Source organism: Streptomyces sp. PL-29 (genome assembly GCF_058344425.1).
This window is the reverse complement of record NZ_CP136996.1, coordinates 6,167,747-6,225,417: the sequence shown is the minus strand read 5'-3', so window position 1 is coordinate 6,225,417 and position 57,671 is coordinate 6,167,747. Positions and strand designations below refer to the sequence as shown.

Genomic DNA, 57,671 nt, shown 5'->3' with positions numbered 1-57,671 from the left:
GGCCGTCGCGGTATTGATGCTGACCGCCGCTTGTGGCAGCGGCGAGAATTCCGCGGGAAAGCAGGATTCGGTCCAGCCGGTCGGCGACAGCAAACAGGCGGGCTCCGGTTATGACGGATACGGTGGCGGCTCGGGCGCCGTACCGGCCGCCGACACGGTCAAGAACGGCCCGGCCGGAGAGCTCAAGGTGGAGGCCAACGCGCAACTGGGGTCGACCGTCACCGACAGTGCGGGCTTCACGCTCTACCGGTTCGACAAGGACACTCCCAAGCCCCCGAAGTCCAACTGTGAGGGGGACTGCGCTGCGGTCTGGCCGGCGGTCTCCGCGGATGACGCCTCGGCGGGCGAGGGCATGGACAAGAGCCTGCTCGGATCGGTCGAACGGGCCGACGGGACCAAGCAGCTGACCCTGGCGGGCTGGCCGGTGTACCGCTACGCCAAGGACACGAAGCCGGGCGACACGCTCGGCGAAGGCGTCGGCGGGACCTGGCACGTGCTGGCGCCCGACGGCAAGCCGGCCAAGGCGGGCGGCGGGTCCGGCGCCGACCCGAGCGCGGGCGGCGGAGCGGGCGCGCCCGCGGGTGAGGCCGGCGGCCAGAACGAGGCGCAGGCCGATCCGGTCGGGGTCAACCGGAACACGAAGCTCGGTGCCATCCTCACGGACGCGGAGGGCCGCACCCTGTACCGGTTCGACAAGGACAGCGCCTGGCCGATGAAGACCAACTGCCTCGGCGCCTGCCTGAACACGTGGAAGCCCGCCAAGGCCGTCGACAAGGAATTGGTGAAGGGAATTCCCGCGGAATTGGTGGGAACGTTCAAGCGGCCTGACGGCACCGAACAGCTGACGATCGACTGCTGGCCGGTGTACACCTTCACCGGGGACAAGGAAGCCGGCGACATCAACGGACAGGGCAAGCAGGGCGTCTGGTTCGCGGTCTCCGACAAGGGCAAGAAGGTGACGGCCACCGGATGAGGCCGTGAAGCCCGCCCCCAAAGGACTTTCCGCGCCGCACAGCACCGAACAGCACGACACCCCCTGAACGCGTGGTGCCCGGGCCCCTCCCCTCCCGGGCGCCACGACCCCTTTTCCCGATCAGTCCGTGAGGTCCGCATGCCGACCACCGACCGCCCCGCTCCCCGGATCCGCCCGTCCGCCGCCGTCGCCGCGGTGTGCGTCACCGTTCTGCTGTCCGGAGGGTGCGCGGGGCACGCGGGCGTGCCCGCCTCCGCGGAGGCGGGCACGCCCGGCACCTCGATCGAGGAGATCGCGAGGGCCATCGGGTGCACCGCCGAAGTCAGCGTGGAGGCGGAAGAGTTGCGGCAGGGGGGCTGTGAGACCGGGCAGGGCGCCTACCGCATGGCCACCTTCGCCGCCCGGGACGGTGCGCGCGCGTGGCTGGACGAGGCCCGGGCGTACGGCGGGATCTACCTGGTGGGCGACCGGTGGGTCGTCACCACCCAGTCCGCGGACGCCCTGAACGCGCTCCGCGAACGGCTCGGCGGCTCCGTCGAGACGGGCACCGCGCACCACACGCCGGCCTCCGGGAGCACGGGGCCCTCCGCGCCCGACGCGGCCCCGGAGGGGAGCGCGGCCCCCTCCGCAGGCATGCCCTCCGGGGCCGCACACACTGGCCCCTCCGAACACACTGGCCCCTCCGAGCACTCGGGCCACTCGACTCCCGCCGCGGGCGGTTGAGTCGGGTCCGCGCGGAGGCGGCGTGTCGGCCAGTGTCCTGATGTGGGCTCATTCGCGAGGAGCACAAGGACCTCCCCTCCGGGGATGATTCGGCCGGGGTACCGGGTGCAACAAGGTGGACTCGTACGCGACTTCACCGAAAGGAACGGCTCCGTGCGCCTGAAACGCCTCGCACCGCTGCTCGCCGCCGCCGGTCTCATCGCCACCGGTGTGCCCCTGCTGACCGCACCGCAGGCCGCCGCGGCTCCCGCGGCCGACCATCTGCGGCAGAAGCCCGCATGGCAGCGGTGCAGCCCCGACCGGCCTGCCTCGTACGAGTGCGCCACGCTGAAGGTCCCGCTCGACTACCGGCGTCCCGACGGCCGCACGATCGACATCGCGATATCCAGGATGAAGAGCGAGAACCCCGCCAAGCGGCACGGCGTCCTGCTGCTGAACCCCGGTGGCCCCGGTGGTGAGGGGCTCGACCTGCCGCTGCTGATGAGCTCGGCGATGCCCCAGGAGGTGCGGGACACCTACGACCTGATCGGTTTCGACCCACGCGGGGTCGGCGCCAGCAGCCCCATCACCTGCGGGCTGAACGACGCCGAGCAGCCCTTCGACCGCGCCTACCGTCCGGAGACCTTCCCCTCCGACGTGGCATGGGCCCGCACCGTCGCCGACAAGTGCCGCGAGAAGGCCGGCGCCGTGCTGCCGCACATCACCACCCGCAACACGGCCCGCGACATGGACACCATCCGCGCGGTGCTCGGCGAGGGCCGGATCTCGTACCTGGGCTACTCGTACGGGACTTACCTCGGCGCGGTGTACTCGCAGATGTACCCGGAGCGCACCGACCGCTTCGTGCTCGACAGCGGGGTGGACCCGCAGCGCATCTGGCGCGGGATGATCCAGGTGTGGGCCACCGAGGCCGAACCCGCGTTCGCGCGGTGGACGCAGTGGGCGGCGGAACGGTCCGAGCAGTTCGGGCTGGGCGACGACCCGAAGGCGGTCTCCGCCACCTTCTGGGGGCTGGTGGAGCGCGCCGACCGGGAGCCCATCGACTTCGAGGGCTCGAAGGTCACCGGCGACATGATCCGGTCCGCGCGCGGGGTGTTCTTCTACCCGGCGCAGGCCACACCGCTGGTCGCGGCCCTGAAGGCCGCCTCCGAGGGCAGGGCGCCGGCGGCGGGCACGGACACCCGGGAACTGAAGCTGCGGCTCCTCGGCCGGACGGCCGAGGAGCCGGCCTCGGACAACAGCACGGCCGTCTTCTGGGCCGTGGTCTGCGGGGACACCGGCACCTGGCCCCGGTACACCGAGCAGTACGAGCGGGACGCGGCGAAGGACAAGGCGAGGTACCCGCTGTACGGGGACTTCGCGTCCAACATCAAGCCGTGTGCCTTCTGGGACCGGCCGGTGGAGTCGGCCACCCCGATGCGCAAGCGGGCGAACGTGCTGACGGTGCAGAACGAGTGGGACTCGCAGACCCCGCTCACCAGCGGCGAGGGCCTGCACAGGGCGCTCAAGGGCTCGCGGATGGTGCTGGCCAAGGGCGGTGAGGGCCACGGCGTGTACCTCTTCGACGCCGCGTCATGCGCCAACGCCCCGGTCCATGCCTACCTGGCCACGGGGAGGCTGCCCGCCCAGGACGTGACCTGCGAGAACCCGGCGGAAGCCGCCGCCGAGCGCCGCGGAACCGCTCCGGCGAAGCCGCTGCCTCTCCCCCGGCTGCCCGGGCGGTTCTGACCCGGCCCCGAGGTTCAGCTCGTAAGGGACGCCTCCGCGGCAGCCTTGATGCGGCGGCCGAAGTCGGGGGCGTCCTTGCGGGCCGCGCCCGCCGCGATGCCGACCAGGAGCTTGCCGAGGCCGTGGCCCTCCAGCGTGTTGAAGATCCGGACCCGGGTGCGCCCGCCGGGCAGGGACGCGAGGTCGTAGCCGCCCTCCGCGGTGATCAGGTTGCGGCTCTGCTCCGTCCAGCGGATCAGATACGGCGGGTCGAAACCGGTGATGCGGAACTCACGGGCCGTCTTCATCCCGGCATCCTTGACCGTGCTGCGGAAGACGGTGCCGAGCGCGGTGGGGCCGTCGGGGGTCTTGGTGATCTGCTGCACGCGCGGACTGAAGTCGGGGTCGTTGCGTCCGTCGGCGAGGTAGGTGAAGACCTGCTCGACCGGCCGGTCGATCTCTATGCTCGCCTCGAACTGTCCGGACATGTCCGCTCCTCGGTGCGACTACCCGTGCCATGCTCCCAGACCCGCGGGCGGCGCGCGCGCCGAGTGCCCCGATGCCCCGGCCCCGCGGTGTGCGCACCGCCGCGGTTCAGCCCAGGAGGGCGTGGACCGTGGAGGCGGTGGCGGCCGGCTCGTCGGCGCCCTCCGGGGTCAGGGTGATGTCGGCGAAGGCCATGCGCTTGCCGAGCTTGGTGACCCGCACGTGGATCAGCACGTCGGCGTCGATCACCGGGCGCTGAAAGCTCGTCGACTGCTGGACGGTGGTCATCGGGCCGTATCCGCCGCGTGCGGCGCAGATCGCGAGGACGGTGGCGGTGTCGGCTGCGGCCATCATGGCCTGCCCGCAGAGGGCGCCGCCGTCCCGCGCGAGGGCGGCGGACCAGGGCAGCCGCAGGACGGCGTGCCGCTCGCCGGTCTCCTGGACGGTCAGCCCGAGGGCCAGCACCCAGGGCGCGAAGTTGTCGGTGAGGATCTTGTCTGCGTCTGCGGGAGAGAACGTCACCGGGAGATTGTGGCGGCCCGGCCGGACCGCCACAATCCCCTTTCGGTCAGAGCTTCGCGGCCAGTTCGGTTCCCTGGCGGATGGCCCGCTTGGCGTCGAGCTCGGCCGCCACGTCGGCGCCCCCGATCAGGTGGGCCTCGACGCCGGCCGCGCGCAGGGCCTCGTACAGGTCGCGCCGCGGCTCCTGGCCGGTGCACAGGACGACCGTGTCGGCGGGTACGAGGCGCTGCTCGCCGCCGACGGTGATGTGCAGGCCCTCGTCGTCGATGCGGTCGTAGGAGGCACCTGCGACGGAGACGACCCCGCGGTGCTTGAGCTCGGCGCGGTGGATCCAGCCGGTGGTGGTGCCGAGGCCGGCGCCGACCTTGGTGGCCTTGCGCTGGAGCAGGTGGACCTGGCGCGGCGGGGCGGGGCGCTCGGGGGCCGTGAGCCCGCCGGGTCCGGTGTACGCGGTGTCGACGCCCCAGTGGCGGAAGTAGACGTCCGGGTCCTGGGAGGCTCCCTCGCCGCTGTCGGTGAGGTACTCGGCGACGTCGAAGCCGATGCCGCCGGCTCCGACGACGGCGACGCGCTCGCCGACGGGGGCGCCGTCGCGCAGCACGTCGAGGTAGCTGACGACGTTGGCGTGGTCCACGCCCTCGATGTCGGGGGTACGGGGGGTGACGCCGGTGGCGACGACGACCTCGTCGTAGCCCTGGAGGGTCTCGACGTCGGCGCGGGTCTCCAGCCGGACGTCGATGTCGTGGGCGTCGAGCCGGTTGGCGAAGTAGCGGATGGTCTCCTCGAACTCCTCCTTGCCCGGGATGCGGCGGGCGATGTCGAGCTGGCCGCCGATGTGGGCGGAGGACTCGAAAAGGGTGACGGCGTGGCCGCGTTCGGCGGCGGAGACGGCGCAGGCGAGGCCGGCCGGGCCGGCGCCGACGACGGCGACGCGCTTCTTCAGCTGCGTGGGCGACAGCACGAGCTCGGTCTCGTGGCAGGCTCGCGGGTTGACGAGGCAGGTGGTGATCTTGCCGCTGAAGGTGTGGTCCAGACAGGCCTGGTTGCAGCCGATGCAGGTGTTGATCGCCTCGGGGCGGCCGGCCTCGGCCTTGGCGACGAAGTCTGCGTCGGCCAGGAAGGGGCGGGCGAGGGAGACGAGGTCGGCGCGGCCGTCGGCGAGGATCTCCTCCGCCTTCTCGGGGGTGTTGATGCGATTGCTGGTCACGAGCGGGACGGAGACCGCGCCCATCAGCCGCTTCGTGACCCAGGTGTAGGCGCCGCGGGGCACGGAGGTAGCGATGGTGGGGATGCGCGCCTCGTGCCAGCCGATCCCGGTGTTGATGATGGTGGCGCCCGCCGCCTCGATCTCCTTGGCCAGGTGGACCACCTCGTCGAGGGTGGAGCCGCCCGGGATCAGGTCGAGCATGGAGAGGCGGTAGACCAGGATGAAGTCCTCGCCGACCGCCTCGCGGGTACGGCGGACGATCTCCAGCGGGAAGCGGACCCGGTTCTCGTAGGACCCGCCCCAGCGGTCGGTGCGCCGGTTGGTGGCGGCGGCGATGAACTCGTTGATCAGGTAGCCCTCGGATCCCATGATCTCGACGCCGTCGTAGCCGGCGAGCCGGGCGAGGCGCGCGGCGCGGACGAAGTCGTCCACCGTCTGCTCGACCTCGGCGTCGGAGAGCTCGTTCGGGACGAAGGGGCTGATGGGGGCCTGGACGGCGCTGGGCGCGACCAGGTCCTTGTGGTAGGCGTACCGGCCGAAGTGGAGAATCTGCATCGCGATTTTCCCGCCCTCGGCGTGCACGGCGTCGGTGATCACGCGGTGCTCGGCGGCCTCCTCCTCGGTGGTGAGGCGGGATCCGCCCTCGAAGGGGCGTCCGGCGTCGTTCGGTGCGATGCCGCCGGTGACGATGAGGCCGGCGCCGCCGCGGGCGCGCTCGGCGTAGAAGGCGGCGAGGCGCTCGAAGCCGCCCTCGTGCTCTTCGAGGCCGGTGTGCATCGACCCCATGATCACGCGGTTGGGCAGGGTGGTGAAGCCGAGGTCCAGGGGGCTCAGCAGGTGCGGGTACCGGCTCTGGGAACTCTGCGGATTCATCGGGGTGGCCTCCTCGCGCGGGGTGATGAACCTGTTCTAGCGAGGGCGCGCACGTTTTGCAACTAGGTGCATAAACAGGCGCGGGCCGTCGGGCCCGGCTTTCCCGGACCGTCGGGCCCGGGACGCACGCGTCTGTGGCGGACCTCACGCCGCCGGGCGCCCTGCTGCGCACCGCACCGGCAGCCGGTCAGGCGCGGCGGAGGCGGAGCGTCAGGATCTGGAAGGGGCGCAGGCTCAGGGTGACCGTGCCGTCCGGCGCCGGGGGCGAGACGGCCGTGCCCGCGAGGGGCCGTTCCAGCAGGTCGCTCTCGACCGCCTCCGCAATCGGGAAGCCCGCCGTCAGGGTGGCCGTGGCACGGCCGCCGCGGGATTCGTAGAGGCGGACGATCACGTCGCCGCCGCGGTCCTCGGCGAGTTTGACCGCCTCGACCACCACCGCGTCCTCGTCGACCGCCAGCAGCGGGGCGACCGGTCCGGCGCCGTGCACGGTGCGCTCGGGCAGGTTCAGCGCGTGGCCCTCGCGGACCGCGTCCCCGATCCCCGCGCCGGGCGCGAGGGAGAACCGCAGGGTGTGGGCACCCTGGTCGGTCTCCGGGTCCGGATAGCGCGGGGCGCGCAGGAGGGAGAGCCGTACGGTGGTGGTCTGGCCGCCATCGGCCCGTACGTCCCGGGTCACGTCGTGCCCGTAGGTGGAGTCGTTGAGCAGGGCGACCCCCCAGCCGGGCTCCTCCGCATGGATCCAGCGGTGGGCGCAGATCTCGAACTTGGCCGCCTCCCAGGAGGTGTTGGTGTGCGTGGCCCGGTACACGTGCCCGAACTGGGTCTCGGACGCGGTCCGGTCGGCCTTCACGTCCAGGGGGAAGGCCGCCTTCAGGAACGCCTCCGTCTCGTGCCAGTCGACGTCCGTGACGATGTCGACCGTCTTGGCGCCGGCCCGCAGGGTGATCCGCTGGACCACTCGGGACCGCCCGAAGGAGCGGGTCACCCGCACGGTCGCCGACCGCGGTCCGCTCTCGGCGACGTCCAGGCCGTCCAGCCCGACGAGGTCGGTGACATTGTTGCGGTAGAAGGCGTCGACGTCCCAGGCGTCCCACATGTTGGGGAAGTCGGGGTGGATCTGGAGCAGGTTCGCGGCAGCCCCCGGGGCGACGGTCTCGCGACGCGCCTCCAGGTCGTAGACGGAGACGATCAGGCCCCGGCCGTCCATCTCCACCAGCAGCCGGCCGTTGGCCAGGACGTGCCCGCCGCCGTGCCGCTCCTCCACGGTGACCGGTTCCGGCGGCTGCGGCGCCGGGTGGGCCGCCCCGCCCGCCGGAACACCGCGGCGGGCGTAGGGGGCGCAGTTGAAGACCAGTTCCTCGGCGCCCTCCCCCGCCAGCGCCCGCTGCGCGCCGAGGGTGATCCCCCGGAGCTCCTCGGCCACCCGAACGTACGTCTCGCGGGCCTCGCGGTGCACCCAGGCGATGGAGGAGCCCGGCAGGATGTCGTGGAACTGGTGGAGCAGCACCGTCTTCCAGATCCGCTCCAGGTCCTCGTACGGGTAGGCGTACCCGGCCACTCGTACGGCGGCGGTCGCCGCCCACAGCTCGGCCTCGCGCAGCAGGGATTCGCTGCGCCGGTTGCCCTGCTTGGTCTTGGCCTGGGAGGTGTAGGTGCCGCGGTGCAGCTCCAGGTAGAGCTCGCCGGCCCAGACGGGTGCGTCCGCGTACTCGGCGCGGGCCTTCTCGAAGAAGACGTCCGGCCGTTCGATCTCGATGCGCGGGGAGCCTTCCAGGTCGCGCTGGCGCCGGGCGCGGGCGAGGTGCTCGCGGGTGGGGCCGCCGCCGCCGTCGCCCCAGCCGAAGGGTGCCAGGGAGCGTGAACCCCGGCCCTTCTCACGGTAGTTGCGGGCGGCGTGGGCCATCTGGGCGCCGCCGAGATCGGAGTTGTAGGTGTCGACGGGCGGGAAGTGCGTGAAGACGCGGCTGCCGTCGATTCCCTCCCACCAGAAGGTGTGGTGGGGGAACCGGTTCACCTGCGACCAGCAGATCTTCTGGGTCAGGAACCACCGGGAGCCGGAGAGCTTGACGATCTGCGGCAGGGCGGCGGTGTAGCCGAAGGAGTCCGGCAACCAGACGTTGTGCGTGTCGATGCCGAACTCGTCGAGGAAGAACTTCTTGCCGTAGAGGAACTGGCGGGCCATCGCCTCGCCGCCGACCATGTTGGTGTCGGACTCCACCCACATGCCGCCGACCGGCACGAACTGCCCGTCCGCGACCTTCTTCTTGACCCGCTCGAACAGCTCGGGCCGGTGGGTCTTGATCCAGTCGAGCTGCTGCGCCTGCGACATCGCGAAGACGAAACCGGGGTGTTCGTCCATGAGGTTGACCATGTTGGACGTGGTGCGGGCGACCTTGCGGACCGTCTCGCGCAGCGGCCACAGCCACGCGGAGTCGATGTGCGCATGGCCGACCGCGCTGATGCGGTGCGCGGAGGCGTGGGCGGGGGCGGCGAGGACTCCGGCCAGGCGGGCGCGGGCGGCGGCCGCGGTGCCGGGCACGTCGGTCAGGTCGACCGCGTCCAGGGCGTCTCCGAGAGCGTGCAGGATCGTGTGGCGGCGGGTGTCGTCGACGGACAGCTGCATCATCAACTCGTAGAGCACGTCCAGGTCCTGGACCAGTTCCCAGACCTCGGTCTCGAAGAGGGTGAGGTCCATCCGGGTGAGGCGGTAGAGGGGCCGGTCGTCACTGGTGCGCGCGTCCCCCTCGTAGGAGGGTCGGTGCTCGACGAGGACGGGGTTGGAGGCGGCCTCGACGTACCATTCGATCCGCTCGCCGCCCTCGGCGCGGTCAGCCACGCGCACCCAGTCGTTGTACGGGTTAAGGGCCTTGATCTCGCCGCCGTCGGCCCGGTGGACCAGGCCCTCGCACTGGAAGCCGGGCATCATCCGGTCGAAGCCGAGGTCGAGGACGGCCTCCACGGTTCGGCCCGCCCAGCCGACGGGGACGGTTCCGGTGACCTTGAACCAGGTGGTGCCCCAGGCCGGGCCCCACGCGTCGCCGGGCGCGCAGGGCTGGTAGGGCGCCGCCAGGCCCTCGGCGACGGGGACGGGCTCGCCCGGGGCGTCCCAGCGCTCGACGGTCAGCGGGAGCGAGCTGGAGTGGACGGCGGGCTTGATGCGCTCGTGGAGCACCCGGCGGAGGCGGTGTTCGGTGATGCCGCGGTCGTCATGCATGGCAGCTGCTCCCGGAGGTGGTGGTCGGTCGGTACGGGGGCCCGCAGTCGGTGCGTCGGGCCTGCTGGTTCGTCGGAGGGTCCGGTTCAGAGCTTGACGGCTCCCTCGCCCACGCCCTTGAAGAAGAAACGCTGGAGGGCGAAGAAGAGGAGCACCATGGGAAGCAGCGCGGCCATCGCGCCGGCGGCGATGAGCCGCTGGTCGTTGACGGTGGTGGCGCCGGCCAGGGTCTTCAGGCCGAGCTGGAGGGTGTAGTGGTCGCTGTCGGTGAGGACCAGCAGGGGCCACAGGAAGTCGTCCCAGGCGCCCATGAAGCTGGTGATGCAGACGACCGCCAGGGCTCCTCTGGCGGAGGGGACGAACACCCGGGTGAAGCGGGTCCACTCGCCCGCCCCGTCCAGCACGGCGGCCTCCTCGACCTCCCTGGGCACGGCGAGGAAGGCCGCCCGCATGATCATGATGTTGAGCACGGAGACCGCTCCGGGCAGCCAGACGCCCACGAGGGTGTCGATCAGGCCCATCTCGCGGATCGTGAGGAACATCGAGATCATCACGGACTCGAAGGGGAACATCAGGGTCGCGACGAGGACGGTGAAGACGACCTCGCGGCCCTTCCAGCCGGCGCGGGAGAGGGCGTACCCGCCCATCGCGGCGAAGAGCATGTTCGAGGTGACCGCGAGGACCGCGACGACGAGGGTGTTGCCGACGTACTGCAGCAGGGGGAAGGACTCCGCGACGCGGACGTAGTTGTCGAGGGTGGGCTGCGTGGGCAGCACGCCGTCGTACACGTTCTCGGTACGGCCGCGGATCGAGGTCAGGAACTGCCAGACGATCGGGCCCAGCATGACCACGAGCACGAGCAGCAGGGTGCCGTAGCGGGCGGCCGGGCCGAGCCGGCGGCGGGCGCGGCCGGAGGACGGGCGGGCGCGGCCGGAGGATGCCGGGCTCATCCCTCGTCCCCCTTCGTCAGACGGCGGCCCAGCAGACTGAAGACCAGGGTGAGGAGGAACAGCAGGATCGAGACGGCGCTGGCGTAGCCGGTCTCGCCGGAGAAGCCGAGGCCCACCTGGCGGATGAGGAAGGGCAGGGTGCGGGCCCCGCCGCCGGGCCCTCCGCTCTCGCCGCCGAGGATGTAGATCTCGGTGAAGACGCGCAGGGCGGAGATGGCGGAGAGGGTGCCGACCAGCAGCATCATCGGCTTCACCTGCGGGACCGTGATGCTGAAGAAGCGGCGGACGGGACCGGCGCCGTCGATCGCGGCGGCCTCGTGGAGGGAGGCGGGAACGTTCCCGAGGGCGGCCAGGTAGAAAACCATGTAGTAGCCGAGGCCCTTCCACACGGTCACCATCATTGCGGAGAACAGCAGCATCGTGCTGTCCGTCAGGAACGGGACCGGCTCGGAGACCAGGCGGAGCCGCTGGAAGACGGTGTTGACGAGGCCGTCGCTGCGCAGGACCCACTGCCACATCAGCCCGACGACCACGGCGGAGGCGATCACCGGGGTGTAGAAGGCGGAGCGGAAGAAGCCGATCCCGGGGATCCGGGCCTCGACGAGTACGGCGAGGGCCAGCGGCAGGACGACCAGGCAGGGCACGACCACCAGGAGGTAGAGGACGCTGTTGCCGGTCGCCACCCAGAAGTCGGGGTCGGCGAGGGCCCGCCGGTAGTTGTCGAGGCCGACGAAACCGCCACCGCGCAGGATCCGGGCATCGGTGAAGGAGAGGACGACGGTGTTGACGAACGGCCAGAGGCTGAACAGCAGCACCATCGCCAGACCGGGCGCGAGGAAGAGGTACGGGGTCCACCGGCTGCGGTGCGGCAGACCGCTGTCGGCCTCCGTGGACCGCAGCGGTGCTCGGCCGCGGCGCGGGTCCGCCTCGGGCGGGCGGGTACCGACGGACGTCACGTGCGGGCCGCGTCCGCGAGGAGCCGATTCGCCGCGTCCTCTGCCTTCTTCACCGCCGTCCGGGCGTCCTGCTCGCCCAGGATCGCCTTCTGCACCTCCCGTACGACGGTGTCCCCGACCTGGTTGGTCCACTGGACCGGGGTGTTGGCGTCGAGGGCGGCGGTCCTCAGCTGCTCGGCTCCGACCGCGCGGGCGAGGGTCTCGGCGTCATCGCCGTCACCCCGGTCGGAGAAGAACGGGTCCGCGAGGCCCTGGGCGTTGGAGGGGTAGATGGTGGCCCTCCTGGAGAACTCCACCTGGTTGGGTCCATTGGTCACCCATTTCGCGAACTCGGCCGCCGCGTCGGGGTGCTCGGTGTCCTTTCTGATGCCGAGCGACTGGGCGTAGATGCCGATGTGGCCGAGCCGGCCGGTGATGGCTCCGGCGACGTGCGTCTTGGCGTAGACCTGCGGGGCGTTCTGCTTGATGTCCTTGACGAATCCCGGAGAACCCGGGCCGAAGACGAGTTTGCCGCTGCCGTAGAGCTGGTTGATGTCGTCGGACGTCAGCAGCGACTCCCTGGGCATCGCGCCTTTGGCGTAGAGGTCCTTCATCCGCTCCACCCATTCGACGGCCTTGCCGGTGTCGAAGGTGAACCGGTCCTTCCGGGGGCTGAGCAGGGGGACGCCCATCTTCTGCCAGTCGCCGGGCAGCCGCCCCTTGGGATCGGCCATGAAGGCCGAGTAGCGGCCTGCGGACCGGGCGGCGATCTGTTCGGCGTAGTCGAAGAACTGCTCCACGCTGGTCGGCGGTGCGGCCGGGTCCAGGCCGGAACGCTCGAAGAGCTCCCGGTTGTAGGTGAGGATCTCCGGAGTGACGTACCAGGGGTAGGCGTAGACGCTGTCGCCCTTTCCCGGCAGTTTGAACTGCTCCCAGGCGCCCGGTACGTACTCCCGGGCCGAGTCCCCGTCGAGCTTGGCGACGTCGGCGAGCAGGCCCCGGTCGCCAAGAAGCTGGAAGGAGTCGGTGGACAGGTTGATCACGTCCGGAAGGGCGCCGGCCTGGGCGTCGGCGACGAGCTTCTCGTTGTAGCCGTCGCCCGGCACGTCCTCCCACGTGACCTGGACGCCGGGGTGCTCCTTCTCGAAGGCGTCGATGACGGCCTGTACGTAGCCGGTGAAGGCGGGCTTCAGCTGGAGGGTCCGGAAGGTGATCTCACCGGCGACCCGGCCCGTTCTCTGCGCCTCCTTGCCGTTCCCGGCGCCGCCGAGACCGCACGCGCCGGTCGAGAGGAGGGCGCCGGCCACCAGTGCGGCCACAGCCGCACGGGTCGGATTCGAACGGGTCATCGTCGCCGCCTTCGCAGAAGTCCGGCCGCGTCGCCGGAGGCGGTGCCCACCGTCGCGGGAAAGGAAGTCCTCGTCAACGAGGCCCGGTCGGCGCTGGCCGAGGACGACGGGTACCGTATCCCGCTGCGTGGCGGAGGGAGCGCAGGCCTACTGCATTTCCATACCCCCGAACTGCACTGATGCGCTTCAGCGCACGGCCCGCCGATGCCGGTGCCGGTTCGAGCGGGGGGCAGCGCGGACGCCGGTGTTGACTCTATGTCGCCCCTCTCCTCCCGGCGCGCACTCACCCGCCTCGCCCCGCACGCCCGGTCCGCACGGCGTTAGCCGAAGGCCGTCCTGGGGGCGCAGCGCATGCCGATGTAGCAGCAGGGGGTGCCGTCGACGAGGGCGGCGAAGACGACGGGCACCCAGCCCTCGCCGAAGGAGGGATCGGTGCCGGGTGCGGCGAAGACGGTCGCGCTGAGCGGGAAGAGGTCCATCTCCAGGGCCGGCGAGAAGTCCCGCATGCCGTCGGCGAACTCGTAGCGCAGGTGCGGGGTGCCGCCGGGGGCGAGGCCGACCGTGATGACGACGCCCTCGCGCCGGTAGGTGCCGAGCAGCGGGGTCATGTCGACGGCAGGCGGGTGCGCGGGCGGCATGAAGGGGGGCGGCATGCGGACCTCGGCGACGTCCGCGAGGAGTTCGCGCAGGAGGTCGGCGCACAGGCGGCGGCCCGCGGAGCCGTTGGTGAGCAGGACGACGACGACGTCTGCGCCGGGCACGACGCGCAGACAGGCGTACTGCCCGAGGGCGGCGCCGTCGTGACCGTACCCGGGGACTCCGTTCCAGTCGTAGAGCGACCAGCCCAGCCCCCAGCCGTCCGCGCCGACCGTCCACCGGTCGGGGACGTCGACCTCCCACCGCTGCATCGCCGCGACGGCGCGGGCGCCCAGGACCTGGGTGCCGTCCGTGGTGGCGCCGCCGTCGAGGTGCATCTTGGCCAGGCGCAGCACGTCGGCGGCGCTCGCCAGGACACGCCCGTGCGGTCCGGCCGAGCGGGGCATCATGTCCCAGGCCGGCGCCGGTTCGGGCTCCGGCCCGTCGCCGGGAAGGTGACCCATCGCCGTGCGGAAGGCCAGGGCCTCCTCGGGCAGGGTCATGGTGTGGGTCAGGCCCAGGGGGGCGACGATCCGTTCCTTCAGGGCCTGGTCCCAGGTGCGTCCGGTGACCACCTCGACGATGCGGCCGAGGATGCCGTAGCCGACGCTGCTGTAGGAGACGGCGCTGCCGGGCGGGCAGTCGAGTGCCACGTTCCGGGCGGCCCGCACGTACAAGGCCAGGCAGTCGTCGCCGCGCCCGCTGTCGTAGGTGAAATCGCGGGTGAGGCCGGCGGTGTGGCTGAGGAGCCGGCGTACGGTGATCTCCTTGCCCGCCCCGGGGGCGGCGGCCGGGCTGAACTCCGGGAGGATGTCCGCGACGGGCGTGTCCAGGTCCAGCCGGCCGGCGTCGACGAGCTGCATGACCAGCGTCGCGGTGTAGATCTTGGCGATCGAGCCGAGCTGGAACACCGAGTCGGTGGTGGCCTCCACCCCTGTCCCGCGGTGCAGCAGGCCGCTCGCCAGCTCGTGGATGCGGCCGTCGGCGAACACGGCCAGGGTGGCGCCGGGAACACGGTGGGCGGTGCGCAACGCGTCGAGGCGGCTCTGCCAGTGGGCAGGTGAGAACGTCACGTCGGACCCTTCGACTCGGAGTCTGGTGGGGATCACGGCACGTGCGGGGCCGGGCGTCGATCCGCGTCCCCGTGATCGCCGCCACCGTAGGCAGGTCCCCCCGGCGCCCGTAAGGACCCGCGCGCGTCAGTGAGGGGACCCACGGCGCCACCCGGGAGCCGCGGTGGGGCGCCGGGGGCGCGTTTCAGGCCGGGCGGGGAGGCCGGAGCGCCGGGCTGCTGGTTCTGCACGGAGTTGCGCGGGCCCGACTGGTAGTGTCACCCGCCCTATGCAGCCCACTCCCGCCCACGGCACCGTATCCGTACATCTCGCGAGGTTCATCGTCGACGCCCTGCGCCGGTCGGGCGGGGACATGGGCAGGTTCGCCCGGTTCCACGACCTCGGCCCCGAGGTGCTGGGCAACGACCTGGCCCGGGTCTCGACCCCGTCGGCGCTGGCCGTGTGGGAGGAGCTGACGCTCACCGAGCCGGGGATCACGGTCGGCGCGCTGCTCACCGAAGAGGCACCGATCGGCACGTTCGGCCTGTGGGACTATCTGATCACCAGCGGGCCCAGCCTCCGGGAGTCCCTGAAGCAGGTGGTGGAGTACAGCGCCGTCATCGGCGACCCGGCCCACGAGAGGCTCCTCATCGAAGAGGACGGGTGCCGCTTCACCATCCGTCACGCGACGGGAAGCTGGGGGCCGGACGTGGTGGAGGCGATCGACTGGTTCGCCCTGGCCATGTTCCTGACCCGGGCGCGGGCCGCCACCGGGCGGCCCCTCATCCCGCTGCGCGTGTCCGTGTCGCACGGCGCGCCCGCCGGCCACCGCCGCCTGGCGGAGCTCTTCGGCACCGCCCGCATCGACTTCGGGGCGCCGTACAACTCCATCACCTTCCACGACGACGACGTGCGGGCGCCGTTGCCCAAGGCGCAACCGGGTCTGGACCGCCTCCTGCTGCAGCAGGCCCAGCTGACCCTGGCGGCCGCCCAGCCGGTCGTGCTCTGGCAGGACAGCTTCAGGATGGTTCTCGCCGGGGCCTTCCGGGAGGACACCGTGAGCCTTGAGCACGTGGCGGGCCGGCTGGCGATGAGCCCACGCACGCTGCAGCGGCGTCTGCGGGAGCTCGGCACGACCTGGCGCGAGGAGGTCGAATCCGTGCGCGAGGAGCGGACCATGGAGCTGCTGCGGACCACCGATCTACCGCTTCAGGTGATCGCGGCCCGGGTCGGGTACAGCGACATGCGGGCGCTGCGCCGGGCGGTGCGGCGCTGGGACGGTCGGGCACCCCGTGACATCCGCAACGCGGCCCCCCTCACCGCGCCCGCCGCCCCGGGCGGCGCCTGACCCGCTACTTCAGCGGGTACTTGGTCTTTTCCGCGAGCTTCCCGTCCTTGAAGCAGAAGCGGAGCACCGTCTCCTGGCCCGCCTCGGCGTCAGCGGTGGAGAGGTACCAGGCGCAGGTGCTGCCTTCGGGCTCGACCGGTCCGCCGTCCTTGAGGGCGCTCTTGACGAAGCTCTCGCCCGACGGGAGCTTCGCACGGACGTCGCCCTCCGCGTCACCGGTCTTCACACCCTCGTAGACCACGGGGTCGACCAGGCTCTTGTCGGCCACGTCGGCGATCTTCGCCACGCCGAAGACCACCGCGACGACGGCGCCGATACCCAGCACCAGCGCCACGCCGCAGCCGATCAGACAACCCTTGCGCTGAGCCACGCCCGTTCCTCCAAGTCGCTTCGCGTCCGGCGGTGATCGCCTGGACGCTCACACCCTCGCAAGGGCGGGGGGCCGCGCGCTGTCCTCGAAAGTCGCCGTCCGCCGCGACGATCGTCGTTCGAGGTCGGCCGACCGCTCCGTGTATACAGGGAGAAGATCGACCTTCCGGGCGGAACGAGAGGAACCATCGTGAGTGAGCACACCACCGAGCCTCTGATCGTCGTCGGCGTGGACGGTTCCTCCCACTCCGGGGAGGCCGTGCGCTGGGCCGTGGAGCAGGCCCGGCTCACCGGCGGCCGGGTGCACGCCGTCATGGCCTGGGAGTGGAACCGCAACCCCTTCGCCGTCGGCATGGCACAGGCCCAGTTCGCGGAGCAGGAGGCGGTGACGGCCGAGGAGGCGGCCCGCCGGAAGCTGGCGGACACCGTCACCGCGGCCGTGGGCGCCTCTCCCGGGGTGCCGGTCTTCCGCCGCGTCGAGCAGGGCCCGCCGGCACAAGTCCTGGTGGACGCGTCGAAGGAGGCGGACCTGACGGTGGTCGGGACTCGCGGCTACGGGGGCTTCAAGGGCGCGCTGCTGGGATCGGTGAGCCAGCAGGTCGTACAGCACTCCGCAAGCACCGTGGTGGTCGTCCGCGCGAGCGGGGACGGGGGCGACGCCTGACCGTCCCGCGCCGCCCCGGCTCCCGAGCCCGGCGCGTCAGGCCGCCGGGTCCGTCAGGTCCGTCAGGTCCCGCGGGTCGGTGTTGGCCCCGCACAGGACGACGGCCACCGTCTTGCCCAGCGGCTGCGGTGCTTCGCGCACCGCTGCCAGGGCGGTGGCCGCGCCCGCCTCGACGACGATCCGGTAGTCCTCCCATACGGCGCGCCGGGCCGCCGTGATCGCCTCGTCGGACACCAGGACCGACGTCACGTTCTCCTCCTGCGCGGCCGCCATCGCGTCGGCCGAGACCCGGGTGGCTCCCAGGGAGTCGGCCGCCACGGAGTCCACGGCCACGTCGACGGGCCGGCCCGCCTGCAGGGCCGCGTTCAACGCACGGCAGTTCTCCGGTTCGGCCGCGACGACCCGTACACCGTGTTCGCGCGCGGCGGTGGCCACGCCGGCGAACAGTCCGCCGCCACCCACCGCGACGACCACGGTGTCCAGCCCGGGCAGGGCGTCGCGGATCTCCTCCAAGAGCGTCCCGGCCCCGGCGGCGATGAGCGGGTGGTCGTACGCGTGGCTGCTCAGCGCCCCGCTGGCGGCGGCGAACTCCTGGCAGGCGGCGAGTGCCTCGGCGTACCGGTCACCGACGAGCCGGACGTCGGCCCCGTAGCCCCGAAGCCGTTCCACCTTCACGCGCGGGGCGTTGGCGGGCAGGAAGACCGTCGCGGGCACGGACAGCGCACGGGCCGCCCAGGCGCAGGCCAGTCCGGCGTTGCCGCCGGAGGCGATGGTGACGCCGGCGGCCGGGAGAGTGCCGGCGTCGTGGTGGGCGGCGAGGAAGTTGCGGGCGCCGCGCGCCTTGAAGCTGCCGGTGTGCTGGAGGTACTCCAGCGCGTACCAGAGGCCGTCGGCCGCGGGCGCCACGGTGACGGGCCGTACCTCGCCCTCGATCCGCGCGGCGGCGGCGCGCACGGCGGCGTGGTCGAGGTGCTGCGAACGTTCCATGGTCGGTCTCCCCATCAGGTGGTGGGCCGGGCGGCCTCGATCAGCTGGCGCAGGGCGCCGTAGTACACCTCGTGGTCCGTCAGGGCCGGCAGCACGTCGGACAGTCCGCCGCTGAGCACGGGGAAGTCCTCGGGATCGAGCGCGGCCAGGGCGGCGCGCGAGGCGGAGGTGGCCGTGGCCGGATCGCGGTGGTCCACGAAGGCCGCACTGCCCAGCGTGAGCAGGTACATGCGGCGGTATGCGGTGATCGCCTCGGTGACGGTCATCCCCGCGGCGATGCTGTCGGCGAGGGCCGGCTCGACCAGCCGGGCCAGCAGCTGCCGACCGAGCCAGGGCCGGCCGCCGCGCAGCACGAGGAGCCCGGGGTGCGCGGTGAGCAGCAGGTACAGCGCGCGGAACCGCTGCTCGGCGGCCTGCGCCCAGTCGGTGCCGGCGGGGATCTCGGGGAGCTGCGCGGCCAGGTGTTCGGTGCACAGGTCGAGCAGTCCGGCCAGGTCCGCGCAGCGGCGCTGCACGGTGGCGTGGGAGACGTCGAGGCGGTCGGCAAGGGTGCGGAAGCTGAGCCGCTGCGGCCCCTCTTCGTCGAGGATCCGAAGGGCGGCCACGGCAATGGCCTCGGGGGTCGCGCGGTCCAGGGCGTCGGATCTCCTCGGCATTGATACAACGTATCATACGGTGTATCGCCTCTTTCGTGTGACATCAATCGCAGCCATATTGCTGATCATCGGCTGACAAGCACCGACATACGTTGACACCGGGTGGCCTGCTCGCTGCACTGGGCCCACGACTGCCCCCACGTCAAGGAGACCCCGTGCCGCCTCGCCTGCGCGCAACGCTCCCCTGTCTGACCGCGGCCGCTCTCCTCGCCCTCGCGCTCTCCCCCGCCCCTGCGGCGGCCGAGCCGCGGGCGACCTCGGACACCCCGCTCGCGCTCACGCCTCCCATGGGCTGGAACAACTGGGCGCACTACATGTGCGACATCGACGAGGCCACGGTGGTCGCCAACGCCGACGCGCTCGTGTCCACGGGGCTGGCCGCCATGGGCTACGACACGGTGACCGTCGACGACTGCTGGATGACGAAGAGCCGCGACGCCCGGGGGAACCTGGTCGTCGACACCGCCAAGTTCCCGCACGGCATGGCCTGGCTCGGAGAGTACCTGCACGCCAGAGGACTGAAGTTCGGCATCTACCAGGACGCCGGCTCCCTCACCTGCGAGAAGTACCCGGGCAGCGGCGCCCCTCAGGGCGGCGGCCCCGACCACTACGCCCGGGACGCACGGCAGTTCGCCTCCTGGAAGGTGGACTACGTCAAGATGGACGGCTGCAACCTGTGGGTGCCTCCGGGGCGCACCAAGGAACAGGCCTACCGGGACGCCTACAACGGCGTCGCGAAGGCCCTGCGCGAGAGCGGCCGGGACATGGTCCTGTCCGCCTCCGCACCCGCCTACTTCCAGCAGGGCGAGTGGGGCGGCTCCGACTGGCACAAGGTGCTCGGCTGGGTCGGCGAGACCGGCCAGTTGTGGCGCGAGGGCAAGGACATCAAGGTCTACAACCCGGCCGCGCCCACCACCTCCCGGTGGAACTCGGTGCTGGGCAACTACGGCTACAACCGCTGGCTCGGCCGGTACGCGGGCCCGGGCAACTGGAACGACCCCGACTTCCTGCTCGCCGGCGCCCCCGGCCTCACGGCCGCCGAGGGCCGCAGCCAGGTCGCCCTCTGGGCCATGATGGCCGCCCCGTTCATCCTGTCCTCCGACGTCTCCGAGCTGACCCCGGAAGGGCTCGCCGCCCTCGGCAACACCCGGATGATCGCACTGGACCAGGACCCGATGGGCCTTCAGGGCGCCGTGGTCTCCTCCAACGCCACCTTCGAGATCCTGGTCCGCCCGCTCGCGAACGGCGACCGTGCGGTGGCCGTACTCAACCGCTCCGCCAATACCCGCGACATCCGCGTCCCGCTCGACGAGATCGGCCTGCCCTCCTGCACGGCTGACGCCCAGGACCTGTGGAGCGGTGCGCGCAGCGAGGTGTCCGACGCGCTGACCGGGAAGCTGGCCGGTCATGACACCGCCGTGTGGCGGCTCACCCCGCGCGGCTGCGCCGAGGCCGTGCCGACCGGGCAGATCGTCGGTGACGGCGCCCGCTGCGCCGACGGAGCGAACACCACCGGGGTCGGCGCGGTCGTGATGGGGGCCTGCACCGGAGCCCCCGACCAGCGGTGGTTCCTGGGCGACGACGCCCGCCTGCGGCTCGCCGGCGAATGCCTCTCGGCAGGCGAGAACGGCTCCGTGGAACTGGCCGACTGCGCGCCCCGACAGCACGCCCAACCCGGCCAGAGCTGGTTCCACCGCCGGGACGGAGCCCTGGTGGAGGAGGTCAGCGGCCTGTGCCTGACCGCGCCGCAAGCCGCCACCACTCCCGACGCACCCGCGGAGCGGCTGCGGCTGGCGCCCTGCGGCGACCACCGGGTCGACCAGGCCTGGTCCCTGCCGGTCTGAGGCCCGGACTCCCGCATGAGCCACGCGAAACCACGGCCTCGCCCCGAACCGGGGCCCCAGCCGGAACCGCAGCCGCTGCTCCCACGGCACGCACGGCAGTTCACCCTGGTGCCCGGGCCCGCGGCCGGGCCTGACGCCTTCACGGTGTCCGGCACCACCGGCGCGATCACCACGACTACGCCAACCGCGAATGGAACGGCCTGATCTCGGAGCTGTACGCGCGGCGGTGGACGGCCTACTTCGCGACGCCGGACGAGGCGCTGGTGCACGGGGCGGCGCCACGGGAGATCGACTGGCACGCCTTCGAGGAGGAGTGGGCCCGGCGGACCACCCGGGATCCGGACCGGCCGAGCGGGGACCCGTACCGGCTGGCGGCCGCGGTCGCGGCGGCCCTCCCGCCGGCGGCCGCCGGCTGAGCGAGGCGCGGCCTACCCCAGCGGCCTACCCCATCTGCCGCGGCGACGACGGCCCGATGCGAGGACGATCACCCGCCAGGAGGAAAGTCGGCGCTCGTGCGAGGGAGATCGTCGGCAGCGGTAGGCCGCACCGGCACGGCACTCGGTTGACTGGCCCGGAGAAGAGCAGGGGCGGCCGCCGGAGCGATCCGGTGGCCGCCCCTTCCGATGCCACGCGGCGCGACGCGACCAGGAGGGCACCCGAGCATGTCCCAGACCGAACACGACCCAAGCGCCTACCAGCGGGAACAGGACCGCCGGCAGCAGGAGCGGCCCACGGGCACCGGCTCCGCCGCCTCGTCCCTGGAACTGCTCACGCTGCTCGCCGCAGGGGTGGCCGACCTGGCCCTCGACCAGTTGCGGCAGACAGCCGACCGCGCACAGGGCGCGCTGCGCCGGGCCGACCTGCGCGAACTGCTCACCGACGGTGTGGTGGAACTGCGCAAGCGCGGTGAACTGGCCACCCGTCGGGCAGGAATGGGTAGCGAGAACTACCTGGAGACCATGGCCCGGCGGGTCGCGCAGCAGGGCACTTCCGAGGGTCGCCCCTGTGCATGACCACACCGGATTCAAGGAGCGCATCGACGGGGTGCTCGGGCGGCTGGCCGACGAGGAGGAGCGGGCCCTGCTCGGACTGCACGCCGAACTCACGCCGCTCTCCGAGCAGTTACGCCGCTCACTGGCACAGGGCAAGCGCATCCGGGCCGCCTTCCTGTACTGGGGGTGGCGGGCGGCGGGCCAGCCCGACTGCGAAGGGGTGATCCGGGCCGCGGCCGCCATGGAGCTCGTCCACGCGGCGGCCTGCACCCACGACGACATCATCGACGACAGCCGCATACGGCACGGCCAGCCCACCGCGCACGCCGCCTTCGCCGCGAACGGGCAGCGCTCCACCGCCCTCGCGATGATCCTCGGCGACCTGCTGATGGGGTACGCCGGACACGTCTTCACCTCCTGCGGGCTGCCCGGCGCGTACCTGGCCCGGACCGTCCCCCTCTGGTCCGCCCTGCTCCGCGAGACGATGGCGGGCGAGTTCCTGGAGGTGCTGCGCACCGCGGCGCGAGACGGCCGGGAACCGCGGGTGGCGGAGTCCTTGGAGGTGGCCCGCTTCAAGACGGCCAAGTACACGGTGGAGCGGCCGCTGCACCTCGGTGCCACCCTCGGCGGCGGCTCCGGCGCCCTGCTGGACGCCTTCTCCGGCTACGGCCTGCCGCTCGGCGAGGCCTTCCAGCTGCGCGACGACCTGCTGGGGACGTTCGGCGACCCCGCCCGGACGGGCAAGTCCAACCTGGACGACCTGCGGGACGCCAAACCCACGGCCCTGCTCGCGCTGACCGTGGCGGCCGTCGGGCCCGACGACCGCCGCATGCTCGCGAAGCTCGTCGGCCATCCGGAACTGGGCGAGGAAGAGGCCTCCTCGGTGCGCGAGCTGATGGAGCGGTGCGGGGCCAAGCAGCAGGTGGAGGACATGATCCGCGAGCGCATCGGCCGGGCCGGGGCCGCGCTGGACCTCGCCCCGATGCCCGCGGAGGCCCGGTCCGCTCTGGGCGGGCTGGCCGCGACCGCCGCCGACCGCGCCCTGTAGGGCGTGTTGCCCCGCCTCCCGCCCGCCGCACCCGATGACACGACAAGGACGACCGACGTGAACGCCAACGCATCCAAGACCGCGCCGACGCGGCCCCGTTACGACCACGCCGCCCTCGACGCCCTGAGCACGCAGGGTGATCCGCTCGCCGACGAGACCGTCGCCGAGATGTTCCGCCGCAAGGAGGTCGGCGACCTCAACACCCTCATGCGGTTCTTCACCACCGCCGGCGACAAGCTTCCCGAGCAACTCCCGGCATCCGCACGCGCTTACTTCGAGGCGACCGCCATGCCCCCGTCCTGGGTGGACTGGGACGTGATGGAGCAGGCCAGGCTGTTCTTCATGGACAACGCGGCCCACATCAACACCGGCCTGTCCTTCGCGGCCATGCCCGCGACCTACGCCGTCCCGCGGCTCTCCCGGCTGCTGGCCTCGACGCACTCCATGGCGTACCCCTCGCGCCGGATGGCCAACACCGGGCAGTTCGTCACCTACCTGATGCAGACCAACTCCTTCGCGGAGGGCAGCAGGTTCATCCCCGCCGCGCAGAAGGTACGGCTGCTGCACGCGGCGGTCCGCCACCACCTGCGCCACGGTGGCCACTGGGACGTCGAGAAGGACGGCGTGCCCATCTGCCAAGAGGACATGATCGGCGGGCAGATCTGCTTCTCGCTGCTGGTCCTCGACGCCATGCACCGGCTCGGCATCCACATGAGCGAGGACGGCGCCGAGGCCTACTTCTACGCCTGGCGGGTCGTCGGCGCCATGCTCGGCTGCGACATGTCGGCGGTGCCGGAGACCCTCGCCGAGGCCCGCGACTACTGCGACCTCTACCTCCTGCGCAACCTCGGCCCCTCGCCCGAAGGGGTCCGCCTCAACGCCCAGTTGATGCGCATGTACGAGGACGTGGTCCCGGGGACCTTCTTCGACCCGATGGTCCCCGCCACCGTACGGTTCCTCGTCGGTGACACCATCGGCGACTGGCTGGAGATCCCGCGCACCGCCTGGGACACGGCGGCGAAGGCGGTTCCGGTGTTCCTCGGGCTGCTGGAGACCATCGAGGACAGCAGCCCGTACGCGGAATGGGCGCTCGACAGGGCCGGCTCGCTGCTCTCCGGCTTCGAGCTGGCCTCCCTGACCCGGGGCAGGGTGATGCACCACGCCATTCCCGCGGAGCTGAAGGACGACTACGGGGTGAAGGCGCCGCGCACCGGGCGCTGGGTGCCGCCGGCGCCCGTGCACTGACGCGCGCCGCTCCCCCGCGGATGCGACGCGCCGCGCCGGGCCCCGGGGCAGACTGGCGGTGTGAGGGCACGACGGAGCGGTTCCGGGAGGCGGTGGGCGGCGGGCGCCGTCTGCGGCGTCGTCGCCGCGTTCGCGGGCCTCGCGGTGGCGGAGCCGGTCGCGGCGGTGGTCCGGCCGGAGTCCTTCCCGGTGACCGCGGTGGGCTCCGCGGTCGTCGATCTGACGCCCACCGCCGTCAGGGAGTGGGCCATCGCCGCGTTCGGCACCGCCGACAAGACGGTCCTGACGGCGGGTGTCGTCGCCGCGCTCACCGCGATCGCGGCCGGGGCCGGGCTGCTCGCCCTGCGCAGCCTGCCCGCCGGGATCGCGGTCGCCGGCGGTTTCGGGCTTCTGGGGGCGGCGGCCGCGCTCAGCCGGCCGGCGGCCTCCTGGAAGGACGCCCTGCCCTCTCTCGTCGGCGGACTGGCCGCGGCCGGTGTGCTGTGGGTGCTGATCACCGCGGCCACCCGGCCCCGGCCGCGCGGGGCGCCGCCCGGCGGTGCCTGGGCGATGGACCGGCGCGGCTTCGGGCGACTGGTCGTCGGCGTCCTGGCCGCGGCGGGCGCGGCCGGCCTCGCCGGACGGCGGCTTGGCGCCCACGGCTCGGCGGGGGCGACCGCCTCCAGGGCCGATCTGGTCCTTCCCCCGCCTGCCGTGCCCGCGCCGCCGGTGCCGGCCGGTGCGGACCTGCGGGTGCCCGGCGTCGGCCCCTTCCTCACCCCCGCCCGGGACTTCTACCGGGTGGACACGGCTCTGGTCGTGCCCCGCGTGGACGCCGACACCTGGCGGCTGAGCATCCGCGGCGAGGGGGTCCCGCGTCCCCTCACCGTCGGCCTGCGGGAGTTGCTCGCCCGACCCCTGGTCGAGCACGACATCACCCTCACCTGCGTGTCGAACGAGGTCGGCGGACCTTACGCGGGCAACGCGCGCTGGCTGGGCGTACGGCTCGCGGACCTGCTCCGCGAGGCCGGGGTGCGGCCCCCCTCCCGGGGCGGCCCCGCCGACCAGCTCGTGGCCCGTTCCGTCGACGGCATGACGCTGGGCACGCCCGTCGAGACGGTGATGGACGGCCGGGAGGCACTGCTGGCCGTGGGGATGAACGGCGAGCCGCTGCCCTTCGCGCACGGCTTCCCCGTCCGGATGGTCGTACCGGGCCTGTACGGGTACGTCTCCGCCTGCAAGTGGCTGACCGAGCTGCGGCTGACCACCTTCGCGGCGTACGACGCGTACTGGGTCCGCAGGTCCTGGGCGCAGCGGGCCCCGGTGAAGACCCAGTCGAGGATCGACACCCCGCGCCCCTACGCGGCCGTGCGGCCGGGCCGGGTGGCGGTGGCGGGGGTGGCGTGGGCGCAGCACCGCGGGATCCGCCGGGTCGAGGTACGGGTGGACGGCGGCCCCTGGCAGGAGGCGCGGCTCGGCGCGGCGGACGGCGTGGACACCTGGCGGCAGTGGGTGTGGCCGTGGGAGGCGACGGCCGGACCGCACACCCTGGAGGTCCGGGCGACGGACGGTACGGGCGCCGTCCAGACCGGGGTGCGCGGCGGAACCGTGCCGGACGGGGCAACGGGCTGGCACGCGGTGCAGGTCCGCGTCGCGGACCCCGGCTGACCGCCTCGCGCCCGGGCCCGGCCGGCGCCCCGGAGGACCGCCGTCCGCGTCACCGGCGGACGTCACCGGCGGACGTCACCGGCGGACGTCACTCGCGGAACGCCTCCCGCGTGCGGCGGGTGGGGCCGCCGGTTAGCCTGCCGGGACGAGGCCTGCAATCGCGAGGCGGGGGACCTTCGTCTTCGACCCGCAAGGGGGGCACGCCGTGCGACATTCCAGGACCTTCACCCTCGCCTGTGTGGGAGCTCTCATGCTCGGCGCGGCCCTGGCGGGCGGCTACCCGGCCGGTCGCGCCGAGAGCGCCGCCCGGCAGTGCCCGGCGGGCCAGGTCTCGCGGGGCGGCACGTGCCTGCCGGCCGACACGGAGGCGTTCGTCGAGCGGCAGGTCGCAGACGCGCTGAAGACCTACCGGCTCACCGCCGCGATGGCCGGGGTGTGGGTCGACGGCGAGCGGGTGTCGGCCGCCGCGGCCGGGGAGACGATGACGGGCTTCCCCGCGACGACGGACATGCGGTTCCGCATCGGGTCGGTCGCGATCCCCCTGATGACGACCGAGCTGCTCAGGCTGGTCGACGAGGGCAGGGTGACGCTCGACGACAAGCTCTCCCGCTGGCGCCCCGACCTGCCGCACGCGGACGAGGTCACGCTGAGGATGCTGGCGTCCGCCTCCGCCGGATACGCGGACTACGTCACGGACGACGCCTTCATCGACGCCCTCTACGAGAACCCCTTCCGGCACTGGACCGGAGAGGAGCTGGTCCGGATCGCGATGTCCAGGCCCATGGCCCGGCCGCCCGGTTCGGGCTTCGCCTACTCGCACGCCGACTGGGTGCTCCTGGGAGACATCATCGCCCGGGTAGAGGAGAGGCCTCTGGGGGAGGTGATGCGCGAGAAGGTCCTTGAGCCGATGGGCCTGACCCAGACCGACATCTCGTCCAGGGCCGAGATCTCCCCGCCGGTGCTGCACGGCTTCGACAACGAGCGGGGGGTGTTCGAGGACTCCACCTACTGGGACCCGTCGTGGACCGTGGCGGAGGGGGCAGTGATGACCTCGACACTGGAGGACATGGCGAAGTCCTTCACCGCGATCGGCGAGGGGAAGCTGCTCACCCCCCAGTCGCACAAGGCCCAGCTGACTCCGGTCGTCAAGATCAAGGGGAACGCCTGGTTCGCCCTGGGGCTGCCCGTGGAGAACACCTGGATCCTGCAGAACCCGTCCTTCGCGGGCTACGCGGGTACGGTCGCCTACCTGCCGTCCCGGAAGCTCGCCATCGCCACGGTGGCGACCCAGGGTCGCGGCAGCACCGTCCGGAACGCCAGCTCGAACGTGCTCCAGGCGATCGCCGCCCATTTGGCCCCGGAGCGCCCCCTGTCCCTGGGCTGACCCACCGACCCGCTGTCCGCCGGGGCCGGTCCCGGCGGACAGCGGCGGGTCAGCGACGGTGCAGGCGCACCGGCAGGGCCTCGACGCTGTTGCCGATGAAGCTGCGCTGGTGGGGCAGTTCGACCTCGGCGGTGGCGAGGTCGAGGTCGGGGAAGCGCGTGAACAGCCGCTCAAGCGCGATGGTGGCCTCCAGCCGGGCCAGCGGGGCGCCCACGCAGTAGTGTGCGCCGTGCCCGAAGGAGAGGCTGCGGGCGGCCGTGGGGCGGGTGATGTCGAATCGGTCGGCGTCCGGACCGTGGACGTCCTCGTCGCGGCCGGCCGCGGTATAGCCGGCGAGGACCGGGGTGCCCTGCGGGATCACGGTGCCGCCGACGGTCAGGTCCCGGGTGGGGTAGCGGAAGGGGAACCAGCTGACGGGGCCGTCCCAGCGCAGCGTCTCGTCCACGACGTCCGACCAGGTCGCCCCGCCCTCCAGGACGAGCGCGAGCTGGTCGCGGTGGGTGCACAGAGCGCGGACGGCGTTGCTGATGAGGTTGAGGGTGGTCTCGTGACCCGCGACGAGCATCAGCCGCATGGTGCCGCCGAGTTCGGCCTCGCTGAGCCGGTCGCCGTCGTCCTCGCGGGCCGCGATCAGGGCGCTGGTCAGGTCCTCGCCCGGCTCCGCCCGGCGGGTCGCGGCGATCGTGCCCATGAGTTCGACGAGCTCCCGTACGGCGGCCATCGCCTCGGCCGGGGTGGTGTCGGTCGCGATGATCACTTTGTTGGACAGGTGGTGGAGGCGTGCCCGGTGCCCGGGGTCCACGCCGAGCAGTTCGCAGATCACGCTCATCGGGAGCGGGAGCGCGAAGTGTTCGCGCAGGTCGGCGACCCCATCGGGCGATTCCGCGGCGGCCCGGTCCAGGTCGTCGAGGAGTTCGGCGGTGAGTTCCTCGACGCGCGGGCGCAGGCGTTCCACCTGGCGCGCCGTGAAAGCCCTGCCGACCAGGGCACGGAGACGGCGGTGGTCGTCCTCGTCGGCGGTGTGCATGCCCCGGGCGTCGGCGAAGGCCCGCAGTGGCCAGTCGCGGGGGATGCTGCCGTCGTGCAGGGCGGGGAAGTGCCGTGCATCCTTGGCCACTTCGGGGTGGGCGAGGAACTCCTTCAGCGCGTGATGGCCCAGGACGACCGCTCCGGGCACTCCGCCGGGGAGCACGACCTGCGCGACGGCCCCGTGCTCGGCGCGCAGCCGGGCGTTGAGGGCGTGCGGGCAGCCTCCGGCCGGGTCGATCACGTACGGGGCGTCCGGGCCGGACGGAGTCTGCGGGACGGGTGCGGCGTGGGAGGACAAACCGGTTCTCCTGACCTGGTGGACGGGACTCGGTCAACAGTGCTGCCCCGAAGGCTGGTTGGACAAGTCGGTACCCGGCCCGTGCAGGCGGCCGGTCTCGGTGAGGGAGAGGGGGTGGTGAAGGGCCGGGCTCACGGCCGGTGCGGCGGGCGCTGCGGCGGGTGGTCCGCCGGCGTCCCGGCCGGGAACCCGCGTGTTGGGCGGGTGACGGGCGGGCCGGCCGCCGTAGGGTCGTTGCATGACTCTCGAAGGCACCGGAGGTCTCCACGGCAGGGTGGCCCTCGTCGCGGGCGCCACGCGGGGCGCGGGCCGGGGCATCGCGGTCGAGCTGGGGGCGCGGGGCGCGACGGTGTACGTGTCGGGGCGCAGCACCCCGGGCCGGCGTTCGGAGTACGACCGGCCCGAGACGATCGAGGAGACCGCCGAGCTGGTCACCGCAGCGGGCGGCCGGGGGATCGCGGTGGTCGCCGACCATCTGGTGCCCGGTGAGGTGGAGGCGCTGGTGCGGCGGATCGACGCCGAACAGGGCCGCCTCGACGTGTTGGTGAACGACATCTGGGGCGGGGAGCTGCTCTTCGAGTGGGACAGCACGGTGTGGGAGCACGACCTGGACAAGGGGCTTCGGCTGATGCGACTGGCGGTGGAGACGCATGCCGTCACCAGCCATTTCGCGGTGCCGCTGCTGCTGCGCGAGCCGGGTGGCCTGGTGGTGGAGATGACGGACGGCACCGCCGACTACAACGCGACCCGTTACCGGGTCTCCTTCTTCTACGACATCGCCAAGTCCTGCGTGCTGCGGATGGCGTTCGCCCTGGGGCACGAGCTGGGTCCACGGGGGGCAACGGCGGTGGCCCTGACACCGGGCTGGCTGCGCTCGGAGATGATGCTCGACGCCTTCGGGGTGCGGGAGGAGAACTGGCGGGACGCGCTGGCCGAGGTTCCGCACTTCGCGATCTCCGAGACCCCCGCGTACGTGGGCCGCGCGGTCGCGGCCCTCGCCGCGGACCCGGAGGTGTCCCGTTGGAACGGCCAGTCCCTCTCCAGCGGCGGGCTGGCACGGGTCTACGGCTTCACCGACCTGGACGGCAGCCGCCCCGACGCCTGGCGCTACCTGGTCGAAGTCCAGGATCCCGGCCACCCTGCGGACACCACCGGCTACCGCTAGGCCGTCTCTTTCGGATCTTGCCGTTACGTCCGCGGAGGCTCACCGGGTCACCCCACCAGCCCGTCGGCGCCCCGGCGCCCCGGGGGCCGGACGACGGCTCACGGGGCGGCGCGGGAGGACAGGCGGTGGGCGAGGCCGTCCAGGACGCATCGGAGGCCGAAGGCCCAGATCGTCCCGGGGTGGTAGCCGGCGACCGCGGTGCCGACCCGGGTCGCCAGGGGGTAGCGGTCGGGCTCCAGGACGCGTTCCAGCAGCGGCGCGCTGACGGCCCACCAGTCCTCCTGGCTCAGGCGGCTGTTGTGGTCGGCGTCGTCGGCGGCGGCCAGCGCGTTGGCGTGCACGAAGCCGAGCAGGTGGGTCAGGGCGGCATCCATCTCGGTGTCGGTGAGCCCGATACCGTCGAAGGCCGCCAGCTCGTGCTCGTACTTCCCGATCACCCCGGGGCCCAGCGGCGGACGCGTGACGGCCAGGCCGGTGATCCAGGGGTGGCGGAGCATCAGGTCCCGGTTGTCCTCGGCGACCCGGGTCACCCGCGCCCGCCAGGGCTCCTTCGGGTCCGCCGGACGGCGCTCCATCCGCAGGTAGGCGTCGTCGAGCATCAGGTCGAGGAGCTCGGCCTTGCCGGGGACGTACGTGTAGAGCGTCATCGGCGTCACACCGAGCCGCTGCGCGAGCGCCCGCATGGTCAGCGCGGCCAGCCCTTCCTCGTCGGCGAGCACGGTCGCGGCGCGGACGACGGCGTCGACACTGAGGCCCTGCCGCGGGCCGCGGCGACCCGGCTGCGCGGGCTGTCCGGACGCGCGCCACAAAAGCTCCAGCGTGCGGACGGGGTCTCCCGCCCCGCTGCGATCCTGCACCATGTCCCGGCCTCCGCACACACTCCATCAATTCACTACGCCGTACAGAATACACCGTATAGAGTAAAGCGCAGTGAGTCAGCCGAGACCCCGCACCTCGAGGAGTTCCGTGCACATCGCCGCCGACAACCACCAGGTCATCCAGGTCCGCGGGGCCCGCGAGAACAATCTCGCCGACATATCCCTCGACATCCCCAAGCGCCGCCTCACGGTCTTCACCGGCGTTTCCGGCTCCGGGAAGTCCTCCCTCGTCTTCGGCACCATCGCCGCCGAGTCGCAGCGCATGATCAACGAGACGTACACCGCCTTCATCCAGTCCTTCATGCCGAGCCTCGGCCGGCCGGACGTGGACGGACTGCACAACCTGAGCGCCGCCATCGTCGTCGACCAGGAGCGGATGGGCGCGGGTTCCCGCTCCACCGTGGGTACCGCCACCGACGCCTACACCATGCTGCGCATCATCTACTCCCGCGTCGGCACGCCCCACATCGGCACGTCCAGCGCGTTCAGCTTCAACAACCCCGAGGGGATGTGCCCGCGCTGCGAGGGCGTCGGCGAGGTCTCCGACATCGACGTGGACCAGCTGGTCGACCGCGAACTCTCGCTCAACGAGGGCGCGATCACCGCCCCCGGCTTCGCCGTGGACTCCTGGTACTGGCAGAACATGGCGAACTCCGGCTTCTACTCCCCCGACACCAAACTCAAGGACTTCACCGAACAGGAGTGGGCCGACTTCCTCCACAAGAGCGCGGTGAAGGTCAAGGCCGGCTCCAACGGCTTCACCTACGAGGGCCTGATCACCAAGATCACCCGCCTCCACCTCGCCAAGGACCGCGAGTCCATGCAGCCCCACATCCGCGCCTTCGTGGAGCGCGCGGTGATCTTCACCTCCTGCCCGGACTGCGGGGGCACCCGCCTCTCGGCGGCCGCCCGGTCCTCGCGCATCCACGGCGTGAACATCGCCGAGTGCGCGTCGATGCAGATCAGCGAACTCGCCGGCTTCGTGCGCCGGATCGACGATCCCGCCGTGGCGCCGATGCTGTCCAACCTCCGGGGCCTGCTCGACTCCCTCGTCGAGATCGGCCTGGGCTACCTCAGCCTGGACCGCCCCTCGGGCACGCTGTCCGGCGGGGAGGCCCAACGCGTCAAGATGGTCCGCCACCTGGGATCCTCCCTCACGGACGTCACGTACGTCTTCGACGAGCCCACCACCGGCCTGCACCCGCACGACATCCAGCGCATGAACGGCCTGCTGCTGCGGCTGCGCGACAAGGGCAACACCGTCCTGGTCGTGGAGCACAAGCCGGAGGTCATCGCCGTGGCCGACCACGTCGTGGACCTCGGGCCGGGCGCCGGCACGGCGGGCGGGCAGCTCTGCTACAGCGGGGACGTCGCGGGGCTGCGCGCCTCCGGCACTCTCACCGGGCGCCACCTCGGACACCGAACACGACTGCGGGAGTCGGTGCGCAGCCCGCGCGGCCACCTGTCGGTGAAGGGCGCCGACCTGCACAACCTCAAGGACGTCAGCGTGGACGTGCCGCTCGGCGTCCTCACGGTGGTGACGGGTGTCGCGGGGTCCGGGAAGAGCTCACTGATCCACGGCTACCTGGCCGGGCGCGAGGGGGTGGTGGTGGCCGACCAGTCCCCGATCCGCGGCTCGCGCCGGTCCAACCCGGCCACCTACACCGGGCTGCTGGGGCCGATCCGGACCGCCTTCGCCAAGGCCAACGGCGTCAAGGCCGCGCTGTTCAGCGCGAACTCGGAGGGTGCCTGCCCCAAGTGCAACGGCCTCGGGCTCGTCTACACGGACCTGGCGATGATGGCCGGGGTGGCCACGGTGTGCGAGGAGTGCGAGGGCAGGCGGTTCACCCCCGAGGTGCTGACGTACCGGCTGCGCGGCAAGAACATCAGCGAGGTGCTGAACATGCCGGTCGCGGAGGCGTACGCGTTCTTCCCCAGCGGCCAGGCGCGGGCCGTCCTGGGGCGGCTGGTGGACGTGGGCCTCTCGTACGTGCGGCTCGGCCAGCCGCTCAACACCCTGTCCGGCGGTGAGCGGCAGCGGCTGAAACTGGCGATCAGCATGGCGGAGAAGTCCTCGACGTACATCCTGGACGAGCCGACGACCGGGCTGCACATGGCCGACGTCGACAAGCTGCTGGCCCTGCTCGACCGGCTGGTCGAGGACGGCAACTCGGTGATCGTCATCGAGCACCACCAGGCCGTGATGGCGCACGCAGACTGGCTGATCGACATCGGCCCCGGCGGCGGGCACTCCGGCGGCCGGGTCGTCTTCGAGGGCACCCCGGCCGCCCTGGTGGCCGGGGCGGACACGCTGACCGCCCGGCACCTCCGGGAGTACGTCGGCGCCGACGCGTAGGCCTGCGCGGCTGCTCCCGCCCGCGCCCCACCCGCCGAGGGCTACGGCAGGCTCGACCCGTGGTCTTCGGCGAGCGGGGCGAAGAACCGCTCCACGTCGGCCTCGGTGACCGCGGTCAGGGTCGGCGGGGACCAGCGCGGGGCGCGGTCCTTGTCGACGACCTGCGCCCGGATGCCCTCCACCAGGTCGGGTGAGGCCAGCGCGTTGCAGGAGACCCGGTACTCCTGGGCCAGCGCCTGCTCCAGTGTGCCGAGGTCGGCGGCCCGGCGCACCGAGGCGAGGGTGACCTTCAGCGCGGTCGGGGACTTGGCGAGGATCGTCTCCGCGGCCTCCTTCGCCGCCGGATCGCCCTGGTCGGTCAGCCGCTGGACGATCTCCTCGACGGTCCCGGCCGCGTAGCAGCGGTCGATCCAGGAGCGCTGTCCGGCGAGTACCCCGGGGGCGGGTGTGGCGGCGTACCGCGGCAGGACCTCGCCCGCGGGGGCGGTGGCGAGCGCGGCTGTCAGCTCCGGGAGTCGGGCAGCGGGTACGAAGTGGTCGGCGAGCCCGCAGAGCAGCGCGTCGGCGGCGCCCACGGCGGCACCGGTGAGGGCGAGATGGGTACCGAGCCGGCCCGGGGCGCGGCCCAGCAGCCAGGTGCCGCCGACGTCCGGGACGAAGCCGATGCCGGTCTCGGGCATGGCGACTCGGGAGCGTTCGGTGACGACGCGGACGCTGCCGTGGGAGGAGACGCCGACGCCGCCGCCCATGACGATGCCGTCCATGAGGGCGACGTACGGCTTGGGGTATCGGGCGATACGGGCGTTGAGCCGGTACTCGTCGCGCCAGAAGCCGGCGGAGGCGGTGGTCCCCGCCCTGGCGTCGTCGTGGATGGCCCGGATGTCACCTCCCGCGCACAGTCCGCGCTCGCCCGCTCCGCGGATCAGCACCTGCCCGACGGCGTCGTCGTCCGCCCAGGCGTCGAGGGCCTCGGCCATCCGCAACACCATCGTGTGGGTGAGCGCGTTGAGGGCCCCGGGGCGGTTGAGGGTGACCACGCCGGTCCGTCCCTCGACGTGGAACAGGACGGTGCCGTCGTCGGAGGTGGTGTGCGCGTCGGTATCGGGTTGGCTTTTCACAGCCCTCACAGTAGGGCCACGCCAACGGTGCGCCCCGGGCGCCCGGCGCCGGCAGCACGGGGCACGGGCCGGGCGGCGGGGCACGGGCCGGTCTGCGGTGCACGGGCCGGGCGGCGGGCGCTCAGTGCACCAGGCGTACGCGCTGGCTGGTCAGTTCGTAGCGGGCGCCCACGACGGCAAGCGCCCCGGCGGAGATCCTGGCGGCCATCTCGGGCTCCGCGGCCAGCCGCCCCCGCACCAGCCGCACGTTCGCGGTGATCGCGGCGTCGATCCGCGCGGCGCCGCGGAGCCCCCGGTCGATGGCGGGGCGGATCTGATCGACCAGATACTGCATGTGGCCCGGGAGCGGCGGTCCGCCCTCGGCGGCCCGCACCGCTGCGCCGACGGCCCCGCAGGACTGGTGTCCCAGGATGACGACCAGCGGGATGCGCAGCTCCAGGACTCCGTAGGCGATGCTCCCGAGGACCGCCTCGTCCAGGACCTCGCCCGCCGAGCGCACGGTGAGCAGGTCACCGAGGCCCTGGTCGAAGACCAGTTCCGGCGGGACCCGGGAGTCGACGCAGCCGAGGACGACGGCGAACGGGTGCTGGCCGGCGACCAGCGTGCGCCGCACGGTGCGCGTCTGGTCGGGATGGCGCTCGTGGTAGGTCCGCCAGCGCCCGTTTCCCGTCACCAGTTCACGCAGCGCCGACTCGGGGGTGGTGGGCCTCGATCCGGCCCCGCCCCCGGGCGGAGCGGCCATGGGCACGCGGGCGGAGCCCGCCACCAGCCCAGCCCCCACGGCGGCCACGCCCGTCAGCACCGCCCGGGCCAGCCGCCGCCGGCCCGGGACCTCTCGACCTTCAGCCTCGACACTCATATCAGGACAAACTATTCACTTGCGACTCGCCGGCTCCGCAGGACACGGCCCCGGTTCAGTCGAGCCCCGAGCGCGCTTCGGGGTCGGTGGCGTGGACGGTGTCGTGGAGGAAGCCGCCCGACTGGTGTTTCCACAGCCGCGCGTAAGCGCCCTCTGCGGCAAGGAGTTCCCGGTGCGAGCCCTGCTCCACGATGCGGCCCCGGTCCAGGACGACGAGCCGGTCCATGGTGGCCACGGTGCTCAGCCGGTGGGCCACCACGAGGGCGGTCCGGCCCTCCATGAGCCGCCATAGTGCCTCCTGCACCAGGATCTCGCTCTCGGAGTCCAGGGCGCTGGTCGCCTCGTCGAGCAGCAGGATCGGCGCGTCGCGCAGGATGGCTCGGGCGAGGGCGACCCGCTGGCGCTGTCCGCCGGACAGTTTGACGCCGCGTTCGCCGACCATGGTGTCGAAACCGTCCGGCAGCGCGTCGGCGAACTCCGTGACGTGCGCCGCCTCGGCGGCGCGGCGGACCTCTGCCTCGGTGGCGCCGGGCCGGGCGAAGGCGATGTTCTCCCGCAGTGTCCGGTGGAACATCGCCGGGTCCTGGGGCACGTAGGCGAGCCGGCTGCGCAGGTCGGCCTGCCGCAGCCGGCTGATGTCCTGGCCGCCGATCATGATCCGGCCGCCGTCGACGTCCGTCATCCGCAGCAGCAGCCGGGTGAGCGTGGTCTTGCCGCCGCCGGACCGGCCGACGAGACCGATCTTCGATCCGCTGGGCACGTCCAGGTCGAGGCCCTCGAAGAGCGGCCGCGCTCCGCCGTGGGAGAAGTCCACCCGTTCGAACCGGACGTCGGCGCTCTCGGAGCGCAGCGGCTCCGGCACCGCCGGGTCGAGCACCGTGGGCGGCTCCAGCAGCAGTTCGGTGAACTGCGCCGCCTCCGTCATCGAGCTCTCCAGGCGCCGGTAGATCTGGTTGAACTCGAACATGATGCGGGTCGCGTTGGCGTAGTAGGTGAAGGTGACGATGATCGCCTCCACGCCATGCTCGCCCGCGCCGAGGGCGACGGCGATCAGCAGTCCCAGCACGTTCGTCAGCACGGACAGGGGCGCGACCAGCGTGTCGATGCGCAGGTTGCCGTAGTCCCACGAGCGGAGTGTCAGCCGCCGCGACTCCGCGACGCGGGACTGGTGCTCGGCGGCCTCACGGCCCTCGGCGGCGAACGCCCGCACCGTGTCCATGTTCATCAGGCTGTCGGCGACGTGGCCCGAGACCCGGGCGATCGCCTCCTCGCGCTGGGCGACGAGGGTCTGGCGGCGGCGGATGAGGGGGGTGACACAGAACGCCGTCAGAACGATCAGCGCGAGGAGGCCGACCACGAGCATCGGTTCGTACTGCCAGAGCACCACGGAAGCGAAGAGCAGCGGCACGAAGCTGCCCATGACGGAGAACGTCAGCGTGTCGACGAACTCCTCGAAGCGGGAGGCGAAGCTCAGGACGCGCTTGGTCAGCGACCCGGCGAAGTTGTCGTGGAAGAACGCCGCGTCCTTCGCGAACAGCTCGTCCATTCCGATGACGTAGAGGTGCTCGATGCCGCGGGCGTCAAGGCGGTTGAGGCAGTGCAGTCCGATCCGCCACAGCACCTCGGCGAGCAGCAGGACGCCGGCGAAGCCGAGGACGTAGGGCAGCATCGCGTCGATTCCGGCGGAGCCTCCGTCGGCGACCCGGCCGACGAGTTTCGCGACGACCAGCGGCGCGACGTAGAAGATGCCGATGTTGCCCAGCGCCGGGAGCAGCATGGCCGGAGCGGTCAGCCCGCGCAGGCGCGCCAGCTCGCGTCCGTAGGAGCGAAGTGCGAGGAGGACCGAGCCCCGGCTCGGCTTGTTCTCGGGTGATTTCGGTGAATCCATCCCCAACCCTGTGTGGTCGGACCGGCAGGACAGGAGTCGGAGTGTCCCGTATGGGCGCCGGGGCGGTCCACGCGTTTTCCGGGCGCCGAGCGCTGTCCCCCAGCCCTCGGGAGGGCTCGCGCGCGGTCGGCGGGGCGGGGAGCCGTCGGCCGGGCGAAGGCGGCGTGTGCCGCGTTGGGCTGCCCCTGCGCCGCCGGAGCCCCCGCCCCTTTCGAGCCATTCACGCGGACACGCTTGCCGCCGACCACGCACGGGTGGCTAGGATCACGGCATGATCACGGCTCGGTCGTCCTCCGGCGCGCCGCGGACCCGGGGAAGCCGGAGTCCGCTGCTGCTCCTGTGGTCGGCCCTGCTCCTGCTCGGGCTGCTCGACGCGCACGGGATCGGCGCGGGGAGCGGCGACCTGCACCACGGCCGTTCGGTCTCCGCCTCCGCCGTGCCCTCGCAGGCCCTCGTGTTCGGCGCGGACACCGCCGCGCATCCGGCCGAGCAGTGCATGCCCGGCCGCTCCGAGCGCGGTACGGCTCCCGCGGGCCACCCGCAGGCGAGCGCCGGCCCGGCCACGCGCGCCCGGCGGGCAGACGCTTCCGCGCCGCCGCAGACGACCCCGCGGACCTGTGGCGCCCCGCTCCCGCCCGCGCACGGAGTGCTGCGCCTCTAGGCCGTGTCGCGAACGTCCCGCGCGGCGCCTGCACGCACCCTCGCGCGTTGTCGGGATCACCGGAGTACGCCCGGTACGAGGGCGGACGGCGCCACATGCGCAACCCTTCCTCGACCGTCTCCACGCCGCCACGGGCCGGCTGGGCCACGCGGCCCAGGGCGTTCACCCTTCCCGGGTGTTCAGGGGGCGCGCCAACCGGTGCCCCGGGCATCGGCGGAACACTCCGCATGACCCCACGGCACCACCCGCCTGCCCGTACCGGGCTCCCCCGTCCCCGCCCACGGTCCGACGCACCTCCCGGAGGAGCCGTGTCCTTCCGTCCTTCCCCCTCCGCCCGCCGCACGGGTGCCCTCGTACGGCCGCTGCTCGTGCTGTCCGCGCTGCTCGCGCTGTCCGCCTTCACCGCCGCGCTGGTCGGCTGCCTCGTCCACGAGGGCGCGCCGTCCCAGCGGCAGGCCTCGGCGCCGTCCGCCCCGGTCCACCACCACGAGAGCGCCGCCGACGACTCCCCGGGAGTGCCCCACCCCGACGACCCCTGCGTCCTCCACCTCGCGCCCCGCGGCGTACCCGACGTCGCGGTGCAGCGCCCGGCCGCCTTCCCGGTGCTGTTCGCGGTACTCCTCGCGCTGCTCGCCGCCGCGCCGCCCGGCCCGGCGCGGCGCGGCGCCTCTCCGTCTCCCGGCACCGCGCTCACGGGACGCAGAACCAGGAACCGGATCTGCTGCTGGCGGATCTAGCAGCCGTTCGTGCGGCCTTGACCCAAGGCCGCCGTCCGACTCCGTCACCCGCGGGCCGACACCGCGACGCGACGGAGACGGACGAGATGTGCACGGAAACAGCCGTCTACGAACGAGAGCCGAGGAAGATGTCCTCTCCGTCCACGCAGACCACCCCGCCCGCCCGCGGCGCCGCCCTGTCCGGGCTCGTCGGCAACACCCCTCTCCTGCGCGTGTCCGAACCCTTCGCCCCCGAGGGCCACGGCTTCTGGGCCAAGCTGGAGGGCTTCAATCCCGGTGGCATCAAGGACCGGCCGGGCCTGCACATGGTCGAACGCGCCCGCGCCCGCGGCGACCTGCTGCCCGGCGCCCGGATCATCGAGTCCACCAGCGGCACCCTCGGCCTGGGGCTCGCCCTGGCCGGCATGGTCCACGGACATCCGGTCACCCTGGTCACCGACCCGGGTCTGGAGCCGTCCATGACCAAACTGCTGACCGCCTACGGAGCCCAGGTCAACGTCGTGGCCGAGCCGCACCCCGCCGGCGGGTGGCAGGAGGCCCGACGCGAACGGGTACGGCAGCTGATGGCCCGGCATCCCGGATCCTGGTGTCCCGATCAGTACAACAACCCCGACAACACTGCCGCCTACACACCGCTCGCCCTCGAACTCGCCACCGCACTGGGGCACATCGACGTCCTCGTGTGCAGCGTGGGCACCGGCGGGCACTCCGCGGGCGTCTCCCGCGTGCTGCGCCAGCTCTACCCGCAACTGGAACTGGTCGGCGTGGACACGATCGGCTCGACCATCTTCGGCCAGCCCGCGCGGCCCCGCCTGATGCGCGGGCTGGGATCGAGCATCTACCCCCGCAACGTCGCCTACGGCGACTTCGGCGAGGTGCACTGGGTGGCCCCGTCCGAAGCGGTGTGGGCCTGCCGGCAGCTCGCGGGCTCGCACTACGCCACGGGCGGCTGGAGCGTCGGTGCGGTGGCCCTGGTCGCCGGCTGGCTGGCCCGGACCCGGGCGGCGGACACCCGTATCGCCGCGGTCTTCCCCGACGGACCCCAGCGCTACCTCGGCACCGTCTACGACGACGACTACTGCGCCGCCCACGGGCTCCTCGACGGCCCGCCGGCCGCCGAACCGGAGGTCGTGGGACGCGTCGACGAGAAGGAGGTCACCCGGTGGACGCGGTGCGCCGCCGTGGTCGATCCGCTGACCGCCGAGGAGCGGGCCCCCCGGTCACCTGAGCGGGCGGAGGGGTCCGGCCGGTGAAGGGGTTCCTCACGCAGGTCCGCTCCTACGACCGCTCCGTCCGGCTGTTGATGGTGAACCAGTTCACCATCAACCTCGGCTTCTACATGCTGATGCCGTACCTGGCCGCGCACCTGTCCGGCTCGCTGGGGCTGGCCGGCTGGCTCGTCGGCCTGGTCCTCGGCGTACGCAACTTCAGCCAGCAGGGGATGTTCCTGATCGGCGGCACCCTGGCCGACCGGCTCGGCTACAAACCCATGATCGTCGCCGGTCTGCTGCTGCGCGTCGTCGGCTTCGCCGCCCTCGGAGTCGTCGACTCCGTGCCCGCCCTGCTGGCGGCCTCGGCGGCCACCGGCCTGGCGGGGGCCCTGTTCAACCCGGCGTCCCGGGCCTACCTGGCCGCGGACGCGGCCGACCGCCGGGTGGAGGCGTTCGCCCTGTTCAACGTCTTCTATCAGGCCGGCATCCTGCTCGGGCCGCTGGTGGGAATGGTGCTGACCGGGGCCGGTTTCCGCGTCACCTGCCTGACGGCGGCCGGGATCTTCGCCGTACTGAGCCTCGTGCAGATCCGCGGCCTGCCCGCACGCGGGGCGGACCGGGCGGGCACGGGGCCCGGCGGCGCACCGGAAAGCGTACGGGCCCAATGGCGGCAGATCCTCGCCAATCGGCCGTTCCTGCTGTTCGCGGCCGCGATGACCGGCTCGTACGTGCTGACCTTCCAGGTGTACCTGGCACTGCCGCTGGAGGTCCGGCGGGTCGGCGGCGACGGGGCGTTCTCGGGGGCCGTGACGGCCGGGCTGTTCGCCGTGTCGGGGCTGAGCACCGTCCTGTTCCAGACGCGGGTGACCGCCTGGTTCAGGGCGCACACGGAGCCCGGCCGGGCGCTGACACGGGGCCTGCTGGTGATGGGCGGCGCGTTCTTGCCGCTGCTCCTGGCGGCGGCCGTGCCGGTGCCGGACGGGGGTGCGGGACGGTGGCTGCTCGCCGCCGGGCCGCCGGTGGCGGCGGCCCTGCTGCTCGCCCTCGGCACGATGATCGCCTACCCGTTCGAGATGGACACCATCATCCGGCTCTCCGGGGACCGTCTCGTCGCGACCCACTACGGGCTCTACAACACGGTCTGCGGCATCGGCATCACCGTGGGCAACCTGCTCACCGGTGCGGCCCTCGACGCGGCCCGGTCCTCGGGTGCGCCGGCGCTGCCGTGGCTGTCCCTGGCCGCTCTGGGCGCCCTGTGCGCCGCCGTGGTCCGTTGGCTGCACCGCAGCGGGCGCCTCGCAGCCACCGGCCTCGCGCAGCGCACGCAGCCGGCCGCCGCCTGAGTCGCCCCTCCCCCGGCGCGGACGGCCCGCGGGCTACGCCTGCTGCCGCCCCGCCGGCGGGAGACCGGCCAGCAGCTCCCGGGCCAGGCGCAGATGGCGGTGGCCCGGCTCCAGCAGGGTCCGGGCGTCGCCGAGGGTCCGGGTGAGCAGCGTGCGGGCCTGCTCGGGCCGGCCCGTTGCGGCCAGGGCCCGGGCCCATTCCAGGCGGGCGTAGATCGTGTGCGGGTGATCGGGGCCCATGACCCGGGTGCGGTCGGCCACGAGCGACTCCCAGGCGGCCGCGGCCTCGGCGGCCCGGCCGGCCCGTGCCGTGAAGGCGGCACGGCTGCTGCGGACGGCGAGGGTGTGCGGGTCGTCCGGGCCGAGGCAGCGTTCCGCGTCGGTCAGCAGCTCGGCCAGCTCCGCTTCGGTGCGGGCCGGTTCGCCGGCCCGGTACCAGATCAGGCTGCGCCGGGTGGCGAGTACCTGGGGCTCGTCCGGGCCCTGCACCCGGAGCCGGTCGGCGAGCAGCCGGGTCAGCTGCCGGGCCGCCTCGGCCGGGGCGCCCGACTCGCCCGTGAAGTAGGCCAGTTCGTGACGGGCGGCCAGGGTGTCCGGATGGTCCGCGCCGAGGACGGCCCCGGCGTGGGCGGCCAGGGCGGCGAACCGGCCGGCCGCGGCGTGCGGGTTGCCGGCCTCACCGGTGAAGAAGGCCAGCTGGTGGCGGGCGGCCAGGGTGTCCGGATGGTCCGGGCCCAGCCGGTCCTCGCGTCGCCGGGTGATCCCGGCGAGGTCGGCCGCGGCCCGGCGGGGGCGTCCCGCGTCCCCGACCGTGATGGCGAGCAGGAAGTCGGCTCCGGGGACGGCGCCCAGGCGGGCCCGGGACAGCGCTTCGGCGGCCCGGCGCGGCCTCCCCTCCTGGTGGGCCAGCAGGCCGATGTCGTAGGACTCGGCCGGCGTGACCCTGGTGACGAGGGTCTGCCACAGGTGTTCCGGCACCGGTGGCAGGCCGGGCGCGTTGAGGAGGTAGTCGAAGGCCGTGTATCCCTGGGAGTAGTTGCCGATGAGCAGCCCGCTGGTGGCGTAGACCGCCGTGCAGGCCCAGTTCATCGCCTCGTCGAAGGGTTCCGGCTGGAGATCACCGCCTCCGCGCGCCACCAGGTAGGGCCGGTGCAGTTCGCGCAGCCGGTCCCGGCTCACCGGGGTGCGCAGCCCGGCGCGCCGGCAGTCGACGGCAGCCGCTACCACGGCCGCACCGCGCGGATTGGTGCCGGGCGCCCAGGCGTTGTGCCAGGCAGCCAGTAACTCCGGTCCAGCAGCCAGGACTTCCGCGATGCCGAAGCGTTCTCCCGCCCGCAGCGCCGCCCTGATCCGCGGGTCCTGTCCGTGCGCGGCGGCCCGCCGCCGCTCCTCGGGCGACCAGTGCCGGGCCAGCCGCACCACTTCCGCCTGTCGGAGGACGTCCCGCTGGGTGCGCCAGGCGTCGCGGTCGGAGCCCGTCAGCCGGCTCTCCTCGCGGGCGTCGAAGCGGCGGAACTCCTGGGTGCGCATGGTCGCCAACACCACCCGGCGTCCCGGCACCGGCAGTGCGGCCAGCATGGTGGCCGTGAGTCCTCCCGCGCCGAGGAACTCCTCCAGGTCGTCGAGCCAGAGCACGGCCCGGCGCCGCTGGCCCGCCACACGCAGCGCCTCCGGGAGCGCGCCCCTGCCCAGGGGGCGGACGAAGGCGTGGCGGGGGAAGAGCGCACGGGCCGTCTCGTACGCCAGCCGGGACTTGCCCGCGGTGGACTCCCCCACCAGCAGGACGAATCCGCCCCGGCCGAGCGCCTCGCGCAACTGCGGCTCCACGTCCCGGCGGATGTACGCCGGGGGCGCGGCCGGGGTGCGGCTCCCGTCGGCGGGATGCCCGTCCGCGTGGTGGGCGCCGGCCGGCTCGGGTCGGTCCAGCCGGCGCAGGGTGGGGATGCGGCCCGCCGCGGTGCGCAGCAGCACGTCCGCTCCGCTCGCGGCGGCGTTCCCGCCCGGCGCCGCGCGGCGCCGGGGCTGCAGGCGTTCGGCGGCCAGCCCGGAGAACGTGGTGACGGCGGCGCCGATGCCCGTGGCCCATGCCCCGCTGGTCCACAGCGAGGCCAGGGCCAGGGCCGCCGCGCCCAGGCCGACCGCGCCCACGTAGGCCGGCCAGCCGCGCACGCGGCCGTTCTCCCGTACGAGCAACACCGGCATGCCGCCCCCCACACGTCCGTGGCCGACCCCCATTTTCACCCGCGCGGGCGAATGGGGAACCAGGGGCGACGAGGTGACCGCCGCACCTGTCCGGAAGTCGGCGGTCGGGCGGAGCGCGTGCGGGCGGTCCGGGGCGCTTCTCCCCCGGCGGGCACGGCGACAGGACCTCGTTCGGGTCCGGGGGGAGCCGGGCACGTGCGGCTCGGACGCCCGTACGGGATCGACGCGGATCCGGGCCCTGCGCGGCCGGTGCGGGCCGGGCCGTCAGGCCGGGTGGCCGGGTGCGAGGTCCGCGACGTCGCTGAGGAGCAGCAGCGGCGGCCGTTCCGGGCCGGGCGGCCCCGCCTCGACCGGAGCGAGCAGGAATCCGGTGTGGTCCCCCGCCGTCGGTGCGCCCTTCGATCCGGCCGACGAACCAGGCGGCGGCGTCCGTCAGGATCGGCGCGGGGGTGTGTGCCGACCGCCGCCACGCGAGGTGCGCGAACTTGTCGGTGTCGTCACCGGTCCGGCCGCCGAAGAGCTCGGCGGTGCGTTTCTGGTCCTCCCTCAGGGCGTGCACCGCGAGGTGGGAGGCGGTCTGGGCGACCGTGTAGGTGTGGTTGGCCTTGGAGAGCCACACCATGAACCGGGGCGGATCGATGGAGCACTGGGAGGCGAAGCCCACCAGACACCCGGCGCGCCGCTCCCCGGCCGCCGCCGTCACCACGTACACGGGGTAGTCGAGTACGTCGGTGAACGCGTCCAGCTCCGCCACGGTGGCACTCACCCTCTCGCCCTCTCCCGGCCCCACCCCCGGCCACCCCATCGTCCCACCGCGGGTCCGGGCGGTCATTTCGGTCCCCGTGGAATCGGGCGGGCCGTGTTTGCCACCGGGGATCGCGGTCAGAAGCGGGGTGTACGACGCGATGTACGACGCATCCGTACCCCGAGCTCCAGGGAGTGATCATTCGTGTCCGACAAGGAGAAGAGCCGGGCCAAGGCCGAACAGGCCAAGGGCAAGCTCAAGGAGACCGCGGGCCGCGCGGTCGGCAACGAGCGCTTGACCGCCGAGGGCCGCGCCGAGAAGACCAAGGGCAACGCCCGGCAGGCCAAGGAGAAGATCAAGGACACCTTCAAGGGCTGACGACGTCGAATGGCGGCGCCGCGATCGCGGCGCCGCCATTCGACGTGATCAGCCGTGCCCGCCCGGACCGGTACGGGCACTCAGGTCAGGGTCAGCACGACCGGGCCGCCCCCGCGATCCACCCGTCCCGTCCAGTCGGGCGCGAGGCGCAGGGAGCGGGACGGGGACGCCGCGAGCAGCGAGCGGCGCCGCCACAGCAACCGTCCGTCCTGGGTGACCGTCAGCGCGGGTACGGCGGCGGAATGCGCGGGACGCAGCAGCAGGGGCCGCCGGACGGCGGCCCCGGTGCCGGCCGTGATGCGGTTCGGTGTCACCCACACGAGCGGGGCACGGACCTGCAGCGGCAGGCCGGGCCCCGGCCAGGGGGCGCCCGCCAGGTGGGCGAGTACGGGGGCGGCCGCGGCGGCCCCTTCCGCCGCGGCGGTGGTCGCGCTCTCGATGCCGTGCAGGGCGTTGCCGACCGCGAAGACACCCGGCGCGGCCGTGCGGAAGGAGGCGTCCACGCCGGGGCCCCGCGTGCCGGGGTCCAGGGGGACGCCGCCGCGGCGGGCCAGTTCGTGGTCGGGGATCCAGTCGCCGGTGAAGACCACCGTGTCGCAGGCGAGGAGGCCCGTACGGCCGTCCCGGTGACGGACCAGGACGCCGGTCAGCCGGTCCCGGCCGCGCAGTTCGCCGACCGTGGTCGCCGTGAGCAGCGGGATCCCCGGTACGGCGGCGGCGCGCGGATGCTCGGTGGTCATCGCCAGCACCTCCGTGCCCGCCTGCCGGAGCGTGGCCGCCGCGTGGCGGGCCGCGGGCTCGGCGCCCACGACCACCGCCCGCCGGCCGACGGGCAGTCCGTAGGTGTGGACCGCCTGGAACAACTCCCCTCCGGTCAGCACCCCTTGCGGGCGTGAGCCGGGTACCAGCCGGGCGCTGCGCGGGCGTTCCCGGGCTCCGGTGGCGAGTACGACGGCGCGGGCCGTGATCCGTTCCAGGCCGGACGGGCCGGTGGTCTCCAGGGTGAGCGGGCCGGCCCAGCCGGTGGCGGTCACGCCCGTGCGGAGCGCGGCCCCCGCGGCGAGCGCAGCCCGCACCGCGCGGCGTGCGTACTGCGGGCCCCGCAGCCCCGGCAGCGGCGGCCGGCCGAAGCCGCCGTGGTGCAGGTGGCGCGGCATCCCGCCCGGCTCCGGCTCGCGTTCCAGGACCTCGACCCGTCCGGCGCCCGCCCGCGCCAGCCGGGCGGCGAGGGCCAGTCCGGCCGGGCCGGCGCCGACGACCAGCACGTCGGCCCGCACGTCCGTACGGGCCGTCCGTTCCGCACGGTTCACCGGCGCGACTCCTCGAACAGGGCGCGGACGGCGGCGCCGCAGTGGAAGCCCTGGCAGCGGCCGGCGCCGGCGCGGGTGCGCCGCCGCAGACCGTCCGGCGAGGCGGGCGGTACGGTCGCTACGAGCGCGTCGCGGATCTCCCCGCGGGTGACGCGCTCGCAGTGGCAGACGATCCGGCCGTACTCCGGATCCGCCGCGATCATCGCCGCGTCGCGGTACGGACGGGGGAGCGCCTCGCCGAGGTTCGGCATCCGCACCGGTTCCGGCTCCCGGGCGCCGGTCAGGGGCAGGCCGCCCTCGGCGAGCAGCTCCACCACGTGGGCGGCGATCGCCATCGAGGCGGTCAGGCCCGTGGACCGGATCCCGCCCACGGTCACGCAGCGCTGGGCGGGATGCGCGCGGATCGCATAGTCCTCCTGCCCGGTGGCGGCGCGCAGCCCGGCGTACACGGCGGTGACCTCTTCGTCGAGGAGGGCCGGCAGGATCCGCCGTCCCTTCTCCCGCAGCAGCGCGAGCCCTTCGGCGGTCGAGCCGGTGGCCGTCTTGTCGTCCAGGTCTTCGGCGGTCGGCCCGAGCATCACGTTCCCGTACACGGTCGGCGTGACCAGCACTCCCTTGCCGCGGGCGTCGGGCACGGGCAGCAGGATGTGGCGTACGAGGCCGCGCGCGAGTTCGTCGAAGACGATCAGCTGTCCGCGGCGGGGCGTCACCGTGAAGTCCGCGTGGCCGAGGAGCCGGTCGATCTCGTCGGCGTACAGGCCCGCCGCGTTGACCAGGTGCCGGGTGCGCAGCGGGCCGCGGCCGGTGGCGAGGATGTGCGGCCGGCCCGGAGCGATGTCGCGTACGGGACAGTTGAGGTGCAGCTCGACCCCGCCGCGCACGGCCTGGGTGGCGTACGCGAGGGTGGTGGTCCAGGGGCAGATCAGGGACTCGTCCGGGACGTGGAGGGCGCCGAGTGCGCCGGGTCCGAGCTCCGGTTCGCGGGCCCGCACGTCGGCGGGCGGGAGGATGCGGGCCGCGTGGTAGCCGTTGCGCACGGCCTTGTCGGCGAGGCCCGGCAGGGCCGCGAGCTGCTCTTCGTTCCAGGCCACGAGCAGGGCTCCGACCGGTTCCACCGGGATGCCGCTGTCGGCGGCGTACGCGGCGAGCAGCCGCTGCCCGTCCCGGACGAGCCGGGCCTCCAGGGAACCGGGCACCGCGTCGAAACCGGTGTGCAGGATGGCGGTGTTGGCCTTGGAGGTGCCGTTGCCGACGTCGTCGCTGGCGTCGATCAGGGCGATCCGCAGCGGGAGGCGGGCCAGTTCGCGGGCGATGGCCGAGCCCACGACGCCGGCGCCGACGACCGTCACGTCGTACGGGTCGCCGCCGGGCAGCCGGCCGCGCCGGGTGACCGTCACGCCGGGCCGTCGAGCAGGGCGGACACCGCCGTCCGGAACCGTCCGCGGCGCTCGGCGGCCTGCCCGGCGCCGGCTTTCGGTTCGTAGACGGCGGACGGCTTCCACTGCGGTACGGCCTCGTGCACGGTGAGGGAGGGGTCGAGGCCGAGCCGGGCGACGGCGCCGATGCCGAGGGCGGTGGCGTCCGGGAGGGCGGACACCTCGACGGGGATCTGCAGCAGGTCGGCCTGTGCCTGCATGAGCAGGGCGGACCGGGTGAGGCCGCCGTCGACGCGCAGTGCGGCCAGTGGCGCGCCGAGATCGGCGGCGACGGCGTCGGCGAGCTCGGCGACCTGGGCCGCTATGCCGTCGCACAGCGCGCGCACCAGGTGCCCGGCTGTCGTGTCGAGGCCGAGCCCGGTGATCGAGCCGCGCAGGTCGCCCCGCCACCACGGGGCGGCGAGGCCGGCGAGGGCCGGGACGAAGGTGACGCCGCCGGCGTCGGGGGCGGTCGCGCCCACGGTGTCGAGGTCCCGGGCGCCGGAGATCACGCCGAGGTCAGTGAGCCAGCGGACGGCGGACGCGGCCGTGTAGACCTGACCGTCCAGGCAGTAACTGGTCTCGCCGCCGAGCTGCCAGGCGACGCAGCCGACGAGTCCGGTGCTGCTGCGGCGGGGTCGCGGTCCGCTCTGCGCGAGGAGGAACGCCCCGGTCCCGTAGGTGCACTTGGCGGTTCCCGGTTCGGTGATGCGCTGGGCGAGGAGTGCGGCCTGCTGGTCGACGAGCAGGCCCGTCAGTGGCAGCGGGGGCCCGAAGGCGGTGGTGGTGCCGACGTGGGTGTCCGCGCCGACGACCTCGGGCAGCGGTTCGCCGGCGAGGCCGAAGGCGTCGAGTGCCGCGGGCGACCAGTCGGCGGTGTCGAGGTCGAGCAGTTGGGTGCGGCCGGCGGTCGCCGCGTCGGTGACGAAGGCACCCGTGAGCCGGTGCACCAGCCACGCGTCGCTGGTCGTCACGACGCCTTCCCGGGTGAGGTGACGACGTATCCAGGCCATCTTGGGCGCGGCGAAATACGGGTCGAGCGGCAGTCCCGTGAGCTCTTGCAACGCCGCTGCGTGCGGCGCCAGTTCGGCACAGAGCTGGTCGGCCCGGCGGTCCTGCCAGACGATCGCCTCGGTCAGCGGCTCACCGCTGACCGGGGCCCAGGCGAGGACGGTCTCCCCCTGGTTGGCCAGGCCCACCGCAGCGACCGGTTCACCGGCCTGGGCCAGGGCGGCGCGCCCCGCGTCGACGACCGAATCCAGCAGCTCCCGGGGGTCGACTTCCACACGGCCGCCCGGCAGATAACGGGGCCGGACGGGGGTGGCGGCGGAGCCGATGACCCCGCGCGCGGGGCAGACGACGAGGGCCTTGGTTCCCGAGGTGCCCTGGTCCACAGCGAGCACCGGGCCCGTCATCACCACTCCGTCCCTGGCGTCGGCATGCACGATCGTCTCCGGGCAGCCTTCACCAGCGCACGCCACCCCGTCAAGATCGGTTTGCGCGCACGGTGTTGGCTCTGACGCAAATTCACATCTTGTATGTGGCTTGATACTTGCATTCGAAAAAGTTTCATGACTCGAACGCTCACAGTCACTCTATAGTGATCGCCGATCACCAGGCGCGAAGGCCATGCGATGCGAGGACCGATGACCACCACCACCGCAAGACGCGCCCGACCCGACTACCTGCCGACCGGGGCGAGGTGATGGCGGGCGGCGACTTCCGGCCCGTGTACCACCCCGCCGGCCACGACAACGACCTGCGGGCCGCCGTGCAAGACCTGCGCACCGGCCGCTGGGTGGCGATGGCCCACTTACTGGACCGGACGGACGGCTGGGGGCTGTGGACCCAGCGCACCCAGGTGCTCGCCGCCGTCGCGGCCGGATCCGACGTGGTCCAGGCGTGGCGGTCCGAGGAGCCGCGGAGCGTCGCCGCCTGCGTCTTGCACACCCGGGTCTCCGTGGAACGTGCCGTCCGCGCCCACCGGGCGCGCCACCCCCGCACGCGCGAGTTATGGCAGGAGGCGTGGGCCGCCTGCCGCGACGCCGCTGAGCTCAGCCCCGCCGACCCCGTGCCCTGGGTGTGCTTATTGGCGCTGGCCCTCCTCGACGAGCACCGCTCGATGGACGAGCACCGGCAGCCGCCGCCGGCCCTGATGCTGCCCCGCGGCCCCTGGGGCATCCTCGCCCAGATCGACAAGCGCGATCCGTACAACCGCGAGGCGTACCACCGAATGCTGCAGTTCGTGTGCGCGGGTACGCCAGGACCGCTGACCGAGGCCGCCAACTTCGTCCACTGGGCGTCCGGTTCGGCCCCGCCCGGATCCGCCGTCCACCTCCTGCCGCTCTACCTCAGCGTCGAGCGGTACCGCCGCGAACGCGGCCAGGAGAAGGCACTCGACCTGCACTGGGTCGCCGAGGAGGCCGTCCGCGCCGCCGGTCACGCCCTGGACACCTGGTTCCGCTGCAGCGACCTGCGCCGCGCCTCGCCGCTCGACCTGAACCACCTCGCCCACGCGCTGTGGGGAGCCCACCGGTTCGGTGACGCCGCGCGGGTCTTCGATGCGATCGGCCGCTACTGGACCACCCTGCCGTGGGCCCACCGGACCCGCGACCCGGCCGACCAGGAGCTGGCCATGGAGGTCTTCGTGCGGGCCCGGGCCCGCAGCCTGGCGGCCCTGGACTGACCGCGCGCGGGCCCCGCGCCCCGTGGCCTCCCCACCGGTTCACGCTGTCCCACCGCGCATCCCCCGCTCCACGTCCCCGCCGCTCACGACCCCCGGAGGTACTTCCCCCATGTCCCGCACCACGCCGACCGTCCGCCAGGACCGCAAGGCCCCGCCCCGGCGGGACGAGGAGGAACGGCTCAGAGAGCTCGGCTACCAGCCGGTCCTCGCCCGCCGGATGGGCGGCTTCGGCAACTTCGCCATCAGCTTCTCGGTCATCTCCGTCCTCTCCGGCTGCATGACCCTCTACGGATTCGGCCTGGGCACCGGCGGTCCGGCCGTGATGCTGTGGGGTTGGGCCGGCGTCGGCCTGTTCGTGCTCTGCGTGGGCCTCGCCCTGGCCGAGGTGACCAGCGCCTATCCCACCTCGGGAGCGCTCTACTACATGGCCGACCGACTCGGCGGGCGCCGTTGGGGCTGGTACACGGGCTGGCTGAACCTGCTCGGCCTGCTCGGCGCCATCGCCGGCATCGACTACGGCGCCGCCCTGTTCACCGGCGCGTTCCTCAACCTCCAGTACGGCGTCGAGCCCACCCCCGGCCTGACGTTCGTGATCTTCCTGTGCATCCTGCTGCTGCACGCCGCACTCAACCTCTTCGGAGTCCGCCTCGTCAGCGTGCTCAACTCGGTCAGCGTCTGGTGGCACCTCGGCGGCGTGGCCCTGATCGTGGGCGCCCTGGCCTTCATACCCGACCAGCACCAGTCGCCCTCGTTCGTCTTCACCGAGTTCGTCAACGACACCGGCTGGGCCAACCCCTTCTACGTGGCGGCCATCGGCCTGCTGCTCGCCCAGTACACCTTCTCCGGGTACGACGCCTCCGCGCACCTGTCGGAGGAGACCTCCAACGCCTCCGTCTCGGCCGCCCGGGGCATCGTCCGGGCCATCTGGGTCTCCTGGATCGCCGGCTTCGCGCTCCTCGCGGGCCTGACCTTCGCCATCCAGGACTACGCGGCCGTCCAGAACACCGCCACCGGTGTCCCCCCGGCCCAGATCTTCATCGACGCGCTGGGCTCGGGCGGGGCCACCGCCCTGCTCCTCGTGGTCATCGTCGCGCAGCTCTTCTGCGGCAACGCCGAGGTCGCCGCCGCGAGCCGGATGGTCTTCGCCTTCAGCCGCGACAACGCGCTCCCCGGTTCCGCGCTGTGGCGCAAGGTGAGCAGCCGTACGCAGACGCCCGTCCCGGCCGTATGGCTCTCCGTCGCCGTGGCGGCGGTGCTGGCGCTCCCGTCGCTGTACTCGGCCACCGCCTACGGGGCCGTGACCGCCATCAACGTCATCGGCATCACCCCGGCCTACGCCATCCCGGTCTACCTGAGGCTGCGCGCCGGGAACCGGTTCCAGCCCGGCCCGTGGAACCTGGGCCGCTGGAGCAAGCCGATCGGCTGGACCGCCGTCGTGTGGGTGGCCGTCGTCACCGTGCTGTTCTGCCTGCCGCAGCAGTCGCCGGTGACCATCGACTCGATGAACTACGCCGCGATCGCCCTGGCCGTGGTCCTGGCCCTGGCCAGCGCCTGGTGGTACGCCGCGCGACGCTCGTACGGCACCCCGTCGGCCTACGGCAATGCCCGCGAGCAGGCCGAGATCGCCGAGGGCATCGTCTGACCCGGCGGTGCGGCACGACGGCCGCACCGCCGTACGCACGGCCGAGCCGCGCCCCGCAGGAGCGGGGCGCGGCTCGGCGCTCTCAGACCAGTTCGGGCTGCGATTCGCGGCGCTGCTGCGGCATGTGCACCTCCGCGGCCGGACGGTCCCACCGCCCGGTGGTGCGGACGTAGGCGTAGATCACCGAGACCATGGCCAGGACGACCAGCGGGCCGGCAACCCACGGGTGCGCCGCCATCTCCGTCGACAGGAAGCGGTAGGACAGCAGGAGCCCGGCGAAGACCGCGGCGCCGTGGGCCACCAGCCGGACGCCCCTGCGGTCCCGGCCGTGGTCGAGGGTGCGCAGCCCGGCATCGATCGTGAGGGTGAACACGACACCGGCGACGATGTCCGCGCCGTAGTGGTAGCCGAATCCCAGCGTTGCGCCGAGCGTCGCGATCAGCCAGAACGTTCCCGCCCAGCGGAGCGCCCGCGGGGCCTTGCGGGAGTGGATGAAGATCGCCGTGGCCCAGGCCGTGTGCAGGCTGGGCATGCAGTTGCGCGGGGTGAACTCGTCGAACGGAATCGGCTGCGGGACGGTGATCGGCGGCGGAGTGTTGGGCCAGAGTTCCGCCAGCGCCCACGGGCCGCCGTCGGCACCGTACGCGAAGATCGGCCCGACCACCGGGAAGACCATGTAGATTCCCGGTCCGAGCAGCCCGATGGCGAGGAAGGTGCGCACCAGGTGGTGGCGCGGGAAGCGGCGCTCGACCGCCACGTTGCGCAGCTGGTAGAGCGCGACGACGACCGCCATCACCGCCAGCTGGATGTAGACGAATTCGAGGACGCGGAAGCCGACGACGCCGGTGGCCTCGACGATCCGGCCCGCCACCCAGGACGGGTTGCCCAGTGCCTGGTCGGCGGTCGCCACGTACGGGTCGAGCACGCTCGGACGGGTCTTCGAGGTGATCAGCAGCCAGGTGTAGCCCGTCTTGCGGCCGGTGACCAGCAGCAGGGCCAGGCCGACGCCCTGCAGCAGCAGCGTCCGTTCACGGCCGGTGCGTCGCGTGAGCGCGACGACGGCACAGGCCAGGGTGACCAGGAGGGCGCCGTTGCCGTACATCATCTCGGCGTCGACCGCCCGGCGCACGAGCCAGAAGACGAGGTCGATGCCGACCGCGGCCCCGATCGCGATCCACCGCTGCCGCCAGGTGAGCACCACCAGCATCAGGGCCATGCCTGCGTAGAGCACCGTCCCCGACTTCGGGGCGAACAGCACCTCCCGCGCCTGGTCGGCGATCGGCCCCCGCACGCCGTAGTGGCGTGCGGCGATCTCCAGTGCGACGAGGAATGCGAGGGCCACCGCACCCACCGCGCCCCACAGCACGACATGTGGCCGCCGCCGTGCGGCGGACTCGGCTCCGCCTTTTCGCGAAATCGTTTGCTTTTCCGCAGATATCAATTTTTCAGCCGATGTTCACATGTCAACCTGATCATTGTTTGCTCGAACATGCTAGCGGAACGGGTGGATCTGTTCGGAATAGTAAGGAAGGCCACAGGTGGGAATCCCGGAGGGTGCGGGCGCGCGCCATGCGGAATACAGAATTCCCCACACCCTCAGCAGAGCGTGTCCCAGGAGTGGAGGGCATCCAGGGCGGCGCTGCGGGTGGCCGGCTCGGCCACGGCTCCGGCGGCCGGCGTGAGCAGGTAGTCCGCGACGGGGGTGAGCAGGAGGGAGGTGCCGGGGCTGGGGGTGAGGAGTCGAGCCTCGGCCCAGGAGTGCCGGATGACGGTGCGCCGGAGCAGCGCGCCGTGCCGGGTCCGGGCCGGTCGGGAGCCGGCGGGGTCCTCGCTGCGGCGCCGGTGCTCGGCGGCCAGCGCGGGGACGAGCGCGGCACGGACCGTGGCGAGCGGGCCCAGCGGTAGGTGCTCGGCGGCGCGGTCGAGGAGGTCCGCGGCCTCGGGCGCCAGGCGGTAGGCGGCAAGGACGGCGGCGGTCTCGGCCGCCTCGAACGGCCGGCCGGCAAGGACCGCGACGTCGAAAAGCGTGAGGGGGTCGGGCGGCAGCGCGGGCCCGCCGAGGCGGGACTCGGCCAGGGCGATGAGGCACTCCACGTGCGCGTCGGCGACCAGGTACGGCCGTACGGGCACCGCGTCGCCGTCGCCCGGCAGCGCGGCGGTGGACAGGTGCACCCGGTACCAGGGATCGACGAGGGGGTCCTCGGCCGGCCAGTGGACCGTGACGGCGGTGTGGTGGGGGCGCTCGCCGAGCAGGGAGACGCCGATGTGCTCCACCGGGTGGTCGGTGACCAGGCGGACGACCGCCTGCCAGAGCGCGGCCTCGTCGGGGGCGACCAGGTCGAGGGTGTCCAGCGGGCGCAGGAGACCGGCCGGGTAGTACCCGGCGAGCGGGAGGCCCCGGATGGCGCGCACCCCCGTGGAGCAGGCGAGGCCCTCGGCCAGCCGGACGTAGTGGTCGGCCCGGTCGCGGGCCCGGCCCAGCTCTGCACGGGCCGGCCCGCCCATCCGGACCCCCTCGCGGTCCAGGGCGGAGAGCACCAGGTGGGGAAGGTGACGGCCGGCTCGGGCACGGTGCAGCAGTTCCGCCGGCCCGGCCTCGGGATCGGCGCCGAGCAATCTGTACAGCAATGGGGTGTTCACGGACGTCCGCCTCCGAATGTAGGGTCGGGCCCGGCGCCACCGGCGGCCTAGGGGGGCGGGCGCGGTGCCCGGACGGTCTCCGGCGTGCCCGCGGCACGGTGCGATTCTGTATCGCAAGGTTCAACGCCTGATCACCACAGACTCAACGGACTCTCGACACCGTGGGCGACGCTGTGGTTAATAGGTGACACAAATCGAGACATGGGCGCCGAGCGGGGGCGGGCACCGTGTTCTGGGGCTGGGGGCAGGACTTGGGCGATCTGCGTTTCTCATTACTCGGTCTGTTGCGGGCTCACCGGGGCGGTACCGCACTCAAGACAGGCAGTCCGCAGCAGCAGGCGATGCTGGCCGTCCTCCTGTTGCGGCCTGGGCACTCGGCCAGCGCCACCGAGCTCATCTCGGCGCTGTGGGGCGAGGAACCGCCGGGCGCGGCGATGACCACCGTGCGCACCTACGCGTGGCGGTGGCGCAAGGTGCTGGACGCCGGGGCCGGTGACGGCGCGGGGGACACGGCCGGGAACGACCGGCCCGCGTCGAGCGTGCTGGTGTCGATGGGGGACGGCTACCGGCTGGTGCTGCCGAAGCTCGCGGTCGACGCCGCGGAGGCGGAGTCGCTGGCCGCCGAGGCGGAGCGCACCGCGCGGACCGATCCACTGCGCGCCCGGGACCTGCTCAACCGGGCGCTGGAACTGTGGCAGGGCGAGCCGTTGGCCGGCGTACCGGGCCCGTTCGCGGAACGGCACCGGCAGCGGCTGGAGGAACTGCGGCTGACGTTGCTGGAGGAGCGCATCGGGCTGGACCTGACGCTCGGCCGCTATGCACGCTGCATCCCCGAGCTGACCGCCCTGACCACGGAGCACCCGCTGCACGAGCGGGCGTACGAGCTGCTGATGCGGGCGCTGTACCAGGCCGGACGGCAGGCCGACGCGCTGGCGGTGTACCGCGGGGTGCGGCAGCTCTTCCTCGCGGAACTGGGCGTCGCACCGGGCTCGGAGCTGGAGCACCTGCACCGCAGGATCCTGGAGGGCGATCCGTCGCTGGCCGCCCCGGATCCGGTCGCGGCGGCCCCCGGGGAACAGCTCGGGCGACCGCCGGAGCCGGCCCGGGAGAGCGCCGGCGCCGAAGACGGCGCCGGGCACGGGTCCGGTCCCCGGGCGGCCGCACCGGACCGGCACGAGGAGAAGAAGGCCCAGGAGGCTGCGCCCAGACCGGCGCCCGCCCCTCCGAGACCGGCCCAGCTCCCGCCGGACGCCGCCGACTTCACCGGGCGCACCGCGCCGGTCCGGGTGCTGGACGAGGCACTCGGCACGCCCTCGGCACAGGCACTGGTGATCGCCACCGTCGTCGGGATGGGCGGCGTCGGCAAGACGGCGCTGGCCCTGCACGTGGCGCACCGCGTCCGTGCGTCCTATCCGGACGGCCAGCTCTACGTCGACCTGCGCGGCTCCGATCCGGTGCCCGCCGACCCCGAAGCGGTGCTCAGCGGCTTCCTCGTGGCACTCGGGGTGCCCGGCGACGCGGTGCCCGACGGGCTGGACGCCCGCTCGGCGCTGTTCCGGTCCGTCGTGGACGGGCGGCGGCTGCTGGTGGTGCTCGACAATGCCAAGGACACCGCGCAGATCCGCCCGCTCCTGCCGGGCGCGGTCGGCTGCGCGGTCCTCACCACCGGGCGGACCCGGCCGGCCGGGCTACCCGCCACCGTCCACGTCGACCTGGACGTGTTCCACCCGTCCGAGGCCCTGGACCTGCTCGGCCGCACCATCGGGGCGGACCGGCTCGCCGCCGAACGCGACGCGGCGCTGGAGTTGGTGGTGGCCTGCGGACACCTGCCGCTGGCGGTCCGGATCGTGGCCGCGCGGCTCGCGGCCCGCCCCGGGTGGACGGTGGAGACGCTCAGCCGCCGGCTCCAGGTGGAACGGCGGCGGATCGACGAGCTGCGGATCGGCGACCTCGCGGTGGCCGCCGCCTTCGAACTGGGCTACCGGCAGCTCACCGCCGAGCAGGCCCGGGCGTTCCGGCTGGTCGCGTCCGTCGACGGGCCGGACATCGGGCTGCCGGCCGCCGCCGCTCTCCTCGATCTCGACGAGTACGACGCCGAGGACCTGCTGGAGGCTCTGGTGGACGTGGCGATGGTGGAGTCGCCGTTCCCCGGGCGCTACCGCTACCACGACCTGCTGCGCGCCTTCGCCCGGCGGCGCCCGGTTCCGGAGGCGGACCCCACTGCCGCGGCGGGCGGTGCGATGGACTGCGGGGAGGCGGTTGCGGCCCGCGACCGGTTGTTGGACCACCTGCTGGCCACGGCCTGCACCGCTTTCCAGCACGCGGTTCCCGGTGATCCGGCGGCGGGCGCGCTGGGACCGGCAAGGTCGCCGGGGGTGCCGCTGAGCGGGTGGGACGCGGCCCGGGAGTGGACGGGGGCGGAGCGTGCAGGTGCGGTGGCGCTGGCGGCCCAGGTCGCAGCCGACGCGGGACCGGCGGACGGCACGGCGGGCACGGCCCCGGACGGCTTCCGCACGTCGGCGCTGCGCGCCGCGATCGACCTGCTGATCGCGCTCACCCCGTTCGTGCTCACCCCACCAAGTCGGCAACTCGCCGCCACCGCCGACGCGCTGGCCGAGGCGGCGACGCGGCACGGCGACGTACGGGCCGCCGGACGTGCGCACTTCCTGCGCGGGAACGTCGCCCTGGCGGCGACCCGGCTGGACGCCGCCGAGGCGGCCGCGCGCCGGGCGGTGGACGCGGCACGGACCGCCGGCGACACCGTGATCCTCCGCCAGGCGCTCAACGACCTCGGACTGATCTGCCAGTTCCTCAGCCGCTACGACGAGGCGGTCGACCACTACGACGAGGCGCTGCTGCTGGCCAACGAACTCGGCCACCGCTCCGGCGCCCTGGTGACGACCGTGAACGCCGCGCTGGCGCGGGTGCGCAGCGGGCGGGCGGACGAGGCAGTGGAGATCTGTCACGAGGTGCTCGCCGAGCTGCGGACCCGGCAGGACGATCCGGGGCGTGCGTACACCCTGTACGTGCTGGGTCTGGCGCTGCACGGGCTCGGGCGGCACGAGGAGGCGGTGACCTGGTTCCGGGAGTGCCTGGCGGTGGCGACGGGAGCGGGGCTGCGGGACCGGGCCGCGCACGCGCGCTACCGGCTGGCGGACAGTCTGCGCTCGCTCGGCCGGGCCGACGAGGCACTCGACCACGCCGGGCGGGCGCTGCTGCTCTGCGAGGAGCTGGGGGCGGAGCGGGACCAGGCCCAGGCGCTGGTGGTGCTGGGCCGCTCGCTGGCGGACCTGGGGCGCGGGGCGGAGGCCGGGCGGCGGTTGCGGCAGGCGTACGAGATCTTCTGCCGGCTGGGTCTTCCGGAGGCGGCCGAGGTGGCCTGCCTGCTGGAGGAGTCGGCGCCGGCCCTGGCCGAACCCTGTGGGCTGGAGGCCTAGGAGGCCCCCGGTCGGGCGGGGCCGCCGGTGGCCGGGGTCAGGAGCCGGTGCTGTTCCAGTCCTTGTCGTCGGACGGGGAGGGGGAGGGCGCCGGGGCCTGCTGGGTGCTGACGGTGCCGCCGCCCTGCCCGCTGCCGCTGGTGTCGTCGGCCATCGCCGCGCCGGACGCGCCCAGGGCGATCAGGGTGCCGAGGCCGAGGCCCGCGACGGCCAGGCAGACCCGGGTGGCAACGTGGTTGTTCGCGCGGTTCGCCATGACTGCTCCCTGGGGGACGTCTTCCCTGGTGGGAAGGTGGTTTCCGGTTCTTCCCGGCGTGTTCCGGGCTGATGGGACGAGCATGGCAAGGCGCGTTCAACAGCCGATCGACGCAGGAGCACCGTGCGTCGATCGGCTTCGTTGACCGGTGCGCCGGGCGGAGCGTCGCACGGAGGCCGGTCGGGCCCCGGTCAGGCCCCCGGTCAGGCCGCCGCGCGGATCTGCAGGGTGCAGCACTTCACGCTGCCGCCGCCCTTGAACAGCTCGGAGAGGTCCACCCCGATCGGCCGGAAGCCCCGCTCGCGCAGCCGGGCCGCGACGCCGGTCGCGGCCGCCGGCAGCACCACGTTGAGGCCGTCGCTCATCAGGTTGAGGCCGAACACCGCCGCGTCCGCCTCCTCCACGAGCACCGCATCCGGGAAGAGCCGGCGCAGCACCTCCCGGCTGCCCGCCGAGAACGCGCCCGGGTAGTAGACGACTTCGTCGTCGTCGAGCACCGCGAGCGCGGTGTCGAGGTGGTAGAAGCGCGGGTCGACGAGGTCCAGGCCGACCACCGGGCGGCCGAGGAACTCCTGCGCCTCCGCATGCCCCGCGCTGTCGCTGCGG

The 57,671-nt window shown here is 73.2% G+C and carries 45 protein-coding genes and 2 pseudogenes (2 of these 47 running past the window's edge); 22 read left to right on the top strand and 25 right to left on the bottom strand.

What is annotated here, in order from left to right; all coding sequences use genetic code 11:
• From R4Z63_RS28335 to R4Z63_RS28325, 3 genes are all read left to right on the top strand, one after another.
• Positions 1-973 carry the 3' portion of an SCO0930 family lipoprotein gene (locus R4Z63_RS28335; RefSeq protein ID WP_384445374.1) on the top strand. Its footprint begins 26 nt before the window's first position, so the window shows 973 of its 999 coding nt (coding positions 27-999); the start codon falls outside the window, past its left edge; it ends in the stop codon at positions 971-973.
• Positions 974-1,111: 138 nt separating this feature from the next.
• Entirely contained in the window at positions 1,112-1,696 is a 585-nt protein-coding gene (locus R4Z63_RS28330) for a hypothetical protein (protein WP_384681066.1), read from the top strand.
• 153 nt (positions 1,697-1,849) lie between these two features.
• Positions 1,850-3,424: an alpha/beta fold hydrolase gene (locus R4Z63_RS28325; protein ID WP_384445310.1), complete on the top strand. Its 1,575-nt coding sequence runs from the start codon at positions 1,850-1,852 to the stop codon at positions 3,422-3,424.
• A 14-nt stretch (positions 3,425-3,438) separates the two neighbouring features.
• On the opposite strand, the gene R4Z63_RS28320 is transcribed toward R4Z63_RS28325, so the two are convergent.
• The 8 genes from R4Z63_RS28320 to R4Z63_RS28285 form a co-directional block, all read right to left on the bottom strand.
• Positions 3,439-3,891 carry an SRPBCC family protein gene (locus R4Z63_RS28320; RefSeq protein ID WP_037916349.1) on the bottom strand — a complete coding sequence of 151 codons (453 nt, stop codon included), beginning with the start codon at positions 3,889-3,891 and terminating at the stop codon, positions 3,439-3,441.
• A 106-nt stretch (positions 3,892-3,997) separates the two neighbouring features.
• Positions 3,998-4,411 carry a PaaI family thioesterase gene (locus tag R4Z63_RS28315; RefSeq protein WP_384445312.1) on the bottom strand — a complete coding sequence of 138 codons (414 nt, stop codon included), beginning with the start codon at positions 4,409-4,411 and terminating at the stop codon, positions 3,998-4,000.
• 46 nt (positions 4,412-4,457) lie between these two features.
• Positions 4,458-6,491 carry an oxidoreductase gene (locus R4Z63_RS28310; protein ID WP_384445314.1) on the bottom strand — a complete coding sequence of 678 codons (2,034 nt, stop codon included), beginning with the start codon at positions 6,489-6,491 and terminating at the stop codon, positions 4,458-4,460.
• 187 nt (positions 6,492-6,678) lie between these two features.
• Positions 6,679-9,705, bottom strand: a complete 3,027-nt coding sequence (locus tag R4Z63_RS28305) for an alpha-mannosidase (protein ID WP_384445316.1) — start codon at positions 9,703-9,705, stop codon at positions 6,679-6,681.
• 86 nt (positions 9,706-9,791) lie between these two features.
• Entirely contained in the window at positions 9,792-10,655 is an 864-nt protein-coding gene (locus R4Z63_RS28300; protein WP_384445318.1) for a carbohydrate ABC transporter permease, read from the bottom strand.
• The gene (locus tag R4Z63_RS28295) at positions 10,652-11,527 is read right to left on the bottom strand and encodes a carbohydrate ABC transporter permease (protein ID WP_052030216.1); all 876 of its coding nucleotides are present in this window, start codon (positions 11,525-11,527) and stop codon (positions 10,652-10,654) included. The genes R4Z63_RS28300 and R4Z63_RS28295 overlap by 4 nt, the downstream gene beginning before the upstream one ends.
• 80 nt (positions 11,528-11,607) lie before the next feature.
• Positions 11,608-12,939, bottom strand: a complete 1,332-nt coding sequence (locus tag R4Z63_RS28290; RefSeq protein WP_384445320.1) for an ABC transporter substrate-binding protein — start codon at positions 12,937-12,939, stop codon at positions 11,608-11,610.
• Between the two features lie 320 nt (positions 12,940-13,259).
• The gene (locus R4Z63_RS28285) at positions 13,260-14,648 is read right to left on the bottom strand and encodes a serine hydrolase domain-containing protein (RefSeq protein WP_384445322.1); all 1,389 of its coding nucleotides are present in this window, start codon (positions 14,646-14,648) and stop codon (positions 13,260-13,262) included.
• A gap of 268 nt (positions 14,649-14,916) precedes the next feature.
• Between R4Z63_RS28285 and R4Z63_RS28280 the strand changes: the two genes are divergently transcribed.
• Entirely contained in the window at positions 14,917-15,975 is a 1,059-nt protein-coding gene (locus R4Z63_RS28280; protein WP_384445324.1) for an AraC family transcriptional regulator ligand-binding domain-containing protein, read from the top strand.
• Between the two features lie 4 nt (positions 15,976-15,979).
• Here R4Z63_RS28280 and R4Z63_RS28275 read toward each other — a convergent pair whose 3' ends face one another.
• On the bottom strand, positions 15,980-16,345 hold the full coding sequence (locus tag R4Z63_RS28275) for a hypothetical protein (protein WP_037916336.1): 366 nt from the start codon (positions 16,343-16,345) through the stop codon (positions 15,980-15,982).
• A 189-nt stretch (positions 16,346-16,534) separates the two neighbouring features.
• Here R4Z63_RS28275 and R4Z63_RS28270 point away from each other — a divergent pair, with 189 nt between their 5' ends.
• Complete coding sequence (locus tag R4Z63_RS28270; protein WP_384445326.1) at positions 16,535-17,008, top strand: universal stress protein; 474 nt, start codon at positions 16,535-16,537, stop codon at positions 17,006-17,008.
• Positions 17,009-17,044: 36 nt separating this feature from the next.
• On the opposite strand, the gene R4Z63_RS28265 is transcribed toward R4Z63_RS28270, so the two are convergent.
• Together R4Z63_RS28265 and R4Z63_RS28260 are read right to left on the bottom strand one after the other, a co-directional pair.
• The gene (locus R4Z63_RS28265; RefSeq protein ID WP_384445328.1) at positions 17,045-17,995 is read right to left on the bottom strand and encodes a serine/threonine dehydratase; all 951 of its coding nucleotides are present in this window, start codon (positions 17,993-17,995) and stop codon (positions 17,045-17,047) included.
• A 14-nt stretch (positions 17,996-18,009) separates the two neighbouring features.
• On the bottom strand, positions 18,010-18,651 hold the full coding sequence (locus R4Z63_RS28260; RefSeq protein ID WP_037916327.1) for a TetR/AcrR family transcriptional regulator: 642 nt from the start codon (positions 18,649-18,651) through the stop codon (positions 18,010-18,012).
• A 155-nt stretch (positions 18,652-18,806) separates the two neighbouring features.
• Between R4Z63_RS28260 and R4Z63_RS28255 the strand changes: the two genes are divergently transcribed.
• The 7 genes and pseudogenes from R4Z63_RS28255 to R4Z63_RS28225 all read left to right on the top strand — a co-directional run bounded on the left by R4Z63_RS28255 (position 18,807) and on the right by R4Z63_RS28225 (position 26,811).
• On the top strand, positions 18,807-20,495 hold the full coding sequence (locus tag R4Z63_RS28255; protein ID WP_384445330.1) for a ricin-type beta-trefoil lectin domain protein: 1,689 nt from the start codon (positions 18,807-18,809) through the stop codon (positions 20,493-20,495).
• Positions 20,496-20,677: 182 nt separating this feature from the next.
• Positions 20,678-20,911: pseudogene (locus tag R4Z63_RS28250) on the top strand (alpha-N-acetylglucosaminidase C-terminal domain-containing protein); the annotation flags it as partial.
• Between the two features lie 246 nt (positions 20,912-21,157).
• A complete protein-coding gene (locus R4Z63_RS28245) occupies positions 21,158-21,508 on the top strand; it encodes a hypothetical protein (RefSeq protein WP_052030055.1) in 351 nt (116 codons plus the stop codon).
• Complete coding sequence (locus tag R4Z63_RS28240; protein WP_037916322.1) at positions 21,501-22,535, top strand: polyprenyl synthetase family protein; 1,035 nt, start codon at positions 21,501-21,503, stop codon at positions 22,533-22,535. The genes R4Z63_RS28245 and R4Z63_RS28240 overlap by 8 nt, the downstream gene beginning before the upstream one ends.
• A gap of 57 nt (positions 22,536-22,592) precedes the next feature.
• Positions 22,593-23,780 carry an oxygenase MpaB family protein gene (locus R4Z63_RS28235; RefSeq protein ID WP_384445332.1) on the top strand — a complete coding sequence of 396 codons (1,188 nt, stop codon included), beginning with the start codon at positions 22,593-22,595 and terminating at the stop codon, positions 23,778-23,780.
• 60 nt (positions 23,781-23,840) lie between these two features.
• A complete protein-coding gene (locus R4Z63_RS28230; protein WP_384445334.1) occupies positions 23,841-25,427 on the top strand; it encodes a molybdopterin-dependent oxidoreductase in 1,587 nt (528 codons plus the stop codon).
• A gap of 205 nt (positions 25,428-25,632) precedes the next feature.
• Positions 25,633-26,811 carry a serine hydrolase domain-containing protein gene (locus R4Z63_RS28225; RefSeq protein WP_384445336.1) on the top strand — a complete coding sequence of 393 codons (1,179 nt, stop codon included), beginning with the start codon at positions 25,633-25,635 and terminating at the stop codon, positions 26,809-26,811.
• Between the two features lie 49 nt (positions 26,812-26,860).
• Here the strand turns inward: R4Z63_RS28225 and R4Z63_RS28220 are convergent, their stop codons facing one another.
• Positions 26,861-28,138, bottom strand: a complete 1,278-nt coding sequence (locus R4Z63_RS28220) for a cytochrome P450 family protein (RefSeq protein WP_384445338.1) — start codon at positions 28,136-28,138, stop codon at positions 26,861-26,863.
• Between the two features lie 238 nt (positions 28,139-28,376).
• Here R4Z63_RS28220 and R4Z63_RS28215 point away from each other — a divergent pair, with 238 nt between their 5' ends.
• Positions 28,377-29,303 (top strand): SDR family oxidoreductase, encoded by a 927-nt coding sequence (locus R4Z63_RS28215; protein ID WP_384445340.1) that lies wholly within the window; start codon positions 28,377-28,379, stop codon positions 29,301-29,303.
• 98 nt (positions 29,304-29,401) lie between these two features.
• On the opposite strand, the gene R4Z63_RS28210 is transcribed toward R4Z63_RS28215, so the two are convergent.
• Positions 29,402-30,163, bottom strand: a complete 762-nt coding sequence (locus R4Z63_RS28210; RefSeq protein ID WP_384445342.1) for a TetR/AcrR family transcriptional regulator — start codon at positions 30,161-30,163, stop codon at positions 29,402-29,404.
• Positions 30,164-30,269: 106 nt separating this feature from the next.
• Between R4Z63_RS28210 and R4Z63_RS28205 the strand changes: the two genes are divergently transcribed.
• Positions 30,270-32,537: an ATP-binding cassette domain-containing protein gene (locus tag R4Z63_RS28205; RefSeq protein ID WP_384445344.1), complete on the top strand. Its 2,268-nt coding sequence runs from the start codon at positions 30,270-30,272 to the stop codon at positions 32,535-32,537.
• A 41-nt stretch (positions 32,538-32,578) separates the two neighbouring features.
• Here the strand turns inward: R4Z63_RS28205 and R4Z63_RS28200 are convergent, their stop codons facing one another.
• From R4Z63_RS28200 to R4Z63_RS28190, 3 genes are all read right to left on the bottom strand, one after another.
• Positions 32,579-33,655 carry an enoyl-CoA hydratase/isomerase family protein gene (locus R4Z63_RS28200; protein ID WP_384445346.1) on the bottom strand — a complete coding sequence of 359 codons (1,077 nt, stop codon included), beginning with the start codon at positions 33,653-33,655 and terminating at the stop codon, positions 32,579-32,581.
• A 121-nt stretch (positions 33,656-33,776) separates the two neighbouring features.
• Positions 33,777-34,514: a carbonic anhydrase gene (locus R4Z63_RS28195; RefSeq protein ID WP_384445348.1), complete on the bottom strand. Its 738-nt coding sequence runs from the start codon at positions 34,512-34,514 to the stop codon at positions 33,777-33,779.
• Between the two features lie 55 nt (positions 34,515-34,569).
• Positions 34,570-36,402 carry an ABC transporter ATP-binding protein gene (locus R4Z63_RS28190; protein WP_078555843.1) on the bottom strand — a complete coding sequence of 611 codons (1,833 nt, stop codon included), beginning with the start codon at positions 36,400-36,402 and terminating at the stop codon, positions 34,570-34,572.
• A 271-nt stretch (positions 36,403-36,673) separates the two neighbouring features.
• Here R4Z63_RS28190 and R4Z63_RS28185 point away from each other — a divergent pair, with 271 nt between their 5' ends.
• The 4 genes from R4Z63_RS28185 to R4Z63_RS28170 all read left to right on the top strand — a co-directional run bounded on the left by R4Z63_RS28185 (position 36,674) and on the right by R4Z63_RS28170 (position 40,354).
• Positions 36,674-37,063 carry a hypothetical protein gene (locus tag R4Z63_RS28185; RefSeq protein WP_384445350.1) on the top strand — a complete coding sequence of 130 codons (390 nt, stop codon included), beginning with the start codon at positions 36,674-36,676 and terminating at the stop codon, positions 37,061-37,063.
• A gap of 308 nt (positions 37,064-37,371) precedes the next feature.
• Positions 37,372-37,800 carry a hypothetical protein gene (locus R4Z63_RS28180; RefSeq protein ID WP_384445351.1) on the top strand — a complete coding sequence of 143 codons (429 nt, stop codon included), beginning with the start codon at positions 37,372-37,374 and terminating at the stop codon, positions 37,798-37,800.
• Between the two features lie 128 nt (positions 37,801-37,928).
• Complete coding sequence (locus tag R4Z63_RS28175) at positions 37,929-39,053, top strand: PLP-dependent cysteine synthase family protein (protein WP_384445376.1); 1,125 nt, start codon at positions 37,929-37,931, stop codon at positions 39,051-39,053.
• Entirely contained in the window at positions 39,050-40,354 is a 1,305-nt protein-coding gene (locus R4Z63_RS28170) for an MFS transporter (RefSeq protein WP_384445353.1), read from the top strand. The genes R4Z63_RS28175 and R4Z63_RS28170 overlap by 4 nt, the downstream gene beginning before the upstream one ends.
• A gap of 33 nt (positions 40,355-40,387) precedes the next feature.
• On the opposite strand, the gene R4Z63_RS28165 is transcribed toward R4Z63_RS28170, so the two are convergent.
• Positions 40,388-42,556, bottom strand: coding sequence for a tetratricopeptide repeat protein (locus R4Z63_RS28165; RefSeq protein WP_384445355.1), 2,169 nt, complete (start codon positions 42,554-42,556; stop codon positions 40,388-40,390).
• A 264-nt stretch (positions 42,557-42,820) separates the two neighbouring features.
• Positions 42,821-43,310, bottom strand: a pseudogene (locus tag R4Z63_RS28160) (flavin reductase family protein).
• Positions 43,311-43,505: 195 nt separating this feature from the next.
• Here R4Z63_RS28160 and R4Z63_RS28155 point away from each other — a divergent pair.
• Entirely contained in the window at positions 43,506-43,679 is a 174-nt protein-coding gene (locus tag R4Z63_RS28155) for a CsbD family protein (protein WP_078555841.1), read from the top strand.
• Between the two features lie 80 nt (positions 43,680-43,759).
• Here R4Z63_RS28155 and R4Z63_RS28150 read toward each other — a convergent pair whose 3' ends face one another.
• The 3 genes from R4Z63_RS28150 to R4Z63_RS28140 are packed head-to-tail and all read right to left on the bottom strand — an operon-like array spanning position 43,760 to position 47,819.
• Positions 43,760-44,989: an FAD-dependent oxidoreductase gene (locus R4Z63_RS28150; RefSeq protein WP_384456492.1), complete on the bottom strand. Its 1,230-nt coding sequence runs from the start codon at positions 44,987-44,989 to the stop codon at positions 43,760-43,762.
• Entirely contained in the window at positions 44,986-46,386 is a 1,401-nt protein-coding gene (locus R4Z63_RS28145) for an FAD-dependent oxidoreductase (protein ID WP_384456495.1), read from the bottom strand. The genes R4Z63_RS28150 and R4Z63_RS28145 overlap by 4 nt, the downstream gene beginning before the upstream one ends.
• Positions 46,383-47,819 (bottom strand): FGGY family carbohydrate kinase, encoded by a 1,437-nt coding sequence (locus R4Z63_RS28140; RefSeq protein WP_384456504.1) that lies wholly within the window; start codon positions 47,817-47,819, stop codon positions 46,383-46,385. The genes R4Z63_RS28145 and R4Z63_RS28140 overlap by 4 nt, the downstream gene beginning before the upstream one ends.
• Positions 47,820-48,109: 290 nt before the next feature.
• On the opposite strand from R4Z63_RS28140, the gene R4Z63_RS28135 reads away from it, so the two are divergent.
• Positions 48,110-49,090 (top strand): hypothetical protein, encoded by a 981-nt coding sequence (locus R4Z63_RS28135; protein ID WP_384456498.1) that lies wholly within the window; start codon positions 48,110-48,112, stop codon positions 49,088-49,090.
• A 109-nt stretch (positions 49,091-49,199) separates the two neighbouring features.
• Positions 49,200-50,732, top strand: coding sequence for an amino acid permease (locus R4Z63_RS28130; protein ID WP_384456501.1), 1,533 nt, complete (start codon positions 49,200-49,202; stop codon positions 50,730-50,732).
• 82 nt (positions 50,733-50,814) lie between these two features.
• Here R4Z63_RS28130 and R4Z63_RS28125 read toward each other — a convergent pair whose 3' ends face one another.
• On the bottom strand, positions 50,815-52,098 hold the full coding sequence (locus R4Z63_RS28125) for a phosphatase PAP2 family protein (RefSeq protein WP_384453753.1): 1,284 nt from the start codon (positions 52,096-52,098) through the stop codon (positions 50,815-50,817).
• 230 nt (positions 52,099-52,328) lie between these two features.
• Positions 52,329-53,372, bottom strand: a complete 1,044-nt coding sequence (locus tag R4Z63_RS28120; RefSeq protein ID WP_384453750.1) for a hypothetical protein — start codon at positions 53,370-53,372, stop codon at positions 52,329-52,331.
• Between the two features lie 341 nt (positions 53,373-53,713).
• On the opposite strand from R4Z63_RS28120, the gene R4Z63_RS28115 reads away from it, so the two are divergent.
• Positions 53,714-56,809 (top strand): AfsR/SARP family transcriptional regulator, encoded by a 3,096-nt coding sequence (locus R4Z63_RS28115; RefSeq protein WP_384453747.1) that lies wholly within the window; start codon positions 53,714-53,716, stop codon positions 56,807-56,809.
• Between the two features lie 37 nt (positions 56,810-56,846).
• Here the strand turns inward: R4Z63_RS28115 and R4Z63_RS28110 are convergent, their stop codons facing one another.
• On the bottom strand, positions 56,847-57,065 hold the full coding sequence (locus R4Z63_RS28110; protein ID WP_037916275.1) for a hypothetical protein: 219 nt from the start codon (positions 57,063-57,065) through the stop codon (positions 56,847-56,849).
• A gap of 203 nt (positions 57,066-57,268) precedes the next feature.
• Positions 57,269-57,671, bottom strand: the end of a protein-coding gene (ddaH, locus tag R4Z63_RS28105; protein WP_384453744.1) for a dimethylargininase. Its footprint extends 410 nt past the window's final position; the window shows 403 of its 813 coding nt (coding positions 411-813); the start codon falls outside the window, past its right edge; its stop codon occupies positions 57,269-57,271.

Bases quoted from the DNA above. Each gene is read 5' to 3' on its own strand.
- R4Z63_RS28140 (WP_384456504.1), bottom strand. From the start codon at position 47,819: ATGACGGGCCCGGTGCTCGCTGTGGACCAGGGCACCTCGGGAACCAAG.
- R4Z63_RS28280 (WP_384445324.1), top strand. From the start codon at position 14,917: ATGCAGCCCACTCCCGCCCACGGCACCGTATCCGTACATCTCGCGAGG.
- R4Z63_RS28265 (WP_384445328.1), bottom strand. From the start codon at position 17,995: ATGGAACGTTCGCAGCACCTCGACCACGCCGCCGTGCGCGCCGCCGCC.
- R4Z63_RS28195 (WP_384445348.1), bottom strand. From the start codon at position 34,514: ATGAGTGTCGAGGCTGAAGGTCGAGAGGTCCCGGGCCGGCGGCGGCTG.
- R4Z63_RS28300 (WP_384445318.1), bottom strand. From the start codon at position 10,655: ATGAGCCCGGCATCCTCCGGCCGCGCCCGCCCGTCCTCCGGCCGCGCC.
- R4Z63_RS28165 (WP_384445355.1), bottom strand. From the start codon at position 42,556: ATGCCGGTGTTGCTCGTACGGGAGAACGGCCGCGTGCGCGGCTGGCCG.
- R4Z63_RS28320 (WP_037916349.1), bottom strand. From the start codon at position 3,891: ATGTCCGGACAGTTCGAGGCGAGCATAGAGATCGACCGGCCGGTCGAG.
- R4Z63_RS28330 (WP_384681066.1), top strand. From the start codon at position 1,112: ATGCCGACCACCGACCGCCCCGCTCCCCGGATCCGCCCGTCCGCCGCC.
- R4Z63_RS28305 (WP_384445316.1), bottom strand. From the start codon at position 9,705: ATGCATGACGACCGCGGCATCACCGAACACCGCCTCCGCCGGGTGCTC.
- R4Z63_RS28210 (WP_384445342.1), bottom strand. From the start codon at position 30,163: ATGGTGCAGGATCGCAGCGGGGCGGGAGACCCCGTCCGCACGCTGGAG.
- R4Z63_RS28215 (WP_384445340.1), top strand. From the start codon at position 28,377: ATGACTCTCGAAGGCACCGGAGGTCTCCACGGCAGGGTGGCCCTCGTC.
- R4Z63_RS28135 (WP_384456498.1), top strand. From the start codon at position 48,110: ATGGCGGGCGGCGACTTCCGGCCCGTGTACCACCCCGCCGGCCACGAC.
- R4Z63_RS28115 (WP_384453747.1), top strand. From the start codon at position 53,714: ATGCTGGCCGTCCTCCTGTTGCGGCCTGGGCACTCGGCCAGCGCCACC.
- R4Z63_RS28290 (WP_384445320.1), bottom strand. From the start codon at position 12,939: ATGACCCGTTCGAATCCGACCCGTGCGGCTGTGGCCGCACTGGTGGCC.
- R4Z63_RS28175 (WP_384445376.1), top strand. From the start codon at position 37,929: ATGTCCTCTCCGTCCACGCAGACCACCCCGCCCGCCCGCGGCGCCGCC.
- R4Z63_RS28260 (WP_037916327.1), bottom strand. From the start codon at position 18,651: ATGCCGAGGAGATCCGACGCCCTGGACCGCGCGACCCCCGAGGCCATT.
- R4Z63_RS28310 (WP_384445314.1), bottom strand. From the start codon at position 6,491: ATGAATCCGCAGAGTTCCCAGAGCCGGTACCCGCACCTGCTGAGCCCC.
- R4Z63_RS28185 (WP_384445350.1), top strand. From the start codon at position 36,674: ATGATCACGGCTCGGTCGTCCTCCGGCGCGCCGCGGACCCGGGGAAGC.
- R4Z63_RS28110 (WP_037916275.1), bottom strand. From the start codon at position 57,065: ATGGCGAACCGCGCGAACAACCACGTTGCCACCCGGGTCTGCCTGGCC.
- R4Z63_RS28245 (WP_052030055.1), top strand. From the start codon at position 21,158: ATGTCCCAGACCGAACACGACCCAAGCGCCTACCAGCGGGAACAGGAC.
- R4Z63_RS28190 (WP_078555843.1), bottom strand. From the start codon at position 36,402: ATGGATTCACCGAAATCACCCGAGAACAAGCCGAGCCGGGGCTCGGTC.
- R4Z63_RS28130 (WP_384456501.1), top strand. From the start codon at position 49,200: ATGTCCCGCACCACGCCGACCGTCCGCCAGGACCGCAAGGCCCCGCCC.